Genomic DNA, 56,192 nt, shown 5'->3' with positions numbered 1-56,192 from the left:
TCGGGTTCTTCCACGATGTAAACAGCAACTTCAAGCTGGTTGCCGAGTACAACATGTACGAAGACAACAACCGCACCACCGGTGCAACCACCACTGAGGCGGACACCATCGCCCTTGGCGCCATCGTGATGTTCTAAGCCCTACCTGGCGTTGCGGGTGGCAGGAGGCCTCTCGCTGCGCTGGTTTGTCTAAGACTAAAGTGCCGGTTTGCCTTGAGGCAAACCGGCAGCGCCACCAGGCATTGATTCAGGAGGCAGTTTAATCAATGGCTTACGATCATTTTGGCGCGCCGATTAAAAGCACTGAAGTCGCATTGGCTGCGTTTGCGGATGCCGTAGAATCGGTGAAAAGTCATCCGTTTTCGGGAACCGCGTTTATGAAGCCAGCGACGACCCTGCCTGCGGTCCGGGTAGCGAGCTCCAGCGTTCGCGATCCCATGTTGGCCGCCACCAATCTCGCCAGCCAGCTCAGCCACGAGCATCTTGGCTGTGTACTCTTCTTCTGTTCTGCGGAATACGACCTGGGTCGACTTGGTAGTGCCCTTGAGCACAGTTTTCAAGGTGCGCGTGTCTGCGGCTGCACTTCGGCCGGGGAGATCACTCCGGACGGCTACGGACGTGGATGCATCACCGCCATCGGGTTTGACAGCCGCTATTTCGCCATCGATTGCGCACTGATCCGGGAGCTGGACCGATTCACCCTGCAGGATGCCCAGGGGGTAATCGACGGCCTGCTTTCGACCTGTCGGGATGCCAGACTCGCGCCGGTCAAAGGCAACACCTTTGCCATCACGCTGCTGGACGGCCTGTCCAGCCGTGAAGAGCTGGTGCTGGCAACGCTCAACTCGGCCCTTGGCACCATTCCCCAGTTTGGCGGTTCTGCCGGCGACGATGAGCGTCTGGCCAACACCCACGTGTTCTACGACGGCCAGTTCCATACCGGAGCTGCCACGGTGTTGCTGGTAAATACACCGCTGGATTTCCGGGTATTTTCCACGCACCACATGGTCGAACGCAGTGAAAAGCTGGTGGTGACGGACGCCTGCGCGGAAAGCCGCACGGTATTCGAGCTTAATGCAGAGCCGGCGGCCGATGCCTATGCCCGAGCCGTTGGCGTGGATGTCGAAGCACTGGATCGCAAGGTGTTCGCGCTACGGCCCATGGGGGTGAAAATCGGCGGCCACTATTTTGTCCGCTCGGTGCAGCGGGTGAACCCGGACAAGAGTCTGACTTTCTATTGCGCCGTGGAAACCGGAATCGTGATGACGGCCATGGAGCCGGAATCCCTGCTGGACAGCGTTCGTACCCAGATAGAAGCCGCAGAACGGGTTGTGGGGCCACCTCTGGTGACCATCGGCTGCGATTGTTTTCTGCGCAGGCTGGAGGCTGAACTCACCGGGGAGGTGGAAGCGGTCTCCCAGTTCCTCCGCCACCACAATGTGATTGGCTTTAACACGTACGGCGAGCAGTTCGACGGTATGCACATCAACCAGACGTTTACGGGGGTGGTCATTGGCCAGCCTGATGTCCGTTCCGGACAAGATTGAAGCACCCGTTGAAGACAGGCGGGATCTCCGGATTGCCGAACTTGAGGCGGAGAACGAGCGCCTGCGGCGGATTCGCGATGCCCTGATTGTCCGGGTGGAGTCCGGCTCTGCCCATAAGCCGGAGCCCTACGCGGCCTTCGAGCACTCGGTGGTGCTTGCCGAGCAGGTTCGGGAGCGAACCGAGGCGTTGAACCAGGCCATGGAACAGCTCAAGGGCAGCAACAAGGCCCTGAATCGGGCCCGGGAAGAAGCCGAGACAACCCGCCAGAGGTTGAGCGATGCCATCGAGAGCATTGCCGACGGCTTTGTGCTGTTTGATAACCAGCATTGCCTGATCCAGAGCAACAGTCGGTTCCGGAGCTACTGGCGGCATGCCGGTGTTGAGGCGCCAGGCCAGGGTACCCGTATTTCAGAAGTGAAGCGGCAGGCGGTGGCCTGCGGTCTGGTTCTGGAGGAACACAGCCATCCGGATTCGGAAGGCGTGGTGTTCTTGCTGGCCAACGGCCGCTGGGTTCAGGTTACCGAGAGACCGACCCGGGAAGGCGGGTTGGTCGTGCTCTACTCCGACATCACCGATGTGAAGAACAGCGAAATGGCCCGGCGGATCAAGGCGCTCGAAGAAAGCGAGCGCTGGATTCGGGTGGTGACCGACCATGTTCCGGCGCTGATTGCCTACATCGGGGCCGATATGACCATCCAGTTCTGCAACAAGGTCTACGAGTCCTGGTACGGGCGCAAAGGTGAGTCGCCACTCGGCAAGCGCCTCAACGAGGTACATTCGCCCGAGTTCTACCAGCGGCTGCTGCCCCAGATCCTCGATGTCATGGACGGCCACAATGTCACATTTGAATTCGAGGAGACCGGTGAGCAGGGTGAGGTGCGCCACATGCTGCGCTCCTACGTTCCCAATTTCGATGAGCAGGGAGACATCATCGGTTTCTTTGTGTTGATACGGGACATCACCGACCGCCGCAAGACCGCCCTGGCACTGGAACAGGCCTATGACAACCTGGAGCGACGGGTGAAGGAGCGCACCGCGGCCCTGACCGGCCTGAACAACCAGCTGCGCCAGGAAATCACCGAACGGGCTGCCGTAGAAGCCCGGCTTCGGGATGCCAAGCTGGAGGCCGAGAGGGCCAATCTCTCGAAAACCAAGTTCCTCGCTGCGGTCAGCCATGACTTGCTGCAACCTCTGAATGCCGCACGGTTGTTTACCAGTGCTCTGCTGGAACAGTCGTTCGGGCCCAAGGCGGAAGGCCTGGTTCGGTCGGTCAGTACCTCTCTGGACGACGTCGAAAACCTTCTGGGCACCCTGGTGGATATTTCCAAGCTCGATGCCGGCGTTATCAAACCGGATGTCACCGCCTTTGATCTTCGGGACCTGCTCAATAACATCGCCCGGGAATTCCGGCAGATGGCCACGGCCGAGGGGCTGCAACTGGATTTCGTTGCCAGCTCCGCGATTGTGGAGTCGGATTCCCAGTTGCTGGCGCGGATCCTCCGGAATTTCCTGACCAACGCCATCCGTTATACCGGCAACGGCCGGATTCTGCTTGGCTGCCGTCGACAAAAGGACCATGTCCTGTTGCAGGTGTGGGATACCGGCCCTGGTATTCCCGAGGACAAACTCACCGAGATCTTCCAGGAATTCAAACGCATCCGTCCGGCTGGCTCACAACCCGATAAAGGCCTTGGGCTTGGTCTGGCCATCGTGGACAAGATATCCCGCATGCTTGGGCACGAGGTGACGGTGAATTCCATCGAGGGCAGGGGGTCAGTCTTCAGCGTCCGGGTCCCGGTCGGCAAACTGAAGCCCCGGCAACCGGGTGCCGACCAGAATCGAGCCGCGTCTTTCGATAGTGGTCTTGGCGGTGCCCGGATCTGGGTGATCGACAATGACCAGTCTATTTGCCAGGGCATGCAAACCCTGCTCGAAGGTTGGGACTGCCAGGTGGTGACGGCGGTGTCCCTTGAGGATCTCGAGCGTCAGCTGGATCCGGCTACCAGTGCAGTGGACCTGATCCTGGCGGACTATCATCTGGACAACGATGAAAACGGCGTGGATGTGGTGGCGGAGATCAATGGCCGCCGGAGATGTCCGGCGCCAGTGGTGATGATTACGGCTAACTACACCAATGAACTCAAGCAGCATATCCGCGAACTTGGGCACCTGCTGATGAACAAGCCGGTGAAGCCTCTGAAGCTGCGCAGTGCGCTGAGTCATCTACTGAGAAGCTGACTGCGGTCTCATACGAAAAGGGTCAGATGAACATGTCACCTGACCCTTTTTGCTTTTAGCCTGTCAAACCCTGACCTTATTACCGCTTCAGATACTGACTGAAATCCACATCGCTGGCAGAGAGAATCGCCTGCACGCGGTTGTGAACCCCGAGCTTGCGAAGTATCGCTGATACATGGGCCTTCACCGTGGTCTCGGCGATGTTCAGGTTATAGGCGATCTGCTTGTTGGATTCGCCCTTGGACATGCGCTCGAGCACCAGCAGCTGCCGACGTGTCAGTGAGTTGAGCAGCTCCGGTGAAATCGGGTTGTCTTCATTGCGACTACGACGAGTATTGCTCTCCTTGCCGGTTCGGATGATGTCCGAAGGCAGATAGACATTGCCGTTCAGGATCTGCTGGATGGCCTCGGTCATCTGGGCCCTGGGCGAGGACTTGGTAATGAAGCCGCAGGCGCCGTAGGTAATGGCCTGCAGCACCACCTGCTTGTCTTCCTCGGCAGAGACAATAACCACCGGAATCGTCGGGGCTTCGTTGCGCAGGGTGATCAGGCCGTTAAGACCATGCATGCCGGGCATGTTCAGGTCCAGCAGGATCAGGTCCAGGTCGTCATTCTCACGGGTAATGTCGAGAGCGCTGTCCAGATCGTCGGTTTCGATGATCTCGCTGCCCTCAAAGCCAGAGGCGATAACGCTGCTGATGGCTTCGCGGAACAGTGGGTGGTCGTCGGCAATCAGAATCTTGTAAGCCGGCTCCATGGATGGGTCTACCTGTTTGTTTTCAGTGTCGGGAATGGCTTCCGAATCATGATAGCGTTTTTTCAGAATCATGATGGCAGTTTTCGGAAGGGTAGTTCTCGGTAGAGAGTGCGGCTTCGAGCTCGTTCAGCATGGCGGCCTCCTGTGCAGAGAATCGCCGGAATCGGTTCCGATCCTCTGTTTATTATTGTGATGGTTTCATTACACGCCATCTTGGTCTCGGGTTGAATGCGACCATCGCACCAAAAAACAGGCACCAAAGTACTATTCTTGCAAGGCTGTGGGCTTCGTATCGTGGAGCAATGAGCCTACAACCAACAATAACGACCGTCTCCCGATCCTCGCTTGCCGATCCCTGGATCAAAAAGGGAATGGCCGCCGTGCTGGGTCTTTTCCTGAGTCTCGCAGGCAGTGTCCATGCCCGGGAAGAAGCGTCTGACCTGCCCGTGCTGTCTGTCAGCGTGTTGCAGTTTGGCACCGCCCACTGGGAGCTCGACCATCTCCTGCATCGGGAGCTGGACCGGGAGCATGGCTTTCGGCTGGAATTGAAACCGGTGGCCAACCTGCCGGCCTCCAGACTGGCGGTCACCAGCGGCTCGGTGCACGGTGCTGTGGCCGACCTGCTGTGGGCCCAATCGCGATTCCAGGCCGGCACGCCCTACCTGTACGTTCCTTTCTCCTCACAGATTGGCGATATCGTCGTCGCTGACAGCTCAACGATTCGCTCGGTGGCGGATCTGGCCGGCAAGCGCATTGGTATTGCGGGCGGGCCGGATAGCAAGGGCTGGATACTGCTCAAGAAGGTGGCTCAGCGCCAGGGAATCAATCTGGAGGAATCCGCCCAACTTCAGTTCGCAGCTCCGCCTCTGTTGAGCCAGGCGCTAAAACGCGGGCAGGTGGATGTCATCGTTACCTACTGGCATTTTGCGGCCCGCCTGAGAGGTGAGGGCGGCTGGCGGTCGGCGTTTGGTATGGCTGACCTGCTCACGGAGCTGGACCTGGATCGCAACCTGCCGGTGCTTGGCTATGTTTTTCCCGAGAGCTGGGCCCAGGACAACGGCCCGCTGACTGATCGTTTTGCTGCTTCCCTGCAACAGGCCAAAGCCGAGCTGGCGGAGAGTACATCCTACTGGCAGCGCTTGCGTCCTCTCATGGGAGATCCGGACGACAGTGTTTTCGCAGCATTACGAGAGGGCTTTGTCGCCGGGACGCCTGCGCCGCAAACGGACCAGAGAATCGCTGACTTGCAGCGTTTGATGACCCTCACCGGCGCCGACCCGGACAACCTTATGCCGGCCCATCTGTTTTACCAGAGGCAGCCGTGAAAGGCCGTGCCGGCCGGCCGCCGCTGTGGAGCTACTGGGTAGTTCTGCCGTTATTTGTCCTGTTCTGGGGACTGATCGCCTGGCTAATTCAGTCGCCGTTGCTGCCGACGCCCCTGAACGTGCTGGACACCCTGATTCGTGAATCGGCGACTGGCGAACTCTGGCATCATCTGGGCGCGACGCTCGGGCGTGTGGTGGTTGCCTTTATTCTGGCCATGATCATTGGCACCGCTATCGGCATCGCCATGGGCCGTTCGCAAACCACCAATGCCCTGTTCGATCCCTTGCTGGTGCTTTTATTGAACCTGCCGGCCCTGGTCACCATCATCCTCATGTATGTCTGGTTCGGCCTGGTGGAAGTGGCGGCCGTGATGGCGGTCGTGATCAACAAAGTGCCCAACGTGGCGGTTACCGTCCGGGAGGGCGCCCGCAGCCTGGACTATAGGCTCGAGGAGATGGCCACTGTTTACGAGTTCACCCGGTGGCAACGGTTGCGGGAAGTCTGGGTACCCCAGCTGTTTCCCTATCTCATGGCGGCTACCCGGGGCGGCCTGGCCCTGATCTGGAAAATTGTCCTGGTGGTGGAGCTGCTCGGCCGTTCCAGCGGCGTTGGCTTCCAGTTGCATATGGCGTTTCAGGTTTTCGACGTGGCCGCCATTCTTGCCTACAGCCTGGCGTTTATTGCCATCGTCCAGCTGATTGAACTGGCCATACTTCAGCCTCTTGAGCGCCGATCCAGTCGCTGGCGACAACCGGAGGCCGCCCATGCTTGAACTCAGAATCGCCGGCCGCGATTTCGGCCAGCCGGTGCTCGGAGAGGTCTTCGCAACCATTGCGCGAGGCGACCGCATCTGCCTGCTGGGACCCTCGGGAATCGGCAAGACCACGTTACTGAACGCCATTGCCGGTCTCGATAAATCGGTGCCAGAGAGCGCCGTTATCGGCCGGGAGCAGCTCCGGGTGGGCTACCTGTTTCAGGAGCATCGCCTGCTGCCATGGCGGACTTTACACGCCAATCTCAGGCTGGTTGGTGCCAGCGATGACGAGGCCGGGACGTTGCTGGGCCAGGTTGGCCTGGCCGGATACGGCCATTATCTCCCGGACCAACTGTCACTCGGTATGGCCCGAAGAGCCGCCCTGGCCCGTTGCCTGGCGGTGAAACCGGACTTGCTCTTGCTGGACGAGCCGTTTGCCTCGCTGGACCCCATCATGGCCGGCGAACTGAAAGCCTTGATCGCCGGAATCCTGAACTCGCAACCTGATATGGCGATGATCTGCGTTACCCATGATGGCGGTGATGCAGAGATATTGGCGAACCGCCTGTGGTATCTCGACGGCAAGCCTGCGCGACTGCAGTGGGACGATGTATTGGCAGAGCCTGGGCTGGTCGATGGGCTTCTTGGGCGCCTTCGTGATCTGGATTTGACGGGCTCTTAGGTTGATCGAGGGTGTCCGCAGTCTGTCGGATTACGCTTTGCTAATCCGACCTACCTGTGTTGGCGGTTTGCACGGAGTATGGGTGGTCAGCGGGGAGAAGGTTTCCAAAACTGTGCGGAGCCAGGGATGGCGGAGCCCAAGCGTCACAGGGATGTGCCGTAAGGAGCGTGTTTTGGAAACCTTCTCCGCGCTGACCACTGGCACCAAATCAAGCCGGCTTGGAAGCCCCAATTATCCTGGTGCGTTGGGGCCGGAAGCCTGCCGTGGCCAGTAGCGCTAGCACCGCCGTCACACCGGCGGTAATCCCGTAAGCCATCGGATTCCACTCCAGGTACAGCGAGAAGCGGATCGCCTCGACCGCGTGGGTGAACGGATTGAACTGGCAGATCCAGTACAGCCAGGGGCTGGCCTCGTTCATGCGCCAGAGCGGATAGAGCGCCGAGGACATGAAGAACATCGGGAAAATGACAAAGTTCATCACCCCGGCGAAGTTCTCCAGCTGTTTGATCCAGGTGGCGATCAGCAGGCCCAGAGCGCCAAGCATCAGACTGGTCAGAATCAGCGCTGGCAACACCGCGAGGTAACCCCATAGCGGTGGCTCCACATCCACCAGCAGTGCCAGCAGCAGGAACACATACACCTGGCCAATGGACACCACGCCCATGGCCAGCAGTTTGGTGACCAGCAGGAACGGCCGGGGCAGGGGGCTCATGAGCAGCACCCGCATGCTGCCTAGCTCCCGGTCGTACACCATGGACAGGGCTCCCTGCATGCTGTTGAACAGGATGATCATGCCGCATAGCCCGGGGGCAATGTAGGTCTCGTAGGTGATGTAGGTTTCATAGGGCGGAATGATGGAAATGCCAAGAACCGCCCGGAACCCGGCGGCAAACACCACCAGCCAAAGCAGTGGCCGGACCAGGGCGCTGGCAAAGCGAGTGCGCTGCTGCCAGAACCGCAGCCATTCACGGGTCTGGATGCCAACAAAACAGTGCCAGTAGTGCGCTGCGTTCATATCAGCCGGCTCCGATCAGGGCATGGAAGGTTTCAGCCAGGTCGCGGGTGCCTTCGGCGTCGCAGATGGCCTGGCCGTTGCCGTCGGCGAGCAACTGGCCCTGATGCAGGATCAGCACGCGGTCGTCGGCGCGGACTTCTTCAATCAGGTGCGTGGCCCAGAGCACGGTCAGTCCGTCTTCGTCGCACAGGGTTCGCACGTGCTCGTTGAGCGCTTTGCGGCTGGCGACATCCAGGCCCACCGTCGGCTCGTCCAGCAACAACAGGGAAGGGTTGTGAAGCAGGGCCCGTGCTATTTCCACTCGCCGACGATGGCCGCCGTTGAGCTGGCGGACAGCGTCGTTGGCCCGGTCCTCAAGGCTAAAGCGTTCCAGTTCCCGATCAACCCGAACCCTGGCTTCCTTGCGGGACAGACCGTGCAACGCGGCGTGGTATTGCAGGTTTTGGCGCACGGTCAGATCAAGGTCCAGGGCGTTCTGCTGGAATACGACGCCGATCTGACGCATGGCCTCGGCCGGCTGTTTTTTCAGGGACTGCCCGGCCAGCAGGAGTTCGCCCTGCTGCAGGGCCAGCAGTCGGGTGAGCAAACCAAACAGGGTTGATTTGCCGGCGCCGTTGGGCCCGAGCAGCGCGTGAAAACGGCCAGAGGTCAGCGTAAAGCTGACCTCCCGGAGCACCGGCTTGTCGCCGTAACGAAAGCTGAGGTTGCTCGCTTCGATGGTCATGACGTCGGATCGATGACCACACCCCAGGGGTAGCGGCCTACCTTGATGGATTTGATGACCTTCAGGTCTTCCACATCGATCACGGATACATCGCCGGACACACCATTGGTGGTGTAGAGGTGCTTCTCGTCCTTGTCCAGATCCAGCTGCCACACCCGGGCGCCCACCAGCAGGTAATCCAGGACTTCATAGGTCTGGGCATCAACAACCGCTACATGATTGGAGGGGCCGAGCGCTACGAAGGCGTATTTGCCATTGGACGTCAGTTCAATACCCACCGGCTGGACCCGATCCTGATTAACGCCAGGCACCTTGAAGGACATCTCGTGAATCTGCTCCAGGTTGTCGACATCGATGATGTGCACGGTGCCGCCGATTTCGGCGGAGGCCCAGGCAATCTTGCTGTCCTTGCTGAACTCCACGTGGCGCGGGCGCTGACCCACCACAATGTTTTTCTCGATCTCGAAGGTCTCGGTGTTGATCCAGTGCAGCATGCTGGTGGTTTCGGAGGTGTTTACCGCCCACTTGCCGTCCGGGCTCACCGCCATCCCCTCCGGCTCAATGCCCACATCGATCTGGGCCAGAACATCCTTGGTATCCACATCCACCACCGTCACGATGGCGTCGTCCTCGTTGGCGATGTAGAGGTGCTTGTTATTCGGGTGCAGCGCGAACTGCTCCGGATCTTCACCGGAAGGCAGGGTGTCCACAATCTTGCGGGTGGCCAGATCCAGCACCTGAACCGTGTCGTCGTCGCTGGCACAGATGTACAGCTTGGTAAAGTCTTTGGACAGCAGGATACCCCGGGGCCGCTGGCCGACACTGATGGTCTCAATCACTTCCTGGGTTTCGGTATCAATCACCGACAGGGTGTTATCTTTCTCGTTGGACACATAGGCCACGCTGGCCAGTGCCGGTGTCGACAGGCCGATCATGGCGGCCAGTGCGGTCTGTTTGAACAGGGTTTTCATGGTGTGACTCCTTTTTGTTTTGAACGTTGGCCGGCATGGGCTCAGCCGTTAATCCGGCACTCGCTTTCAGGTCTGTCGAAGCCGAGGGTGTCCATTTCGGTATTCGGGTGCAGGAAGCCTTCAAAAGGAGCTCGTGCTACCAGCCCCCGGGGATGCACGAGTGGAATCGGCTGTCTCAGCTGGCCGTTCCAGTCGCGGAAGGTGAGTTTGCGGCCCTTGAACGCGGCCAGCTGGAATTTGTCACTGAACAGGAAATTTCGGATGTCGGTGGGGTGCGCAGAATTCAGGTCGGTCACTGCCGTACCCATTGACCGAATGGCAGCCCAAGCCGCGTAGTCTTCACCGTTCATATCCCGCCCAGCCAATTCGCGGAAACGGTTTTGAAGTTGCGCGGCACCCCAGCTTTCCACCACCCGATGCCAGGTGACCGGTGACATGCCCTGGGTGCCCACCACCGGGCGCGGCAGCCAGGTGTTGAAAGGCACGTACTCGCCAAAATCGCCCCGTACATCAGCGACTACAACCGCATCATAATCACTGGCCTGGGTGAACAGCGGTAGTTCTTTGGAGGCGGTACGGCGCAGGTCGGCGTCAAAGGTCCAGGGCTTGTCTTCGACGATCTCCAGCCCGAAGCGCTTGGCGGAACGGCGGAAGGCATCGGCCCAGCCCTTGTCTGCTTCAGTCGGCCCGGTAATCAGGAAAACCTCATCCCAGCGTCGCTTATTCAGCCACTGGCCCAGGGCGTCGGTGAGCATCGAATAGCTGGGGATGGTGTGCAGCAGGTTCACGTGACACTGGCCGGTGCGCAGGGCATCGTCCTTGGCGCCAGCGTTGAAGACCAGGGTGTTGTCGCCGCTCTTGCCCGTGATGGTCTTCAAGGTCTGGGCCGGAGCGTTCACCACGAAGAGCTCAATGCCGCTCTCACGCATGGCATCAAAGGCCGCGATGGCCGCTTCTTCCGAATCGGCAACCTCACTCCGGAGTGAGTAGGCCTGGCCCAGAAACTTGCCGGTTGTGCTGTTGTCGTTGATGGCCAGTTCAGCCCCTCGCAAACCGGCGTCTTCAGGTTCCGGAATCACATTGGAAAGCACCGGCCCCTGGTCTGGCACCCACTGCAGGTAGCCGATCTGCACATCCAGGGATTCCGCCTTTATCGGGCTTGTCAGCGCCAGCGTTACCAGTGAAGTGGCCGCCGTCCGGGACAGAAAAGACATGGGATTCTCCGGTTTGTTGTTGTGCTTCCAGCTTATGGAAGGGGGAAACGCCCGGAAATATTCAGAAAGTAGGAATCAGGCAGTACCAAAGGATGAGATTTCCTCTCGGGGACCAAAAATCTACTACCAAGGAACTAAGCCAAAACCCCCAAAGTGGCATTCGGATTGGACATGGGGATTCCTAGACTGGTGGTCAGCAAGTTGGCAACTGACAAATCCAATAGCCAACCACGGGGAATCCAATAACAGAGGTAAGACCAATGGCAATGTCCTTTTCACTCAAAACCATCGTGGCTTCGGCCATGTTTGGCCTGGCCGGCTTCGCTATTGCCCACGGCAATGTCACACCACAGGAAGTGGATACGGGCAACCTGCCGGAGCTGGGCGATGAGGTGCGCATCGAGAACCCCTTCCGCGAGGGCAATGAATTCGGCGAGTTCAACGCCCAGGCCGCGAAAATCGGCGAGAGTGCCTACGCTGGCAACTGCGCCGCGTGCCATGGCATTCGGGCGATGTCCGGCGGTCTCACGCCGGATCTTCGCGAACTGACCGAGTGGGATGACGAGTACTACATCGGACGCGTTATGAACGGTACCGATCGCGGAATGCCGTCCTGGAAAAAGAGCATGGACCAGAACGCCATGTGGGCAATCCGCACCTATGTGGAATCCCTGCCCAAGCCAGAGTGATGAGCGCGGCTACTGTCAAAACGAGCGCCTGAATTCGGGCCGGCCCTGTGCCGGCCCTTCGTCGTTGGGAGAAAAGGAGGGAGAAAACAATGAAAAGTCTACTTGGAATACTTGCCCTGTTGCTGTTCGCCCAGGTGGTCCTGGCCCAGGAGGTTAACGACGGGAACGAATTGCTCAACCGGCCTGCGGAGCGCACCTACGACATCATCCTGGATTCCGGCTACCTGAAGGTCGGTGTCTATGAGAATTTCCCGCCTTATTCCTACGAGGTTGATGGTGAGCCAATGGGTATCGACATCGAACTCGGGCGGCGGATTGCCGAGGAAATGAGCGTTGAGTTCAAGGTGCACTGGATCATCCCCGACGAGAATCTCGGAGACGACTTGCGTAACAACGTCTGGAAAGGGCACTACCTGGCCAAACAGCGGCTTGCGGATGTGATGCTCCGGGTGCCCTACGACAAGACCTATGCCTACATGCAGGATTCCACCGGTGAGTACATCAACGAACAGGTCGTTCTGTTCGGCCCCTATCAGCAGGAAACCTGGCAGATTGCCTACAACCCCGAAAAGCTCGATGCCGTCGAAACCGTGGCGGTTTTTCAATACAACCGTATTGGCGTCGAGATAGATACCTTGCCTGATTTTTATCTGACCTCCGCGTTCGGCGGCCGCATGCGGGAACAGGTTCGCCATTACACCAACGTGGCGGACGCGTTCGAGGCCATGCGCAAGGGTGAAGTAAGTGCCGTCATGGGTATGCGCTCGGAGATCGATCACGAACTGGCCAAATCCGAGAACGCCATGTTCGAAGCCGCTGGAAACGGGTTTCCGGGTATCGGCAAACAGGTATGGGATGTGGGTATGGCGATCAAACACACCCATCGCCAGCTGGGCTATGCCCTTGAAGCCATCATCGACAGGCTGGTGAAGACCGGCGAGATGAACGAGCTGATGGCCAGCCAGAAACTCCGATACAGCGTGCCGGGTTATTACCGGGAATTTCTGGATGAGCAGGCTATCGCCAGGGCTGAAGGGGATCTCTGAGGGTTTGCCCCGAACGCCGGGGCCGGAAGATCCGGTGTAGTCGTACTACCAAGTGATGAGAAAACCTGTTCCGGCGAGCAATTGTTGGTTTTGCCCCCGAGGCGAAGAATCGTATCAGAGGCGGGAAAAGTTCCCGGTTCGGCCTGAAACGAACTCAAGAGAACTGAAAACAAGAGACTTGGAGAGCGCAACCATGAGAACCAACAAGTTCGGGATTCGCATTGCGGCCAGCGCCCTGGCCATGGCTGTTTCCTACGGGGCCCATGCGGTAACCGACGAAGACATCATCAACGATCACAAGACCCCTGAAGACATTGTCAGCTATGGCATGGGTACCCAGGGACAGCGCTATAGCATTCTGGAAGATCTGAACACCAGCAACGTTCAGTATCTGCAGCCGGCCTGGGCTTTCTCCTTCGGCAGCGAAAAAATGCGCGGCCAGGAATCCCAGCCGCTGATCAAGGACGGCGTCATGTACGTGACCGCCTCCTACTCCCGCATCTATGCCATCGATGCCAGGACCGGCGAAGAAATCTGGCAGTACGATGCCCGTCTGCCCGATGGCATCATGCCCTGCTGTGACGTGGTGAACCGCGGTGCCGCCATCTACGGCGACAAGGTGATCTTCGGTACCCTGGACGCCAAACTGGTTGCCCTGAACAAGGACACCGGCAAGCCGATGTGGATCAAGAAGGTGGCCGATTACCAGGCCGGTTATGCAATCACCGCCGCGCCCATGGTCATCAAGGGCAAGGTCATTACCGGCGTTTCCGGTGGTGAATTCGGTATTGTCGGCAAGGTGGAAGCCTACGATGCCAATACCGGTGATCTGGTATGGACCCGTCCGACGGTAGAAGGCCATATGGGCTATGTCTACAAGGATGGCAAAAAGATCGAAAACGGCATTTCCGGTGGCAAGGCAGGCGTGACCTGGCCCGGCGAAATGTGGAAGAACGGCGGCGCGGCTACCTGGCTGGGCGGCACCTACGATCCGGACACCGATTCCCTGTTCTTTGGTACCGGTAACCCGGCGCCCTGGAACTCGCACCTGCGCCCCGGCGACAACCTGTTCTCCTCAAGCCGACTGGCGATTGATCCGGACGACGGCAGCATCAAGTGGCACTTCCAGACCACCCCGAACGATGGCTGGGACTATGATGGTGTTAACGAACTGATCTCCTTCAACTACGAAGAGAACGGTAAAACCGTGAAAGCAGCGGCCACCGCCGACCGTAACGGGTTCTTCTACGTACTGAACCGCGAGAACGGTGACTTTATTCGTGGCTTCCCGTTCGTGGACAAGATCACCTGGGCAGAGGGCCTGGATCCGAAGACCGGCCGTCCGATTTACACCGAGGGCGGACGCCCGGGCAATCCTGCCGATATGGAAGGTGGCAAGGGTGAAATGGTTCTGGCTCAGCCAGCCTTCCTCGGCGGCAAGAACTGGATGCCCATGGCCTTCAGCCAGCAGACCGGTCTGTTCTACGTGCCCTCGAACGAGTGGTCCATGGATATCTGGAACGAGCCTGTTTCCTACAAGAAGGGCGCTGCGTTCCTGGGTGCAGGGTTCACCATCAAGCCGGCCAACGATGACTACATCGGCGTACTTCGGGCCATGGATCCGAAAACCGGTGAGGAAGTCTGGCGTTACGAGAACACCGCACCGCTGTGGGGTGGCGTGATGACAACGGCCGGTGGTCTGGTGTTCACCGGTACGCCCGAGGGCCATCTGAAGGCGTTTGATGCCAAGACCGGCGAAGAGCTCTACCGCTTCAACACCGGTTCCGGTGTCGTGGGCACGCCCATCACCTGGACCATGGATGGCGAGCAGTACGTCTCTGTGGCGTCCGGCTGGGGTGGCGCGGTTCCGCTCTGGGGTGGCGAAGTGGCCAAGGTAGTGAAGGACTTCAACCAGGGCGGTATGGTCTGGACCTTCAAGCTGCCGAAGGATCGGGTTGCCAGCAACTGATCCAAGCGAAAGTGAAAAAAAAGGTCGCCCTGGGGCGACCTTTTTTATTGAGCTGTCCGTTAGATCAGGCGGCCTGATTACGGGCTGTCTCGCTGACCGACTGGTGAATGTCTTCGAACAGTTTTCGATCTGTCTGCCCGATCGGCAAGTCGTAGGTGATGGTGGCACCAAATGCCTGTGGGTCATGGGGATCGTTGCGCACCTTGTCGAACACCAGCAGTCGGGTGCCCAGGTAAAAACCTTCCTTCAGATCGTGGGTCACCATGAAGATGGTGGTGCCGGTTTCCTGCCAGAGTTTCAATAGCAGATCGTGCATGTCGCCCCGAATGCCGGGGTCCAATGCGCCGAATGGCTCGTCCAGCAGGAGTACTCGTGGGCGCATGATCAGCGACTGGGCGATGGCGAGGCGTTGTTGCATGCCGCCGGAGAGTTCGTGGGGCCATTTGTTGGCTGATGGGCTCAGGCCCACAGACTCCAGCATGGCACCCACTTTCTCCAGGGCTTCGCGGCGGGCGCTGCCGAACAGTTTGCCCAGCCAGGGCTTCTGTTCCAGTTCCAGACCCATCAGCACGTTCTGGCGCACTGTCAGGTGAGGGAACACCGAGTAGCGCTGGAATACGATACCCCGGTTTCGGTCCGGCTCGCCGGGGAAGGCCTCGCCCTCCAGTAAGAGTTCGCCGCGGGTCTGGGTTTCCTGGCCCAACAGCATTTTCAGGAAGGTGGATTTGCCACAACCGGAGGCGCCCACCAGAGTGCAGAATTCGCCCTGTTTCACGCTCAGGTTCAGGTTCTCCAGGATCACCTGGTCACCGTATTCTTTCCAGAGATTGTTGACGGTAATGAAGCTCATCAGTGGCCTCCTGCGTTGTACCAGGGGAACAGCCTGCGGTTTGCCAGGCGCAGGCACTGGTCGATAACAATGGCGAGAATGGTGATCCAGATGACATAGGGCAGGATCACGTCCATGGCCAGGTAGCGCCGCACCAGGAAGATCCGGTAGCCGAGGCCTTCGGTGGAGGCAATCGCCTCGGCAGCAATCAGGAACAGCCAGGCGGGGCCAAGGCTCAGGCGCACGGCGTCGATCAGGCGGGGCAGCACCTGGGGCAGGGCCATGCGGGTGATTACTTGCCAGGAATTCGCGCCCAGAGTCTGGATCTTGATCAGTTGCTCGCCGGGAAGTTCGCGGACCCGCTGGGCCACATCCCGCATCATGATGGGCGCGGTTCCGATTACGATCAGCATGACTTTGGAAAGCTCGCCCAGCCCGAACACAATGAAGAGAATCGGTAGTATGGCCAGCGGCGGCACCATGGAAAGGGCAGAAACCAGAGGAGCAAGGTTGGCCCTGACCAGTGGCAGCACTCCATTGAGAATACCGACCACCAGCGCCAGCGACGCGGCGATACCGACGCCCATTCCAAGGCGCGCCAGACTGGCGGTCGTGTCCTGCCACATCAGGTAGTCGCCGCTGCGACGGTCCTCCTGAAAAGCCATGCGATCCACGGCCGCGGTCATCTGCTCCAGGCCGGGAAGGAGTTTATCGTTGGGGTTGTCTGCCAGGCGCTCCTGGGAGGCCAGGCTGTAGATGAGCATGATCAACAGAAAGGGCAGCAGGCCCAAGAGGGTAGCGGAAACACGCCCGGGGTGATGGTTGATCATTCGCATGAATCGTCTCCTCTGGTTACACAACACGGCAAGGTCATCGCGGGTAACAGCGTCCCTTGCGATTCAGTCTCCCGGGCTTTTGTCCCGCCGTGTAACCTCCCCAGAGGTCGGTAACTCTCGGACCAGCCATCCGGGAATCTTGACTGCCCGGACCGGAACCCTAGTCACCCATTTTGTCCGTCGCTCTGTCTGCGGTGTTGTGAACAGTGCTTTGAACGGATCGGGTTTTTGAAAACCGTCAGTCGGAAACAGTGCAGATGGCATGCCAGATCCGAAGAGCGGGCGAAAACGGGTCATCCCGGCAAAGGAGTCGGCAAAAATATGCACCGGGTTGGTGCAACATAGGTTCGGGTGCTCGATCATGACGCCTTTCCCGAGAGCAAAGCCCGGGCGGCCGCAAGGATGCGATTGTGGCTTGCAGCCTCCCGGCCCGCACCACCGGCAACGTGGCCCCAGTCCGATTCCAGCGATTCCACGGTTGCGCCAGGCATCCGGAGGCCATCCTCACTGGCGTCCTCCCTGGTAAAGTAGAGATCGGTGGTGCAGGGCATCATCCGGGTAGGCATGGCAATGGCAGAGAGCGCCGCGTCGAAATCCATGCCAAATACGGGGTTGTCGCTGATATCGCCGTTCTGCCAGGTGTTCAGCACGGTGAGCAGATCATTGGCGTCCTGGCCCAGATGATCCTGCTCCCAGAATCGAAGCAGCTCTTCAATGGAGCCAAAACCCTGTTCGCGCCAGAGCTCGTGACGGAAAAACGCCTGGGAATAAGCCCAGCCCGCATAAACCCGGCCGAAGGCCCGGAGTCCGCGTTCGGGTGGAGTCCGGTAGCGGCCATTCTCGAAGGCGTGGTCACAGGTCAGTGCCGCCTTTACGCCCTCAAGAAATACCCGGTTGTGGGGATAGCACCGCGCGGTGCAGCAGGTGGCCAGCACTGCGCGCACCTGCGTCGGAAACAAACAGCCCCACTGCAGCGCCTGCATCCCGCCCATGGACCAGCCCATCACCAGCGCGATCCGGGCGTCTCCGAAGACGTCCTCCACCAACCGCTTTTGTAGCATCACGTTGTCATACAGGGACACGGCAGGAAAGCCCGGGCCGCCCTGTGCTCCGGCGGTGTTCGAGGGTGAGGATGATTCGCCTGCGCCCAACAAAGCGGGAATAACGATGCAGTAACGATCCGGATCGAGGGGGCTGTTGCCTCTAACCCACGGGTGATTACCCGCGGCTGCACCACCGTAGTACGTGGGCAGCATAATCAGGTTGTCTTTTGGTGCATTCAGCTCGCCGATGCGGTGGTACCGCAATCTCGCGGAGTGCAACGTTTCGCCGGAAGTCAGAGGCAGGTCACCTGCTTCGTAATCTTCTACAAGCCATTGCTTCGACGCCATTTTCCCCTCTCTTTCAGGCTGACTGTTTGCCTGAAGTCTCTCGCCTTCGCTCTTATATATACACGCTGGCATGTAAGTTGAATGGCAAAAACAAAGAAAGAAACGTGCCAGAACCCAAACTGATTGCCCGCATGACGGGCCGGAGAAAAACAGGATGACGGAATTGACCAACACCCAGGCCCTGAAAGAGAAGCTCACAGAGGAAGGTGTGAAATACGCCATTGCCAGCTACGTGGACATCCACGGTGTGACCAAAGGCAAGTTCGTGCCCGTGGCTCACTTGGGGCAAATGATGGAAGGCTCGGAGCTTTACACAGGCGCCGCCCTGGATGGCGTGCCCCAGGATATCTCCGACGACGAGGTCGCCTCCATGCCGGATGCCGATGGGCTGGCCATCTGCCCCTGGAATCGCCAGCTGGCCTGGTTCCCGGGCAATCTGTTCCTGAACGGCGCGCCTTTCGAAGCCTGTTCCCGGAATATTCTACGTCGTCAGCTGAGTGCGGCGGCCGATATGGGGTATCGCTTCAATCTCGGTATTGAAACCGAGTTCTTCCTGTTCCGGGATACCGAGGATGGCGGCTTTGCCCCGCTGAGTGATCGCGACAACCTGGGCAAGCCCTGTTATGACCCCCGCACGCTCATGGATAACCTGCCCATCATGGATGAGCTGGTAGACGCCATGAACGAGCTGGGCTGGGATGTGTACTCGTTTGATCACGAAGACGCCAACGGCCAGTTCGAAACCGACTTCAAATACGCTGACGCCCTGACGATGTCTGATCGCCTGGTGTTCTTCCGGATGATGGCCAACGAGATTGCCCGCAAACATGGCGCTTTCGCCAGCTTCATGCCCAAGCCCTTTGCCGACCGCACTGGCAGTGGCGCCCACTACAATATGTCGCTGGCGGATCTGAAAACCGGCGAAAACCTGTTCGAGCCCAAGGGCGACGATCTGCACAACTGCGGCATCAGCAAGATCGCCTATCACTTCACTGCCGGTGTGCTGAAACACAGCGCGGCCATCAGTGCCGTGATTGCACCGACAGTGAACAGCTACAAACGGCTCGTTCGCCAGGGCAGCATGTCCGGTTCCACCTGGGCACCGGTATTCATGTGTTATGGCTCCAACAACCGCACGAATATGATCCGGATCCCCGGCATGGGCGGGCGTATCGAATGCCGTGCCGCAGACATTGCCTGCAATCCCTATCTTGGCAGCGCGCTGATTCTCGCTGCAGGGTTGGAAGGCATCCGTGAAGGTCTGGACGCGGGCGTACCCCACCACGAGAACATGTACAACTACAGCGATGCCGAGATCACCGAGCAGGGCATCGAGTATCTGCCCCGGAACCTGGGCGAGGCCGTGGAGGCTTTTGAGGCCGATCCGCTGGCGAAAGAAGTCTTCGGTGAAGCCATGTTCAACAGCTTCATCGAATACAAGAAAGGGGAGTGGGAGAGCTATCAGAACCACGTGTCGGCCTGGGAAGTGGACCGTTATCTGAAAATGTTCTGATAGCTACAGGGCCTGATGTCAGCTTCGGAAGCCTGGATCGATGCGGTCCAACTTCCGGAGAAGTCCTGGCCAGGCAAGGTTGCCACCCATGCCCTTGGTGACCTTTTTGGCCTGCTCCCGAATGGAGCTGAGAATGGTATCGGGAATACGTACCAGCGGCTGGCCTCCGGACATGGCCTGAATCTGGACCTCGCAGGCGCGCTGCAGGATGTACATGTTCAGGAAGGCCTCGGCGACGCTGGGTCCCGTGGTCAGCAGGCCGTGGTTGCGCAGGATCATGAAACGGGCGTGGCCCAGATCTGCCTGCAGGCGCGCTTTCTCGTCTTCGCGCAGCGCCACGCCTTCGTAATCGTGGTACGCGAGTCCGGATAGCGGAAAAAGACTTTGCTGGGACAAGGGCAGCAAGCCTTCCTTCTGCGCTGACACAGCGACACCGGCGGTCGTGTGGGTGTGCATGACACAGGCAGCATCCTCACGAACCGCATGGATGGCGCTGTGAATGGTGAAACCGGCAGGGTTGATGTCGAAATCGTCTGGATTGATCTTGTTGCCTTCCTGATCAATGCGCACCAGGCTGGAAGCCGTAATTTCCTCGAACATCATTCCGTAGGGGTTGATCAGGAAATGATGCTCGTCACCGGGAATTCGCACCGAGAGATGGGTGAAGATAAGGTCGTCCCAGCCGTAGAGAGCAATCAGTCGGTAGGCGGCGGCAAGGTCAATGCGAAGCTGCCACTCCTCCTCACTGACTTCACCCTTTTTGGATGGAATTGCCAATTGCTCGGACATAGTGCTGACCCCTCGGAATCGGTTGGTTTTATTGTTGATTGACGGTCAATGTAGCGCCCGCAAGAATCGGATGGAAGGGGGCGAAGCAAACGCGCATCATATGGATGATGGGTTGTGCGCACATGAAGGAGCCGAAGCATGGAAAGTTTCCGAACCCCGATGCAGGACGAGAAGGATAGTGACGCGAAAGCATCCATGCCCGTTGCCGATCGAATGGTCGCACTGGCCAGGTACATCGAGAGCCGGCCAGATGAACCGTTGAGCCTTGCCGACCTCGGCGCTGTGGTTGGGTTGTCGCCATCCCGCGTACAGCGGGTGTTCAAGGAAACCTTCGGTGTCTCACCAAAGGCTTATCAGGATGCACTGCGCCTGAACCACTACAAGCGGGCGTTGAGAACAGGCCGGACCGTGACCGATGCAATCTACGATGCCGGCTTTGGTTCGGTCAGTCGCGTCTATGGCAAGGCAGACCGACAGGTCGGCATGCCGCCTTCCCGCTACGGCAAGGGTGGGGAAGGTGAAACCATTGCCTATGCCTGCCGGGAAACGGCTCTCGGCCTGCTGATGATGGCCGCCACCGATCAGGGTGTGTGTTTTGCCGAATTCGGGGATGATGAGACGGCACTGGGAGATCAGTTACAGAAGGAGTTTCCGAAGGCTCGACTGGCTCCGTCTGGGGCAAAGGGATCGCCGGAGCTGGATGCGTGGATGTTGGCTCTGGATGAGCATTTGAGCCAGAACATGCCCAGACCGGATGTCCCTCTGGATATCCGTGGCACCGCATTCCAGACACGCGTCTGGAAACTCCTGCTGAGCGTCCGCGAAGGTGAGGTGGTGAGTTACACAGAGTTGGCAAAGCGACTGGGTGAGCCCAGAGCCGTTCGGGCGGTGGCCTCCGCCTGCGGGCGGAACCGCATCGCCGTGCTGATTCCCTGCCATCGGGTGTTGCGCAGTGACGGTTCCCTCGGTGGTTACCGCTGGGGCCTCGACCGAAAACAGCAATTGCTGGAGAAAGAGCGCTCAGCCTCGACCCAGTAGCACCCAGAACTGTCGCTGGAAAAACGCCGTTTCCTGTTTCAACGAAAACAGCTTCGGCGCAAACAGCCAGGTCTGGGTAATGCCCATCAGATAGGTGTAACTCAGCAGTCCCAGATCCTCCGGGTCTTCCTGTGTAGAAATCAGACCCTGCTCAGCTGCCTGGGCAACCAGGTGCCGGAACATCGCAATAATCGACCGGGTCAACGCCCGTTCCCGCTTCAGCGTTCGGCTCATGGCATCGGTTAGTTCGGTCTTGTTCAACAGAATCTCGAACGACTGACGATACTTCCGGTCATTGGCCAACAAGCTCAGCCAGCGTTCAATAAAATGATCCATGGCCTCAATGGGCGTTTCCCGCATGCCAGAACACTCCGCGACCAGGGCTTCCAGCGGTTCCTGGGAGTAGGCAAGTACAGCTTCGTACAGATCATCCTTGTTCTCGAAATGCCAGTAGATCGGCCCACGGCTACAACCGGCTTCTTTGGCAATACGGCTCAAAGTCGTTAGTGAGTAACCGTCCCGGCTAAACAACTTGAGCGCGGCCTCAAGCACAGTCTGGCGGGTTTTCTCGGCATCTTCCTTGGTACGGCGCATCTGATTCGTCTACTTAACTTGGCTTGGGAGTTTCGGGGTGGTATGAGGGTGCCTTTCCAAAACACGCTCCTTGCGGCACATCCATGTGACGCTTGGGCTCCGCCATCCATGGCTCCGCACAGTTTTGGAAAGGCACCCCCACACCACCCCTCCCGCGAAGTCTAAACAAAAACGGGCACGAATGTTCGTGCCCGTAGCTTCAATGTCAGTAGTGCGGCTTGTTCAGATCTCTCCGTCAGCCGCCATCTCCATGTAGCTATCATTAAACCGCAGCTTCACGTTGCCAGAGTCACCCATGATCGACCCATCGGGGAACTCAATGCCTACGAAGTCCGGGCTCATGGCCCCCTGGCCCAGCAGGCCCTTCTCGAAGGAGAACTCACGTACGCTGTCCATCGCTTCAGACGCCTCGTCGCTGTTGATGAAGTCCACCGACATCTGCGGCTCCCAGAACATCTTCATGCCTGCCAGCTGTGCTTCGTAGCCGCCCTGGTCCGTGCCGGAAAGCTCGCCCAGGTATGCCCGCGCCTCCGCACCCTCTGGGGTATCGGACTCAAGAATACTCATGGTCTCGTACCAGGCTCCGACCAATGCCTTGCCCAGCTTGGGATTGTCGGCCAGGGTCTCGGTGTTTACCAGAGTCAGATCCTTGATGTGGCCCGGAATCTGGCTGGAATCAAACAGCTTTGTAGCACCGGGATAGGCTTCCACTTCGCTCAGCAACGGATTCCAGGTTGCCACATGGCGAACATCGTCGGTCTGGAATGCAGAGACCAGATCAGCGTCAGAAATGTTGACCACGCTCAAGTCACGTTCTTCCAGGCCAACGCTGGCCAGGGCGCGGGCCAGGAGGTAGTGGGAGACGGACAACTCAACCAAATGAACGGTTTCGCCTTCCAGCTCTTCGATGCTGGACGCATCTTTTGAAACCAGGCCGTCGTTGCCGTTGGAGTAATCACCGACGATCAGCGCGGTGGTATCCACACCAGAGGCTGCGGGAATCGATAGGCCGTCCATGCTGGTAGCTGTCACACCATCGAACTGGCCGGCGGTATACTGGTTAATGGACTCGATGTAGTCGTTCACCTGCACGATATCCACTTCGATATCGTACTTGTCCGCCCACTTTTTCATGATTCCGTAGTCCTCGGCATACTGCCAGGGCACCCAGCCGGCATAGATGGTCCATGCGATGCTGAAGGAGTCCTTTTCCTCGGCCATTGCACCCATGGACAGGGAGGCCGTGAACAGACCGGCCGCCAGACCTTTGGTGATGTCGCGTGTTTTCATGGTGTCTCTCCTCGGGCCTTGCCCGTGTTTGCAGGTTTGGTCTTTCTTCAGTTTTTTGGGGTTGCTGGCATTACTCGGTAATCTCTTCAACGATCACGACCGGCGTTCCGGGCGAGACCGCCTGTCCCGCTTCCCGGCGCACGTCTACCACGCGTCCGGTTACGGGGCTCAGTAATTCGATTTCCATTTTCATGGATTCAATAACCGCCACCGGCCGCTGGGCATCGATGGTGTCGCCTGGCTTGACCAGGCACTCCCAGAGGTTACCGGCTACGTGGCTTTCCACCGCGTGCTGGCCTGCTGGCAGGTTGGCAATGTCGTCTTCGCCGGTGTCCTCGATCGGTGCTTCGGAACTGAAGTTAATCTGGCCCGACTCGATCCAGCGCTGCAGCTCCTCATCGAAGGCCTGTTTGCGCTTGGCTGTGAAGGTCTGAATTTCGTCGTCGTTGTTCGCCAGAAACTGCTCGTAGTCCTTCAGATTGAAGCGGGTTTCCTCGACCTTTATCGGGTAGTCGCCATTGGGAAAGTCCCGTCGGATTTGCTGCAGTTCTTCGGCACTGACCTCGTAGAAGCGCACCTGGTCAAAGAACCGGAGCAGCCAGGGCTTGCCGGGCTCGAAGAAATCGGTGGTGCGGTAGCGATTCCACATCTGCAGGGTACGACCGACAAACTGGTAGCCGCCTGGCCCTTCCATGCCGTAGATGCACAGGTAGGCGCCGCCGATGCCAACGGAGTTCTCCGCGGTCCAGGTACGGGCCGGGTTGTATTTGGTGGTCACCAGCCGGTGCCGGGGATCCAGCGGGGTAGCGACCGGGGCGCCCAGATAGACGTCGCCCAGGCCCATCACCAGATAGGTTGCCTCGAAAAGCGTCTTTTTTACCTCATCGATGCTGTCCAGTCCGTTGATGCGGCGGATGAACTCCAGGTTGCTCGGGCACCAGGGGGCATCCTTCCGCACCGACTGCATGTATTTCGCGATGGCGGTCTGGCAGGCTTCGTCATCCCAGGACAGGGGCAAATGAACGATGCGCGCGGGCACATCCCATTCGGGCTGTTTTTCCAGTTCCTTTTCGGCGCCGATCAGCAGATCCAGCAGCGTGCGCTGGTTCAGTTTCTGGCTGTCGTAATGCACCTGCAGGGATCGGATGCCGGGGGTCAGCTCCAGAATGGCATCGTGATTCTGCTCACGCAGCCACAGCATCAGCGCGTGGGCGCGGAAGCGCAGGCGGATATCCAGCTCCATTGGGCCGTATTCCACCAACACGTAGTTGTCGCCGGCGGCCCGATAAACCACGCCGGTTTCGTGTTCATCGTCACTGAGTGCCGCCAGAACCGGGGAGGTTGGTGTGATCGGTTTGATATGGGCGGTCGCTGCGGTCAGGGTGGCGATGGACTCGTCGAGGGCTTCCCGCAGGGCCACGGCCTGGTCCTGACTGACCGGAACAAATTGGACCTTGTCACCGGCTTTCAGTTGGCCCAGTTTCCACAGGTCAGCGCTGATGACCGTCACCGGGCAGACAAAGCCGCCCAGGCTGGGGCCATCAGGACCGAGAATCACCGGCATGTCGCCGGTGAAATCCACGGTGCCCACGGCGTAAGCGTTGTCGTGAATGTTGGACGGATGCATACCGGCCTCGCCGCCATCGCTGCGCGCCCATTCCGGTTTCGGGCCAATCAGGCGAACGCCGGTGCGGCTCGAGTTGTAGTGAATCTCCCAGTCGCTGGCGAAGAAGGTGTCTATATCTTCTCCAGTGAAGTAGTCCGGCGCGCCATGAGGCCCATAGGTAACGTGCAGTTTCCAGGTCTTGCCGATGGTCGGTTTGAGGTCGGCAGGGAGAGTGGTCAGGCCGGTTGGCTCAGACTCCGCCAGGGCCAGCACATCGCCGGCCCGCAAGGCGCGGCCGCAATGGCCGCCGAACTGGCCGAGCGTAAAGGTGCTGCAGGAGGTCAGGTATTCGGGGCAGTCCAGCCCTCCGCGGAACAGCACGTAGGCCCGGGCGCCGTCCGCCGTGGTGGCGCCCAGCTTCAGGGTGGCGCCAGCGGGCACGTCGATCACCTGCCAGGAAGCCATGGGCTGATCATCCAGTGTGGCGTCCAGCTGGGCGCCCGTCAGCGCAATCTGGGTGGCGCGGTTGAAAGTGAGCACCGGCCCCTTAAGGGTGATTTCCAGGCCTGGAGCCCCTTCCGGATTACCCAGCAGTCGATTGCCAAGCCGGAACGAATAATTGTCGAAAGGACCCGACGGTGGTACGCCAATTTCCCAGTAGCCGATGCGCCCGGGGTAGTCCTGGATGGTGGTCAGGGTGCCGCCACTGAGCACATCCACGGTGGCCGGCTGGTAATCGAATTCGTTCAGGGTTCGAGTAAACAGTCTGCCCTCGGCAAAGCGTGGGTCGTCCAGCACCTGGTGCACGTATTTCAGGTTGGTCTCGATGCCATAGAGCTGACTGTCGTCGAGTGCCTGCATCAACCGCTGACGGGCAGACTCGCGATCGGCCTCATGCACAATCACCTTGGCGAGCATGGGATCATAGAGCGGCGACACCTCTGTGCCCGGCTGAATCCAGGTATCGATTCGCAGGCCATCCTCGTCGGGCCAGGCCACGTTGGTGAGCAGACCGGCGCCGGGCTGGAAATCCTTGTTGGGGTCTTCCGCATAGATCCGGGCCTGGATGGCGTGGCCGGAAGGCACAAGGTTGCTGCCCAGTTTCGCCAGGTCGGGCAGGGTGCCTGCGCCCAGTTCCACCATCCATCGGACCAGGTCTACGCCATAAACCTGCTCGGTCACACCGTGCTCCACCTGTAAGCGGGTATTCACTTCCAGGAAGTAGAACTCGGTGGTGTCCGGGTCGTAGATAAACTCCACGGTGCCGGCGCTGCGGTAGCCAATGCTTTCACCCAGCTGACGGGCTGTCGCGTGCATGCGGGAGCGGACGTCGTCGGATAGCCCTGGCGCCGGAGCTTCCTCGATCACTTTTTGGTTGCGACGCTGGGCCGAGCAGTCACGCTCGCCCAGGGCCAACACCTGCCCTCCGCCATCGCCGAAAAGCTGTACTTCCACATGGCGGGCATGTTCCACGAATTTTTCCAGGAACACGCCGCTATTGCTGAAATTGTTCTGGCTCAGGCGCTGGACCGACTCGAAGCTTTTGCCCAGATCGTCCGGGCCGTAGCAGCGGGACATGCCAATGCCGCCACCGCCGGCGGTGCTTTTCAGCATCACCGGGTAGCCGATGGTGTCGGCGGCTTTTAGCGCTTCCTCCAGATTGGTCAGCAAGCCGGTGCCTGGTAGCAGTGGTACGCCGGCGCTTTCAGCCAGTGACCGTGCCGTATGCTTGAGACCGAATTGCTCCATCTGCTCGGGTGTCGGGCCCAGGAAGACCACGCCTTCGGCGTCACAGCGTCGGGCAAAATCGGCGTTTTCGCTCAGGAAGCCGTAGCCGGGGTGGATGGCGCCGGCACCGCTCTTGCGGATTACCTCGAACAGTTTGTCCTGATCCAGGTAAGTGGTCGCTGCCGGGCCGTCTCCCAGGGAATACGCCTCGTCCGCCTGCCGTACGTGAAGCGAATCGGAATCCGCTTCGGCGTAGACGGCAACCGAGGTCAGCCCCATGTCACGCAGCGTGCGAATAACCCGGCAGGCGATGGCGCCGCGGTTGGCGATCAGGACCTTTGAGAATCTGCCGCTCAGCTCCATACCAGCACCTCAATCGGTGTCGGGTTCCAGCCGTTGCACGGATTGTTGAGCTGCGGGCAGTTGGAGATCATCACCAGAACGTCCATCTTCGCTTCCAGCTCCACGTATTTGCCGGCATCGGAAATCCCGTCCGCGAAGGTGAGTCCGCCGTCGGCCGTGACCGGGACATTCATGAAGAAGTTGATGTTGTGGGTGATGTCCCGTTTGCTCATGCCCAGTTCTTCGTGTTCGGTGACGGCCACCAGCCAGCTGTCCCGGCAGGCGTGCATGCACTTTTTCTCAAGGGCATAACGGGTTGTGTTGCTCTCGGCCGCACATGCACCGCCCAGGGTGTCGTGACGGCCGCAGGTGTCGGCGGTGATTTCCAGCATCACGTTGTTTTCAGAAGACATCAGCTTCGAGCCAGCCGTCAGGTAGACGTTGCCCTGCTCGCGGATGGTGTCGACGGCGCTGTAGCGTTCGGTCGGATTATGGGCGTTGTAGAACAGGGTGTCGGCGGCCTGGTTGCCCTCCAGATCCAGAATCCGGATGGTTTCGCCGGCGTTCACCACTTTCAGGAAATACTCGCCTGCCGGTACGGTTTCACGGAAGGCGGCATTTTCGGGCTTCAATGTGCTTTGCTTGATCATCTCCGGCCTCCCATTACTGCATCAGGTGATAAAGAGCGGTGTTGGCAAATGCCCGTGTCGCCTCGGGCGACGAGGTTTTGCACGGATCGGCATCGGTCACCGGGGCCGCCTTGAACAACTGGTACCGCAGCGGATGGCTGGGGTATTCGCTGGCCGGATTCATCGGATGCGGGCAGGTGTGCAGCACCACGATGGTGTCCATCTCGAATCGAAGGTCCACTGTGGCGCCGGCGTGGGAGTGGCCCTCGGAGAAGGCCATGTTGCCGTCGTCATCTGTTTTTACTTTGCTGAACCAGTTCAGGTTGGCGGTCAGGTCTTTCTTGCCAAGGCCGTACTTGGCCAGTTCGTTCAGAAAGCTTTTGAAACCGTTCCGGTGGTAGTGATTATGGGCTTCCTGATAGGTCTTTTTGCCCCAGCGCTTTTCCACCAGATCGGCATTGCAGGTGCCGGCGACGGTGTCGTGCCAGCCCAGGTCATCGCGGATGATGGAGGCAAATACCCGGCCCATGTCCGAGAGCAACACGTGGCCCTTGGTGAGCAGGAAGGTGTGCTGGTTTTTCAGGGTGTCCGGCATGTTGTACCGCTCGAGCGGGTTCTCGGGGTTGTACATCAACATGCCGACGTTGGCACCGCCGGTTTCGTCAATCAGGCGCAGCACGTGGCCGCGGCGCATGATAAAGGACCAGTGGGATCCGCCGGGAATCAGATCGTCGTAGAGGGGGGTTGCGGTTTGCAACATGGCCTTTTCCTCCTGGTTAGGGCATTTAAAAAGCGAGAGGCGTCAGTAACTGAGCGATCCTCCCGGGCTTTTGTCCCGCCGTGTAACCTTGGAAAAGGTCGTCAACTCTCGGACCAGCCGTCTGCACGGATTGATGGCAGACCGGAACCCTAGTTGACCATTGGTCAGATTGTGGCGCGTTGATTGTGGTTTCAGTAACCGACTTCTCGCTGCGTAATGGATACTCTGCAGAGTCCATGCCAATCGCTAAATTACTGTTTTTTATTGTGGTGGGATTTGAGGTGTCTGACAGGTCTGCTTCTTGCCTGGGCGAGCGCACTGTTTTTGTGCATCGAGCAGTGCCTTTCCTGTGCATTTATTTTCGGAGAGTGATTTCGGAGCCGCGCCAATGGTGGCATGGCCTTCGAGCCATCTACTACCAAGGGAGGAGTTTTTCGCCTCCATCGCACCATTCAACTTTCCGGGTTTGGCGTCTACATTGAATGGGTAAACGCGAAAGGCCGCGTTGCCCTGCGACAAACACAACAAGAGGTCGAGATCATGATCTACGCACAACCAGGAAAGGATGGCTCCGTCGTTTCTTTCAAATCCCGTTACGAGAACTACATCGGTGGGGAGTGGGTTGCCCCGGTAAAAGGCCAGTATTTCGAGAACATCACACCGGTCACTGGCAATGTGATCTGTGAAATTCCGCGCTCCAGTGCCGAAGATATTGATCTGGCCCTGGACGCAGCGCACAAGGCGGCACCTGCGTGGGGCAGGACCTCTCCCACCGAGCGTTCCAACATCCTGCTGAAAATTGCGGACCGCATCGAGGCCAACCTCGAGAAGCTCGCAGTCGCTGAAACCTGGGACAACGGCAAGGCCGTGCGCGAAACCCTGAACGCCGACATTCCCCTCGCGGCTGATCACTTCCGCTACTTCGCGGGTTGTCTTCGTGCCCAGGAAGGCCACATGGGCGAGATCGACCACAATACCGTGGCGTACCATTTCCATGAGCCGCTGGGTGTCGTTGGCCAGATCATTCCATGGAACTTCCCGATTCTGATGGCGGCCTGGAAACTGGGCCCCTGTCTGGCTGCGGGTAACTGCACCGTGCTGAAGCCTGCCGAGCAGACGCCTGCCAGCATCCTGGTACTGATGGAAATCATTGGTGACCTGCTGCCGCCGGGCGTGCTGAACATTGTTAACGGCTACGGCATCGAGGCCGGCCAGGCCCTGGCCACCAGCAAGCGTATTGCCAAGATTGCCTTCACCGGCTCCACCCCGGTTGGCTCCCACATCCTCAAGTGCGCGGCTGAAAACATCATCCCGTCCACAGTGGAGCTGGGTGGCAAATCCCCGAACATCTACTTCTCCGACGTGATGAAGGCCGAGCCGGAATTCATCGACAAGTGCGTGGAAGGTCTGGTTCTGGCGTTCTTCAACCAGGGCGAAGTCTGCACCTGTCCGTCACGGGCGCTGGTCCAGGAAGACATGTTCGAAGAGTTCATGCAGAAGGTGGTTCAGCGCACCAAGTCGATCAAGCGTGGCAACCCGCTGGACACCGATGTTCAGGTAGGTGCCCAGGCGTCGAAAGAACAGTTCGACAAGATCATGTCCTACCTGGCCATTGGTAAGGAAGAGGGCGCTGTGGTGCTGACTGGCGGCGACCGCGAGCATCTGGATGAAGAGTTCAACAATGGCTTCTACATCCAGCCCACCCTGTTCAAGGGTGACAACAAGATGCGCGTGTTCCAGGAAGAAATCTTCGGACCGGTCGTGGGCGTTACCACCTTCAAGACCGAGGAAGAAGCCCTGGCCATCGCCAACGACACCGAGTTTGGTCTGGGTGCCGGTGTATGGACCCGCGACACCAATCTCGCCTACCGGATGGGCCGCAACATCCAGGCCGGTCGGGTGTGGATGAACTGTTACCACGCCTACCCGGCTCACGCAGCCTTCGGTGGTTACAAGAAGTCTGGCGTTGGCCGTGAAACCCACAAGATGGCGCTCGAGCACTATCAGCAGACCAAGTGCATGCTGACCAGCTACGACACCAACCCGCTGGGTTTCTTCTGAATCAATGAGCGGTAAGCGGGCCTCCCACACGGGCCCGCCTGTGAGTCAGCACAGCGGATGTGCACCTTCATTCCCCGGCGTCTGGCTGGGGCGGCTCTCTGACGAGAGTTCGGGTTTTTCTGTCACTCTCTTTTGGCCCTTCCCAGGGCCTTTTTTATTGGGGCGGATTGTGGTGTCAAAGCGCTTTATCGCCCCAGTGAGTAGAACTCTGCGTTAGGCCGCATGTTTGTCACGTTTGCCATCCGATTGGAAAGCCCGAAGAACGCGGCGATGCCGGAGATGTCCCAGATATCCTCGTCGTTGAAACCATGGCGTTTGAGTTCCTCAAAGTCCGCGTCACACACCTCTTGGGCTTGTTGCGAAACCTTTATGGCGAAATCAAGCATGGCTTTCTGGCGTTCAGTGATGTCGGCCTTTCGGTAGTTCACGGCGACCTGATCTGCGATCTCCGGGTTCTTTTCACGGATGCGCAGAATAGCGCCATGGGCCACCACGCAGTACTGGCACTGGTTCAGGTTGCTGGTAGCGACCACGATCATCTCGCGTTCGCCTTTGGTGAGGTTGCTGTCTTTTTCCATCAGGGCATCGTGGTAATCAAAGAAGGCACGAAACTCGGCTGGGCGATGTGCCAGTACCAGAAAGACATTGGGGATAAACCCCGACTTTTCCTGAACGGCAAGAATCTTCTCCCGTATGTCCGCCGGGAGTGATTCAAGCGACGGAACCGGGAATCGGCTTATTGGTTGTTCGTTGGACGAGCTCATAACAATTCCTTTAATGGCGGTTTTATGGTTCAAGAAGTTTCGGTTCAGCCTGCGACCGGTACGACGATACGTCCACGAACCTTGCCTTCCAGCAGTTGGCTGGCACCTTCGATGGCGTCTTCAAAGGGTATTTCCGTGATCATGCGCTCGAGCAGATCGATGTCGAGATCCTCCGACAGGCGCTTCCAGGCTTCGAGTCGCTCAGCTTTGGGCGCCATCACGCTGTCCACGCCACACAAGGTCACACCCCGAAGAATGAACGGGGCAACGGTGGACGGGAAGTCCATGCCGGCCGCGAGACCACAGGCTGCGACGACGCCACGGTATTTCATGCCGGCACAGACATTGGCCAGCACCTGTCCACCGGCCACATCAATGGCGCCGGCCCAGGTCTCGCGCACCAGGGGTTTGCCTGGTTCACTCAGCTCAGCGCGATCGAGGATGTTTCCGGCCCCCAACGACTTCAGATAGTCTGCTTCTTCGGATCGGCCGGTCACCGCGGTCACGGAATAACCCCGCTTGGCCAGCAGCGCCACCGCGATGCTTCCAACGCCACCGGTCGCCCCGGTCACCAGGATGTCGCCGGAATCAGGTGTTACGCCATTCTTTTCCAGTGCCATGACACAAAGCATGGCGGTATAGCCGGCGGTGCCGATGGCCATGGCCTGTCGAGGAGAAAACGCCTTGGGCAGAGGAATCAGCCAGTCACCGGAAACACGGGCTTTTTCGGCCAGGCCGCCCCAGTGTTTCTCGCCAACGCCCCACCCGTTCAAGACAACCGGGTCGCCTGCCTTGAAGTCTGCATGCGTGGAGCTTGATACGGTGCCGGCAAAGTCGATGCCTGGAATCATCGGGTACTGTTTCACGATCGGTGACTTTCCGGTGATGGCCAGAGCATCCTTGTAGTTCAAGGTTGAGAAGGCTACATCCACGGTAACGTCGCCTTCCGGCAGTTCCGATTCTTGTATGGATGTCAGTGACACTTTTTGGTCGCCGCGTGATCCTTCAATGAGTATGCCTTTAAACATGTTGCCTCCGTGTTTGGGTTATGAGGATGGTTTTTCGTCCCGGGTCATGAGCCGCGAAGTAGCGACAAAAATCCCTGGGCGAACCGATCCAGTGGTTCTGGGGATTGATCCAGCTTTGCGCGCAACACCGCGCCCTCCCAACCAATCCAGAAGAAGTGCGCCATCTGATCGCACTTTAGATCCTTGGAAATCTCACCGGCCTGCTGGGCCTCTCTCAATACCCCAGCGGTGCGGCACTCCCAGTCCGTGAAAACGTCCTGTAACAGAACACGGAAACCCTCGGGCAGGGCGGTCATTTCCTGTCCCAGATTGCCGATCAGGCAGCCGCGGCGATACTCGAACCTGGCCATGCCCGTTTTGGCATCCTCAACAAACGCTTCGAGCCGCTGCAGGGGAGTGAGGGCGCGATCTTCAAACCAGCGATCAAGTTTGCGCGCAAAATAGCGGCCGTAGGCTTCGATCAGGATCCGGCCGAAGGCTTCTTTATTGTCGAAGTAGTGGTAGAAGGAGCCTTTCGGTACGCCGGCTTTGCGAAGTATTTCGTCGATGCCGGTGGAGGAGTAACCCTTCTCCGTCAGCACTGACAGGCCCACGGTGATGAGCGTTTCCCGGGTATCCCTGAAATCGGCATTTTCAGTCTTCGGGGGGCGGCCCCGTTTTCGCTTGATGTCTGCTGTCTGGTTCATCGTCTTGACTCAATTTAGACCGATCGTCTATTTAATTATCAGAATAAACTAGACTGGTCGTCTAATAAAATCAAGTGAAGTTGCTATGGGGTGCAGCCAGGGCGGAATGGGATTCGCTCTCCCAAGTGGGAGCGATGCTACTTTGTGGTGGCCAAAAACAGTTCCAAAGTACCATATTGGCCCCTTGCCCCGGCCGATAGGATGGGAACTGGGTTATCGGCAATGTCGTTGATTCACCCTCAATGCGCTAACAATCATGACAATAGAGGTGAGCATTATGTGGACCAAACCAGCCTACGAAGATCTCCGCATCGGTTTCGAAGTCACCATGTACTTCGCCAATCGCTGAGTGCTGAAGCGGCCAGCCTCGAGCTGGCCGTTTTGCTTGTGGAGTGACCCACCATGTTGATTCACGTTCTGGGCTCCGCTGCAGGCGGTGGCTTTCCCCAGTGGAACTGTAACTGCGCCAACTGCGACGGCTTCCGGAAGGGTACCCTGAACGCCCGGGCCCGTACCCAGTCTTCCATTGCCATCAGTGAAGACGGCGAGCACTGGATCCTGTTTAACGCGTCCCCCGACATTCGCGCCCAGTTGGCTTCCTTCGAAGCGATGCAGCCGGCACGTGCTTTAAGGGATACCGGCATTGATGCCATTGTGCTGATGGACAGCCAGGTGGACCACACCACCGGCCTGCTGTCCCTGCGCGAGGGTCTTCCGATGGATGTCTGGTGTACCGAACAGGTGCATGAAGACCTCAGCGGTGGTTTTCCGCTGTTCACCATGCTCAAGCACTGGAACGGTGGCCTGAACTGGCAGCGCATCGAGGCATCCGAGCAGACGCCTTTTGCCATTCCCTGCGCACCGTCCATCGAGCTGACCGCCATTCCGCTGCTGAGCAACGCACCCCCGTATTCACCGCGCCGGGACAACCCGCATCCGGGCGATAACATTGGCCTGTTCCTGAAAGACACCCGCACCGGTCAGACAGTCCTTTATGCCCCGGGCCTCGGCGAGCCGGACGACCGTATTCTCGGCTGGATGCGCCAGGCCGACGTGCTGATGGTGGACGGGACCGTCTGGCACGACGACGAGATGATCCGCCAGGAAGTAGGCACCAAGACCGGCCAGGCCATGGGTCATCTGGCCCAGAGCGGCCCGGGTGGCATGATCGAGGTGCTCGACACCATGCCGGCCCAGCGCAAGATCCTGATACACATCAACAACACCAACCCGATCCTGAACGAGGACTCCCCGGAGCGGGCGGAGCTGACCCGCCACGGCATCGAGGTGTCCTGGGATGGAATGCACATCGACCTTTCGGGGCAGCCATGAACGCCAAAGCCAACACCGCCATGAATCGGACGGATTTCGAGCAGGCCCTGCGCGCCAAGGGCCAGTACTACCACATCCACCACCCGTACCATAAAGCCATGTACGGCGGGCAGTGCACGCCCGAACAGATCCGCGGCTGGGTGGCCAACCGGTACTACTACCAGATCAAGATTCCCCAGAAAGACTCCGCCATCATGGCCAACTGCCCGGACGCTGGTGTGCGCCGGCTCTGGCTGCAGCGGATTCTGGATCACGATGGCCACGACGGCGATGTCGGCGGCATCGAAGCCTGGTTGTCCCTGGCCGAGGCGGTGGGCCTTAGCCGGGAAGAGGTGATTGACCAGCGCCACGTTTTGCCGGGTGTCCGCTTTGCCGTGGACGCCTACCTGAACTTCGCCCGCCGGGCGACCTGGCAGGAGGCGGCCTGTTCGTCACTGACCGAGCTGTTTGCCCCGGAAATCCACCAGTCCCGACTGGACAGCTGGCCCGCCCACTATCCGTGGATTGAAGAGAGCGGCTACAGCTACTTCCGCAAGCGTCTGTCCGAAGCCAGAAGAGACGTGGAACATGGCCTGACCATTACCCTCGACCACTTCACCACAGAGGCACAGCAGGCCCGGGCCCTGGAGATTCTTCAGTTCAAGCTGGACATCCTCTGGACCATGTTGGATGCCATGACCATGGCCTACGGCCATCGCACCCCGCCGTACCATACCGTGACCGACGAACAGGTCTGGCACCGGGGGCTGTAATGGAGGTGGGTATGAATGAGGTGCCGCGTTTTCGTCGAGGGTTCCGGTTCCAGTGGGAGCCGGCCCAGGAGAGTTATGTGCTGCTTTATCCGGAAGGAATGGTGAAGCTCAATGGCAGTGCCGGTGCCATTCTCAATCAAGTGGACGGCCAGCGTACCGTGGCCGACATCGTCGCCAGTCTGGAGCAGCAGTTCCCCGACGCCGGCCCGCTTGGCAAGGACGTCAGCGAATTTTTGCAGGACGCCCGGCACCAACACTGGATTGAACTGTCATGAGCACGACCAACCCCCACAACGCCGGGCCGCCCCTGTGGCTGCTGGCAGAGCTGACCTATCGCTGCCCGCTGCAATGCCCCTATTGCTCCAATCCGCTGGACTTTGCGCAAACCCAACAGGAGCTGACCACCGAGGAGTGGGTGAGTGTGCTTCGACAGGGCCGCACGATGGGGGCGGCGCAACTGGGTTTTTCCGGCGGCGAGCCCCTGGTCCGCCAGGACCTCGCGGAGCTGATCGCCGAGGCGCGGCACCTGGGGTATTACACCAACCTGATTACTTCAGGGCTGGGCCTGACGGAGGCCAAGGTGGATGCCTTTGCCGAGGCGGGGCTGGATCATATCCAGGTGAGCTTTCAGGCGTCCGATCCGGAACTGAACAACGCCGTGGCCGGCTCCCGAAAGGCCTTTGACCAGAAGCTGGCCATGGCCCGGGCGGTGAAGGAAGCCGGCTATCCCATGGTGCTCAACTTCGTGATCCACCGCCACAACATCCACCAGATGAACGACATCATGGATTTGTGCGAGCGCCTGGGGGCGGACTACGTCGAGCTGGCCACCTGCCAGTATTACGGCTGGGCCTTCGAAAACCGGGAAGGGTTGATGCCTTCCAAAGCGCAGCTGGTGAAGGCAGAGCAGGAAGTGAACCGGTACCGGGAACGGCTGCAGCAATCCGGTTCGGCCATGAAGCTGATCTTTGTGACACCGGACTATTACGAAGAGCGCCCGAAAGCCTGTATGAACGGCTGGGGTAATCTGTTCCTGACCGTGGCCCCGGATGGCACCGCACTGCCGTGCCACAGCGCCCGTTTGCTGCCCATCGACTTTCCCAATGTCCGAGACATGGATCTGCAAAACATCTGGTACGACAGCCCGGGGTTCAACCACTACCGCGGCGACACCTGGATGCCCGAGCCTTGCCGTTCCTGCGATGAGAAGGAGAAGGACTTCGGTGGCTGTCGCTGTCAGGCCTATCTTTTGACGGGCAAAGCGGATAACGCAGATCCAGTATGCAGCAAATCGTCGTATCATGATCGAATACTGGCAGCGAGGAAAGCTGCCGATCATGCCACGGCCGGCCTGACTGAACTGGTATATCGAAATGCGGATAATTCACGGCTTTTCTTCCGGGGTTAACAACTCCGCCATCAAGCCTGCACTGGTCGGCCATCACCACGACAAAACGGTACTGAGTGCCTACGAGGCCTGCTCGGCGCATGTCCAGCGTGGGGAACTTGCGGTGGCCCCGGCGGGTGTGTTCTGGCTGGAGACGGATCCGGCACGCGGCTGCAATACGCTCTGGCACCTTTCCGATCAGGGGCCTGTTCGCCTTGGACCTGATGATCTTGGCATCCGCAGCCGGGTAAATGGCTATGGTGGTGGCGCCCTGGCGGCTGCCGACAGCGGTGTGTTCGTGGTTGGCGAGGATCAACAGATACGGTTTGTCAGTCTGCCCGACGGCCAGTGCCACAACCTGACCGATGACCCCGGAGCGGCCTATGGTGGGTTGGTCGCTGACCAGTCCCGTCGACGGGTGCTCGCGGTACGGGAAGCAGAGGGCAAGCAGCAGCTGGTTGCCGTCTCCATGCTGGGCGAGCGTTCGGTGCTTCATTCCGGCCTGGATTTTTACAGCGCGCCGGCGGTCTCGGCCGATGGCAGTCAGGTTGCCTGGACCAGCTGGCAGTTGCCGGATATGCCCTGGCTGCGTTCACGGCTGTGGACCGCAAATTGCTCTGAAGATGGATTGCTGGATCAAGGCCGGGAATGGCCCACACCTTCTGAGGCGTCGGTACAGCAGCCGGTGTTCGATGGCAACCAACTCTGGGTTTTGTCAGACCACGGGGGTTGGTGGCAACCCTGGCATATTGATACTTCGGGCGAGGGCGCTTGGCACGCCACCGAATCGCCAGCCCGGGATCATGGCAACGCGCCCTGGCAGTTGGGTGAATCCCACCACTGCCCGACAGGCAGTGGCAGTTGGGCCCGGGTTCGTTACTGCAATGGGACCGGCGAGCTCTGGCTAAGCTCCGGCGAAACGGGTGAAGCAATCCGGGTTGCCCGGGGCTTTGGCGACTTCCGATGTCTGCAGTCGGCTGGCGAGCATCTTTACTGCATCGGGCGAGCCGCCACCCGCCTGGACGCGGTCCTCCAGATTGATCTCGAGACCGGCCAGGCCCGCACCATTGCCGGGGGCGAGGAGGCCATGCCAGAGCCGCGGGCGGCACTGCCGCTGGATATCGAGATTCCGGCTCTGAACCCGGGTGAAGCTTCTATCCACGGATTTTTCTACACTCCGAAGCTGGCCACGCCAGACGTCCCTCCACTGATTCTGATTGCTCACGGAGGACCCACTTCGGCGGCCTATCCGGTGTTCAATCCCCAGGTTCAGTACTGGTGTCAGCGGGGCTTTGCCGTCGCTGAAATCAACTATCGAGGCAGCACCGGCTTTGGTCGTGAGTTCCGCCTGGCCCTGGAAGGTCGGTGGGGTGACGTGGATGTCGCGGATATGGAACGGGCGGCAGACCACCTTGCCTCCTTCGGCCTGGCTGATGGGAGACGGGTGTTTATCCAGGGTCGCAGCTCCGGGGGTTACACGGCCCTGATGGCGATGATCCGGAGCAGGCGTTTCACCGCTGGCGCGAGCATGTTCGGCGTAACGGATCCCATGCGTTTACGGGCCATGACCCATCGGTTTGAATCCGGTTATCTGGATTGGCTACTGGGGTCGCCAGAAAAATACCCGGAGCGGTGGCAGGAGAGAACGCCCCTGTTGCACGCCGAACGCATTACCGCGCCCATGATCTTTTTCCAGGGCGGACAGGACCGGGTTGTGGTGCCTGAGCAGACCCGGGCAATGACCGAGGCCATGAAAGCCGCGGGCAGGGCGCCGGAGCTGCACTGGTTTGAAGACGAGGGGCATGGTTTCCGGCGACAGGCCAATCAGGCCGGTATGCTCGAATGGATGTTCAGCTTCTACCGAAAGCATAGCCAAAAGGCCAATGATCAGGCGGAGAACTTGAGTTAAACTCTCGGCTATTCCTATAACAACAAACGGTCGAGTGCAGTCTGATGAGTCACGATATATCCAGCTTGCGAAAGTTTGTCTCACCGGAAATCGTATTTGGTGCCGGCTCCCGGAAGTCCGTGGCCAACTTCGCCAGTAATTTCGGTGCCCGGCATGTCTTTCTGGTGTCCGATCCGGGTGTGGCTGCCGCCGGTTGGGTCGATGAGATCGTGACGCTGCTGACCGATGCAGGTATCCGCTCCACCGTTTATACCGGTGTTTCACCAAACCCCAAGGTGGATGAGGTGATGACCGGGGCCGAGCTCTACAAATCCAGTGAATGTGATGTCATTGTCGCCATCGGTGGCGGCAGCCCCATGGACTGCGCCAAAGGCATCGGTATCGTCGCCACTCATGGTCGCAGCATCCTGGAGTTCGAGGGCGTCGACACCATCACCAATCCGTCACCGCCCCTGATCCTGATTCCGACCACGGCGGGCACCTCGGCGGATGTTTCCCAGTTCGCGATCATTTCCGACCCGAACCGCCGTTTCAAATTTTCTATCATCAGCAAGGCCGTTGTGCCAGATGTGTCCCTGATCGATCCGGAAGTTACCGAGACCATGGACGCCTACCTCACCGCCTGCACCGGCGTTGATGCCCTGGTGCACGCCATCGAGGCTTACGTATCCACGGGCAGCGGCCCGCTGACGGACACCCATGCGCTTGAAGCGATCCGGCTGATCAACCGGAATCTCGAGCCGCTGGTGGACAACACGGCAGATCCCTATCTCCGGGAGCAGATCATGCTGGCCTCCATGCAGGCAGGGCTGGCGTTCTCCAATGCCATTCTCGGGGCAGTACACGCCATGTCCCACAGCCTGGGTGGTTTCCTGGATTTGCCTCATGGTCTGTGTAATGCGCTGCTGCTGGAGCACGTGGTGGCTTACAACTTCCAGTCTGCCGAAGATCGTTTCCGCCGCGTTGCCGAAGCCATGGATATCGATACCCGTGGAATGGCCAAGCCGGAAATCAAAAAACGGTTAATGAACCGCATTGTAGAGCTCAAGCGTCGGGTTGGGCTGGAGGCGCGTCTCGCCCAGCTGGGTGTTTCGGTGTCCGACATTCCCCACCTGTCCGGCTTTGCGTTGCAGGACCCGTGCATTCTCACCAACCCCCGGAAGTCGTCGCTGCGGGATGTCCAGGTTGTCTATGAAGAAGCCCTCTGACAGCAAGGATGGCGAACAGGACAGTAGCTACGGAATTGGCGATCTTCTCGGGCTGGGCAGCCAGTCCGTCCGCAAGAACTATTACCCGGCTCTGCAGGAACGCATTGACGAGCTGGAGCAGGAACGCAACCGCTACAAATGGCTTTTCGAGAACGCGCTGCACGGTATCTTCCAGGCCAACCTGCGGGGCGGCTTTCTGGCCTGCAACCCGGCGATGGCGAGAATCTGCGGTTATGACAGCCCCGAGGCGCTCACGGAAAAGGTCATCCGGCTCCGTGAACAGTTGTTCTGCAGTTCCAGTGAATTCGATGCCATACGTCAGGAGCTTCTCGACGAGGGCAGTCTGAGTGCCCGGGAAACCCGTTTCCAGCGTGCTGATCGCACGCCGGTCCACGTTGCTGTCACCCTGCTGCGACGCCCGGACCTCGGACCGGAAGTGGTGGAAGCCTTCGTTGCCGACATAACCGAGCGAGTGTTGGCCCGGCAGAAACTGGAGCAGTTGAACGCCACCCTTGAGCGGCGCGTGGAAGAGCGGACCGAAGCACTGCAGAATGCCAATGTGGGCCTGCGCTACCAGATTGAGGAGCGCGAGAAGGTTGAGCGCGAGCTCTTTGTTGCCATGGAGGCCGCCAAAGAGGCCAACCGCAGCAAGGATAAATATCTCGCGGCGGCCAGCCATGACCTGCTTCAGCCGCTGAATGCAGCCCGGCTGATGATATCCGCGCTCCAGGACAGCACGCTGCCGGAACAGGAAACCCGCATGGTGCACCAGGTACATCGGGCTCTGGAGGGCGCCGAAGACCTGCTGGCGGACCTGCTGGATATCTCCAAGCTCGACCAGCAGGCAATGAAGCCTGATCTGGTTTATACCGATGTGGCCGCCCTGGCCAGATCCCTCGGGGAGGAGTTCGAGGCCGTTGCCAGCAATGCCGGCCTCGGGTTCCGGGTACGCACCATTCCGGCGATGGTGCGAACAGATCAGCGCATGCTGACCCGTATCCTCCGAAATCTGCTCAGCAACGCCTTCCGGTACACCCGCAAGGGCGGTGTTGTCATGGCGTTGAGATCCCGCGGCGACCGTCTGCGGATTGAAGTCTGGGATACCGGTGTTGGCATCGAGGAAGACAAGCTCCGGGACATTTTCACCGAGTTTCACCAGCTGTTGCCCCAGGGCACCGGCGGCCGGCAGGGTGTGGGCCTGGGGCTGGCCATCGTGGAACGGATGGTTCGGGTGCTGGGGTACGACATTGATGTGTCATCACGGCCCGGTCGTGGCTCCCGCTTCGTGCTGACCCTGCCGCTTGAACCCGCTCAGGCCAGACCGGATATGGCCCGTACAGATTCGCTCCAGAATTTCGCCGATGGCTTTGACGGTGTGCCGGTGCTGGTGATCGACAACGAGCCGGCGGTTCTGGAGAGCATGCAGTTGCTGCTGGAGCGTTGGGGCTGTGATGTGCTCACAGCCGCCAGCAAGGCAGAGGCCGTGGAGGCTCTCGAGCAAACCGGCCAGATACCGGCCCTTATCCTTGCGGACTATCACCTGAACAATGAGCGAACCGGTTACGATGCAGTTCACGGGGTTCGCCGCCACCTTGGTCGTGATATTCCCGCCGCCATCATTACCGCAGATCGCAGCGATGACACCCGCAAGATACTGCGCGCCCAGTACCTGCCAATACTGAACAAGCCGGTGAAACCGAACCGGCTCAGGGCCCTGATGACCAGCCTGCTGACCTCTGCCTCGGCCTGACCCCTTCTCGCCAGTCCTGTAAGACCTTCTTACATACACTCTGAAGCGCTTCGCGAAATACTCCCTCAACCGGTCTCCGATACCGGCAGGTTTCAAACATCTGAGGGAGTAACAGATGAAAACAACAACGATTGGCCGGAAAGCCGGCAGTGGATTTGGGCATTGGTGGCTGGCAATGATCGGCGCTGTGCTATTGGCCGGTTGCGGCGGTGGGGGCGGCGAGACGGAGGTGTCCAGCCCCTCGGATTTCGAACCCCCGGCGGAGCCCGTGAACATAGGGGGCGATGTCGAGCTTTATGATCCCGAGCGGCTGATTGATGTGTCGCTCACCATGAGCTCCGCCGATTTCAGCAAACTGAAATCGGAAGCCCGAACCCTGGCCAGCACCGACCGGGAATGTGTGCCCGAGTTCGAATACACGGAATTCACGGCCAGCGTCACCATCGACGGTGACCGCATGGACCGGGTGATCGTGCGCAAGAAGGGCTACATGGGCTCCCTGAGCCCCAGTATCCCCTCTCTCAAGCTGGACTTTAACGATCTCTGGCCTGGTCGCACCTATCAGAACATGACCCGGATGACCCTGAACAATAACCGCCAGGACCCCTCCAATGCCCGCCAGTGCATGGCCTATGACCAGTTCCGGCAGGCCGGGCTCGCGGCGCCGAAATGCAATTACGCCAGAGTGTCTGTCAATGGCGAGGATCTGGGTGTGTTTACCAATGTCGAGCCTATCAAGAAGCCCTTTCTGGCACGGGCATTCGGGGACGACGACGGTAACCAGTACGAAGCCCAAACGGCGGACTTCGGTACCTGGCTGAGCGAACGTTTTGAGAAAAAGACCAACGAAAAAGAAAACGACCGAACTGACCTGCAGGCCGTTACCGATGCTCTGGCCTTGCCCGATGAGCAGATGGTGAATGTATTGCCGCAGCTGGTGGATGTGGATGAATTCATCCGGTTCTGGGCGGTGGAAACCCTGTTGGGCGCCTGGGATTCCGCCACTGGCAACGCCAACAATTTCCACATCTATCGGGACCCCGGAGACGGCCTGTTCCATTTTATTCCCTGGGGCGCTGATACGGCCTTTCGTGGGGCGCATCCCCTGAGGCCGCTCACGGGGGTGCTATACCGCAACTTCTCGCTGGCGGACCGGCTTTTCAGCATTCCCGAGTACCGGGCGCGCTATGAGGCCGAGCTTGAAGACCTGCTGGCCACCCAGTGGGATGAGGCCGATTTGCTGGCGGAAGTGGAGCGGATACGTGAACTCACCGGCACCAGCGCGGAGGCGACGGCCAGCCTGAATGCCTTCATTGGTGGCCGCGGCGTGGCCGGTGATGACGATTTCCGGCCTGCGCGTCGAGCTGTTATTGAACAGGCCATCGCCGAGGAGACGCCCTCCGGGGAAGTGTACCGGCTTGCGGACACGCAACCGGATTGCAGCGTGCCGGCGACAACCAGCCTGACCGGCACCATCAAGTCCGAGGACGGTGCCGACACAGGTGCCTTCCGCTTCACGCTGCCCGGAGGTCGGGCGGTGAACGCGAGCCTGACTTTTGCCGCCTTCGAGGTGGACAGCCTGGTTTACTCGGTTGATCGCGAATCAAAGCCGGCGGTGATCAGCCTCCTGCTGATTGGCGCGGATATCAACGACAACTTCACGCCCTATGTGCTGCAACTGTTTATCGAGGCATCCGATTACGTGCCGGGCACACACGAGTTCCATGGCTTTGCCACCAACGCTCTGTTGTTTGAGGTGGATGAAAGCCAGCCCGGGGATGTGCGCACCCTGGCCCTTGGCGCAGAGGGCAGTATTACTGTCATCGGGGTGGGATCCGGGGCCAGTGAGGGCGACGTGGAACTGAGCCTGAACGCCACCCTGGAATACGATTCGGCGATTCGATGAACATGGCTGTCGCCAGCCCGCTGGAAGGATTCCGCGGGCATTGTCTGGCCGAACAGATGCAGGCCCGTTTGATGAATCGGGTCGACACCAAGTTTCTGGTGCCTGCATACCTGCTGGATGCCTGTCTGCGTGGATTGGAGCACCATTACTCCATCCTGGAGATCGACGGGCGCCGGCGGTTCACCTACGACACCCTGTATTTCGATACACCGGAACGCCAGCTTTACCTGGATCACCACAACGGCAAGTTGAACCGGTTCAAGCTCCGCATCCGGCACTACCGTGAAACCGGGGACAGCTTCCTGGAGGTCAAGAAAAAGAACAACAGGGAGAGAACCATCAAGAACCGTTTGCCGCTGACATCGCAAACCGTTGAGAGCAGCCGGGTGGTCCCTTTCCTTGAAGAGCAATTGGGCCGACCGGTGGCAGGGATGCTGCCGGCTCTTTTTGTCGGCTACCGCCGGATGACCTTCATGAGCGCACGGGGGACCGAGCGTATTACGGTGGATACAGGGCTGGGTTTTCACTCGGCCGACCGTCGCAGCGGTCTGTGCCTGCCTGATGTTGCCGTTTTCGAGGTCAAGTACGATCGCAAGGTCCCATATTCCCCTTTCCTGGAACGTCTTGGTCAGCTCGGCTGCCGCCCCGTGCAGTTCAGCAAATACTGCATCGGCACAAGCCTGTTGTTCGGCCACGAATGCAAAACCAATCGCTTCAAACCGCTGTTAAGGAGACTTCATGGAATCTGCAGTTGATGTCCATTTTGCGATCCGGCTTTTGATCAATACCGCCTCCGTGTTTGTGCTGATTCGCTGCTACTACGCGTTTTCCCGTCACCGGGAGAATGCCGCCTCGTTCATTCTTTTTGGTGTCGGCGTTTTCCTGGTGACCGCATTGCTACATTCGGTCACCGTCACCATGGGCTTTGCCTTCGGTCTGTTCGCCGTTTTCTCAATGCTCCGGTACCGAACCGAGGCCCTGGGCATAAAAGAGATGACCTACCTGTTTCTGGTGATCGCCATGGCCCTGCTGGCAGCAGTTGGCAACATGCACCACCTGGAGCTGGTGTTTCTGAACCTGCTGGTCATCGTTCTGGCGCTGGTGCTCGAAACCCATGTGCTTTTGCCGCGACACAGTGAGAGAGAGGTGGAGTACGAAAAGATAGAGAACGTTCACCGGGACCGCCGGGAGTTGCTCATTGCGGACCTGCGAGAGCGCACCGGTCTGGATGTGTTCCGGGTGGATGTGGTGTCTGTCAGCTATCTGAGGGACACCGCCATGCTACGTATGCACTTTCGTCAGGAGGCCGATCATGCTCGCTGAGCTGAAATGGGCGTGGCTGGTGATCGGTCTGACACTGGCGTTCATGTTACAGCCTCTGCTCGCTGTGGCTTCCCCTGTCGAGGCAGAAGTGGGCGGTTACGTCGCCGCCGGTGTTGACCATTACGGGTCATTTTATGATGAAGACGGTGAGCGCAGCACAGCCCGGGGCGTCCTGAGAAATGCGAAAATTGAACTGGAACTGGCCTTGGGCAAGCGCTGGGAGGCAGAGCTGGATGGCAGCTACAAGATTGAAGGCGACAAGAAAGAGCTGGATCTGGGCGATGCCTATCTCCTGTATGACGGGGAGAGCCGTTTCGAGGCTCAAATTGGGCGCTTCAAGGAGCCTTTTGGCCTGGAACGCCTCGCCAGCTACACCAGCCTGAACACCAGCGAACGTTCGCTGGTGACCTCGGCGTTCGCACCGGGGCGTTCCATCGGTGTTATGGCGGGGCAGTACCGCAAACGCGGCACCTGGTCCCTGGGTCTGTTCACCGATGAGCCCGATGGTGGCTCCACTCACGCTATAACCGCGAGACTGACCCGTGCCCCCATTCGTTCAGAAAACCAGACCCTACATCTGGGCGCCGCGGCCTCTTATCGTGATCTTGGCGACAGCCGCTTTCAGATCAAGGATGAGGGAGAGGTGTTCAGTGCCGATAATGTCATCCGCAGCCCACGATTCGAGGCTGGTGATGCTTGGCTGGCAGGTCTCGAGGCCGCCTGGCTTTATCATCGTCTGACCCTCGTGGCGGAGGCCATGGCTCAGAGCGTGCGTCGAACCGACGGGTCACGCTGGCAGTTCGGTGGCGCCTACCTCCAGGCCGGTGTGTTCCTGACCGATGATCGGCGCTATTACAGCCGGGGTGAGTTTGACTGGATAGAGCCCCGGCACCGGGCGGGCGCCCTGGAACTGGTGGCACGGCACAGTGCTGTGGACCTGAGAGACCGGAACCTGGGCGCCGAGGCGAGTGTGACGCTGCTGGGTCTTGCCTGGTATCTGGGCGAGCTGTTCCAGCTGCGCCTGAATTACCTGATGCCGGATATTCGCGGCAATACCCTGATGGCCGTGCCGGACGGAGACGCTGTTACCCTGCGTGCTGTGCTGCGGTTCTAGGCAGCGTGAGGGTCACCTGCGTCCACTGGCCGGGTTCGCTGGTAATCGACATGTTGCCCTTGTGATGGCGCATGATGGTCTGACAGATACTGAGGCCCAGCCCCAGGTTGTCCGGTGTATCACTGGTGGAATAGAACGGATCAGTGAGCCGCTTCATATCGTCTGGCGCGATGCCCTGGCCGTTGTCCCGAATTACGATTCGATGGGCACTGTCAGCGCTTTCGGCCGTTATCTCGATTTTGCCGGGCTGCCGGTTTTTGCTCACGGCAGAGACGCCATTGAGCAGCAGGTTAACGAACACCTGGGTCAGGGCAGATGGATAGCAGGGAACGGTCGTTCCCTCCGGGATGTCAGTCTGAAGCTCGACACCTCGTAGCTGATGCTGGCAGAAGCGGGTGGCGGTGGTCACCAGTTTGCCGAGGTCTGCCGTTTCCAGGCTGTGTTCAGGGACGGGGCGGGAAAACTCGATCAGGTCAGACACAATATCGGCAATGCGTTTCTGGTGGGTGCTAGCGTCGGTCAGGGCGTCTGCGACCTCGACATCCCGGTTTACCGAGTTGGCAAAATCCACGGCCTGGCTGGCGCAGTTCAACGGGTTCATGATCTCGTGGAGCAGCCCCTTAGCCATATGGCTAAGGGCCTGATGTTTCTGTTCCTGGGCCAGTCTTTCTTCCGTTGATTTCAGGGTTTCCAAAGTGCGGGAAAGTTGTCGATTCCGGTCTCGGAGCAGGAATTGGAGCGCCAGCAGGTTGCGCAGGAACTGCGACAGGAACCAGGCCGATAGCGGTGCGACCACCAGGCACATCAGAATCAGCCAGTTGGTCAGAATGCCGATCAGGGTGTCGCTTACCTGAGTGCTGTCGACCGCCACGAACGTGGCGAGTACCAGCAGTGTCAGGTTGATCAGGATAATCACGCTGGTGTGGAACAGGGACAGGGTAATGATGCCCACGGAGCTGATGAAAAAGAACAAGCCCACGATGGGAGCGAGCGACGCGCCCGTTGTCATGTATCCCAGGTAGCTGAACGCCGCCATGTTGAAAAACACCAGGTAGACAATCATCGGCGCTGACCGGCGCAGGCGCGTGAACCGGTGAGCGGCGATCAGACCGGTCAGAATCGCGGTGTAGATGAGGTAGATACCGAATACGTCCGGTGCATCCGGGTTCAGGGCCAGGCCCCCGAGAAACAGCAGGGTACCGATAAAGGCAATCACCAGGTAAACGTCGGCGAACAGGGGCAGCACCCGGTACCGATACTGGGTGTGGTAGAAGCGTTCGAAGCGTCGCTGTCGGTAGGCGGGCAGCTGGCGGATCTGATCCATCCCGGAAAGCAGTTTCACTCGGCGGCTCCGTGTTGGTGTCGTTGCATAAAGAGAATGAGCTCGGGCAGGCGCTCGAAGCCCAATTTCACGAAAATCCGGTCCTTGTAGGAATGCACCGTCTTGCAGGAAACGCCAAGCCTGCCTGCAATATCGCGTACCGGCAGCCGGCTGGCCATCAGCTGTGCCACTTCCCGCTCCCGTCCGGACAAGGCCTGATAGGCGAGCATGGCGGCCGGTGCTGGTTCCTGCTGCCAGTTACCGACATAAACCTGCCCGTTTCGAATGTAGAAGAGCGTCTTGATCAACTCCTGCACTGGCTGGTCCTTGGACACCACGGCCTTGATGCCTGCTTCCAGATAGATCGCCATCCGCCCGCTGCTGACCGGCGTGTCCGATATCAGCAGCACGGACAATGACGGATTCACCGCCAATGCATGCTCGGCGATGGTGAGCCCGTCGTTGTCCTGCAGGTTTTCCTCAATCAGCAGTACCGAAGGGGTGGCCCTCTTTAGCCGATTGAGCGTTGCCACTCCGGTCTCCGATTCGCCAACCAGCTCGACCTCATCGTGCAAGAGGATCTGGAATAGCAGGCTGTCACGGAGCAGTCGCTGCCCCATGGTGACGTACAACCTGAGCCTGCGCTGACCTGACGCCATCAGTCTGCCCTGGCCGGCAGATGGAGACTCAATCGAAGACACTGGTCGCCTCCGGTCACGTCGATATCGCCAGCAAGCAGTCGGGTGCTTACGAAGAGCATCAGAAGAGCGCTCTGCTGCTCCAGCAGGGGGCGGGAGAGGCGGGTGATTGGCGCCAGCAGATGGCTGTACATGTGAAGTGGGCTGGCGCTGGCGACCATGAGGCCGCTTTCGGTCCGGGTCAATTCCAGAGCAGAGCGCTCCAGCCCGGAGGCCTTCATCAGGGTTGCCAGTGCCTGGCAAAGGGCCATCAACGGTGTTTGTGTTTCGCTCGTGCCTGCCGGGTTCTCCAAGGCGTTCGCGAGAGCCTGGTCAAAGGCTTGCCGGTTCTGGATGCCGTGCACGTGGCCTGGCTGAAGGGTGCTGAGCTGCCTGCCCACCATTCCGGCAAAGTCTCTTACAAGATCATGCTCAAGCGCGGTTTCCCGGCTTGCGCGCAGATGGGGTGGCTGGGCAGGAAGTGTGCGAACGGTTGCCAGGGCATCCAGAAAGTCGGCGGTGATCGGTTCGCCGGTAAAACCGTCCACTCGCTCGTTTAGATGTTCAAGCAGTCTGGCTCGTCGTTGCTGGCGAAGCTCCGCGAACTGTTGTTCTGCAATTGAGCGTGAACGGTCTCTTGCAGAGACCAGGGTGCGATGTTGGACAAGAGCCTTGCGGAAGAGCGACAGCAATTCGGCTGCGTTCCATGGCTTCTTCTGATAGCGGAAGATCCGGCCCTCGTTAACTGCATCCATGGCCACATCAACCTCGCCCCAGGCTGACGTGAGAATTCGGACAATTGTCGGGTGCGACTGGCGTAGTTCGTCCAGCAGCTCTTTGCCATGCATCCCGGGCATTCTCTGGTCTGTCATCACCACCGCGACATCGCTGTCTTTCTGCAACACGAGCTGAGCCTCTTCTGCACTGATGGCGCTCAGCACGCGGAATTCGTCCTGCATGCGCTCCAACTGCCTCGACAGATAACGGGTGGCAGTCGGTTCGTCATCCACGATCAGAATCGCCGGTTTGGGGCCCTCGTGGGCCTCGCTGGTATCCGGAGAGAAGGTTTGTCCTTCGCGGGTAAGCGCGGCTGTGAGCACGTGCGACCGGATAACATCGGGATTGACCGGCTGTTCGAAGCAGCGATCGACCAGCTGATGGTCGAGCAGTTTCACGAGGAGGTTCAGCGCAATGGCATCTCCTATGAGGATCTTCAGAATCCGGGGGTGGTGGTCCCTGGCCCGTGCCAGTAGCGACGACTCAAGATAGTCATCAGCGCGGTTCGGAAGCAGAACGATGGCGGTGGGTATGGTGGCAGCCGAGGGCAGGTAGTCGAGTGCCCCCTGGTCAGTGGCGAACGCGTGAATAACGAAATCGCTGGCAAACAAGGTTTCGAAGTGCTGTCGGTCCTGGTCGTCGTCATACCGGAGAAGGATCTCCGCCGCTCCGCTGGTCGCCATGATTACTCTGTATCCTGTTAATGGGGTAGGGAAGAGATTAGCAACAACAGTGGCTTAGCGGTGTAGGAACTTCCTACAGCAGTGCCTTTGCCGGCAATGAAAACCTGGTTCTGTGACAGCCTTGGCACTATGGACTGTCCTGGCGTCAGGAGCGACTACACTTACCAGAGGCTCATCGAAAGGGAGATAACCATGACAGTTCCTGAGAATGGTCTGACGAATCACGAAGTCACCATCTGCCTGGCTGGCGGTGCCGTGCTGGGTCCGTTCAATGCGACCTGGAGCAAGGATTCCGGTGGGGATGTGCGTGAGCTGGTCCGCGAGTACGATGCGTTTCTGCAGGGTGAAAAGCAGCACCGTTACAAGTTTCACCTGCACGACACCTACACCAACACCGTTCATACCCTGATCCTCAATTTTGAACAGGTTACGGGCATCTGCGACCATGTCCGGCTCAGATCCCAGGGCGGCGGCTGAGCCATGGCCGGGCCCCTGGCGTACACGCCAAGAAGCCCACAGTGCAAATGCACGGACAGGAGGGAATATGAGCGAATTCAGAACGGAAACCGACAGCCTCGGGGACGTACAGGTACCTGCGGATGCGCTCTGGGGCGCTCAAACCCAGCGCGCGGTGGAAAACTTCCCGGTCAGTGGCCAGCTGATGCCTCAGCCGTTTATTGCCGCTGTTGCCCAGATCAAGCGCGCGGCCGCCGAGGCCAATACCAGCCTGGGGCTGCTCGACAACGATCTGCGGGATGCGATCTCCCAGGCTTGCGAAGATCTGGTTAAGGGCGAGTACGCGGATCAGTTTCCGGTAGACCGCTACCAGACCGGCTCCGGCACCAGCACCAATATGAATGTCAACGAGGTGATCGCCAGTATCGCCCGCAACGCAGGCTTCGAGGTGCATCCGAACGATCATGTGAACATGAGCCAGAGCTCCAACGACGTGATTCCAACGGCGATCCACGTGAGTGCCGTGATTGCAGCCAAGGAGAAGCTGCTGCCGGCGCTGTCGCATCTTTGCGGTGTGATCTACGAGCAGGAAGCGGCGTTTTCCAGCCAGGTAAAAACCGGCCGCACCCACCTGATGGATGCCATGCCCGTGACCCTCGGCCAGGAGTTGAAAACCTGGCGCGAACAGCTTCTGGCCGTGGAAAAGCGGGTAGAAGCCGCGGCTGATGAGCTGTTGGCCGTTCCCCAGGGCGGCACGGCGGTGGGTACCGGAATCAATGCGCTACCGGAATTTCCGGGCCAGTTCGTCAAGTTCCTGCGGGCCAACACCGGCTATCCTTTTACGTCGCTCGATCACAAATTCACCGGCCAGAGCGCGGTGGATGCCCCGGTGGCCCTCTCCGCACAATTGCGCGGAGCAGCCATCGTGCTGACCAAGATCGCCAACGATCTGCGCTGGATGAACAGCGGCCCTATTCACGGCCTGGCTGAAATCAGTCTTCCGGCATTGCAACCGGGCAGCAGTATCATGCCGGGCAAGGTCAATCCGGTCATCCCGGAGTCCGTGGCCATGGTCGGCGCCCAGGTGATGGGGCTGGACAGCGCCGTGGCCATTGCCGGTCAGTCCGGTAATTTCCAGCTCAACGTCATGCTCCCTCTGGTGGGCGGTAACCTGCTGGACATGACCGATTTGCTCGCCAATGCGGCCATCATGCTGGCGGACAAGGCGATCAAGGATTTCACGGTCAATGCCGACAACCTGAACGCAGGTGTGGGCAAGAATCCCGTACTGGTGACAGCGCTTAATCCCGAGATCGGCTACAGCCTGGCGGCAGACATCGCCAAGGAAGCATATAAAACGGGCCGGCCAGTCATCGATGTGGCGGAGGAACGCAGCGGCCTGAGCCGGGAGCGGCTTGAGGAGTTGATGGATCCGCTCAAGCTGACCCGGGGCGGTATCGCCTGATCGGTCGTTTCAGAGGGGCGCAAACGCTTGCTGATCATCCTGGAGCTGTTTGTGATGCTGGTGCTGGCCAACGGCACGCCGGTGGTTGCCGCCGGGCTGCTGAAAAACCGCTGGTCGGCCCCGGTGGACGGCGGTCGACTGCTGTCCGATGGCCGCCCCGTATTTGGTGAAAGCAAAACCTGGCGGGGTGTTGTATCCGGTGCACTGGCCTGCGGGCTTTTCGCCCAGTTTACCGGGCTGGGATTCGTGTTCGGGCTTCTGTTCGGCCTGCTGGGGCTGGGAGGAGATCTTCTGAGCAGCTTCATCAAGCGCCGAATGGGTTTGGCATCAAGTGCCCGGGCTGTCGGGCTGGATCAGATCCCGGAAGCCCTCCTGCCCATGCTGCTGGCGATGTGGTGGCTGCCGGTGAGCCTGTGGGTAGTGTTGGTTGTCGTGGTGGTTTTTACCCTGTCCAACATCTATGGCTCACCGCTGCTCTACCGTCTCGGTATACGCCGGCAGCCCCACTAAACCGGGCCGCGAGTCAGGGTGTGAAGGGTTACTTCCGGCGGGCAGTTCAGGCGAACGTTTACCACGGACGTTCCGGAACCCGGTGAGGTGTAGCCCTGCATGCCATTCATCCGCCAGTAACCTCGACCGAGTGTGCGCGGGCAGTCAGAGTCGAGAGTCACCGGTATACCTCCGGGCAGGCAGATCTGGCCGCCGTGTGTGTGGCCGCAGAGAAAGACGTCGTAGCCGGCGTGGGCAGCCTCGCGCCAGATCTCCGGCGTATGGCTGAGGAGGATGCTGGTGCCTCCCGCAGGGATATTGTCCCCCGCCTGGTGCAGGTTGTGGACCTTGAAGAAGTGGGCGTCGTCCACACCCGCGAGGTACAGGGTCTGGCCTCCCCGTTCAATGGGCGCCATTTCGTTCATCAGCAGTTGGTAACCCATGTCTTCCAATGCCGGTACCATGCGAACGCTGTCGTGGTTACCCAGAACCGCATAGGGCTTGCTTTTTATACCGTCCCTCAGCCGCGCCATGCCGTCCAGGGCGCCCTCAATCGGGCCCCACGTGAGTTTCCGGTAGTCGCCGGTCAACACGCACAGATCGTAGTCTAACGGTTCGATCTGGCGCAGGACTGCCTGCAGGTTGGCTTCGTCCATGTCTACGTGCAGGTCGGTCAGATGCAGAATGCGAAAGCCCTCGAAGGCTTCCGGCAGGCCGGGAAGCTGGAAATGATTGTGCACGGTGTTCAGACGCCGGCTGTTGCTCTGGCCCCGGCCCCAAAGGCCAACCATGCGCAAACAGGTACGGATAAAGCCGGGCGCGGTGGCCCAGTTTTCCAGATGGAATGAGCTGTGATCCTGCCCGAATACCTTCGCTTCAGCTTCCCGTTCAATGCCGAGCCTCTGGCGGGCGTGAACAGGGCCGAGCCTCAGGCTCAGGCGGTATTCCAGGAGTTCATCCTGGTTCTCCGGTGTACGAGCCCTTGCCGTCATTTTTCTTCCCTTATATGCCGAGCCGGGCATGGCCGATGTGCTAAGTGGCAAACCCTGTCTGTCATTATGGATGGCCCTCGAAGGTATGCAACCAAAACGACACAATGTTCATGTTTGATGACACACTGGCGGTGAAACCGGCGGAGCAACAGACTCAGGAGATTTATGACGGAACCATCGAGTGATGACAGGCTGTCGTTCAGCCAGATTTTCCTGCTGTTCCTTCGGCTGGGGCTGACGTCGTTTGGTGGTCCGGCAGCGCATCTCGGATTCTTTCACGATGAATTTGTCAAACGTCGGCGGTGGCTCTCAGACAGTGCCTACGCAGAAGTTGTGGCCCTCTGCCAGTTGCTGCCGGGACCGGCTTCCAGCCAGGTCGGTCTAACCATCGGGTTCCTGCGCGGCCATTACCGCGGCGGACTCGCAGCGTGGCTGGGGTTCACCCTGCCATCGGCGGTGATCATGATTGGTCTTGCGTTGGGGTTGAACGCCTGGCCAGAGGCCAGCAGTGGCGGCTGGGTACAGGGTCTCAAGTTGTTTGTGGTGGCGGTGGTGGCCAAGGCGGTCTGGCAGATGGGAACAACCCTGTGCCCGGACCGTCCCCGAATCGCCATGGCGTTGCTGGTAGCGGTGAGCCTTCTGATGATGGGCGAAACCTGGATGCAGATACTGGCGTTGGTCATTGCCGGGGCTGTGGGTTCCTTTCTGGGGTTGGGGAGCGGAGAGGCATCTGAGCCGCTGCATGTGCCACTGCAATCCCGGAAACCTGCGCTTTTTGCAGGGGCCTTTTTGATTCTGTTGTTGGTTTCCTTCCTGCCTCAGGCCGCCGGCAGTCTTGGCTGGATAGGCGCTGAAATGTACCGGGCCGGTGCCCTGGTGTTTGGCGGTGGTCACGTTGTGCTGCCCTGGCTGCAGGAGGGCTTCGTGGCCTCCGGTGCCATGCCGGCGGACACTTTCCTGGCGGGGTATGGCGTTGCCCAGGCTATGCCGGGACCGCTGTTTTCCTTTTCAGGATTTCTGGGTGGTTCACAGGCCGGTGTTCTCGGTGGTGTGATTGCGGTACTGGCTGTGTTCCTCCCTGGAACCCTGCTTGTATTCGCCGGTCTTCCCCTATGGAGCTGGCTTCGGGAGCATCGTCGCGCCCGGTCAGCACTGGCCGGGGTGAATGCAGGCGTGGTGGGGTTGTTGCTGGCGGCTCTCTACGATCCGGTCTGGGTCTCCGCCGTCCATGGTGCGCATGATCTGGCACTCGTGCTCGCCATTTGGGTCTGTCTAGCTGTCTGGCGGGTTCCGGTCTGGGTACTGGCGCCGCTGAGTGCGCTGGCTGGAGTGATCCTGCTGTCCTGATCAACGTACATATAGTCCGTTCTTCCTGAGCCGGCACACGGGTTGGCAAATCAGCAGGTTTCCAGCCACAATCGAGCGGTTAAAGGCAGATAATTCGAACGCAGAGGTTACCATGACGACATCCTGCAGTATCCCGGGTCTCAACGTACCACGTAGCCGTTTTCCTGATCCTGAACAGGACCTGCCGGCGGCCGAGGGCGAACAGCGTGTCGTGCTGGCTGGCGGCTGTTTCTGGTGTGTGGAAGCCGTTTTCCTGGCCATCGATGGCGTAACCAGTGTTGAGTCCGGTTACGCTGGCGGTCACGCCAGCTCTGCCAATTATGAGGCCGTATGCTCAGGTACTACCGGCCACGCAGAAGTGGTCGATGTTCACTATGACCCTGCCAGGGTCAGTTTTGGCGAACTGCTGAAGGTGTTCTTCTCGGTTGCTCACGATCCCACCCAGTTGAACCGCCAGGGCAACGACCGGGGCACCCAGTACCGCTCGGCTGTGTTCTACGAGACTGCCGAACAGCGGCGGGTAGCCGAGGCCTACATCCACCAGCTCAATCAGGCCGAAGTGTACCCGGACCCGATAGTGACCACGCTGGAGCCGCTGGAGGCATTTTACCCGGCAGAAGAGTACCACCAGAATTTTGCTGCCCGGAATCCCTACCAGCCATACATCATGGCCGTGGCCGCCCCGAAAATGGAAAAGCTTGTAGACAGTTATCCTGATCGCCTGAAGCCGGAATTTACAGACAACGACGCAGGCAGCACCGCCTGAGGAGGCAGACTATGGGAGTTTCCGCTGCAGGTTATGACCTGACACCACTAGACGAAGCACAGGTTGAGGAGAAAGCTGCGGATCTGACATCGGAAGAGCGGCGCGTACTGCTCGACCATGGCACCGAGCATCCGTTCTGCGGAACCTTGCTGGATAACAAAAAAGCCGGTGTTTACCACTGCCGGCTTTGCGATCTGCCTTTGTTCAGCTCGGACTCGAAGTTTGACTCGGGAACCGGCTGGCCGAGTTTCTTCCAGCCCTTTGATCCGGAGCATATCCGCTACATTGAGGACACGAGTCTTGGCATGACCCGCACCGAAATCCGCTGTCCCCGTTGCGACAGCCATCTCGGCCATGTCTTTCCTGACGGCCCGCCGCCAACCGGGCAGCGCTACTGCCTGAATTCGGTTGCCATGGTGTTTCAGGAAAACGCCTGAGACGAAAAAAGGGGGCCGCAGGGCCCCCGATTCTATTTATTGCCGCCTGTCACAGTCGCCACGTAGTGTGCTACCGCATTTATCTGTTCCTCAGACAGCGACTCGTTGAACGCCGGCATGACACCCACCCCGCTGGTTACGGCATTGACCACCTGTTCCATCGTGGGTTTGAGTTCATCGAGATCCGGGCCGATTGCACCAGCCGAACCGGCGTCCGCCAGGGTGTGGCATATGGTGCAGGAAGGTTGAGCCTCCTGAGTGAATACCTGTTTCCCCTTGTCAAAGTCGCTGGCCATCGTCAGGGGCGACAGTCCGATCAGAGCTATGGCGCCCAGTACTGCAGTTTTTCTCATATCATTGCTTTCCGGATAGGTCGGAGCCGCCTTACTCCCGGGTCGGCTCCGCCAATGATCAACTGATGGCAACCGTGACTCCGTGGTCGCTCCAGCCATTGTGACCGTAGCCACGTTCATTCTCGGTCCGACCCTCAGGCTGGGTGTTGCCCTGCACGTCGGTCGCCCGGCTGACAATACGGTGCTCTCCGGCCGCGAGATCCGCTGCCAGGACAAACGGCCTCCAGGCATAGGGGCCAAGGTCCGGTCCCAGGAAACGAGCCTGTTTCCAGGTTTTACCACCATCCACTGAAACGTCGACTTTTTCGAGCGGAACAGTGCCACCGAAAGCGACGCCATAAATCATATTGCGACCGTTCTGACCGCTTTCCAGAGGCGATGTTACCCAGGATTTGACGTTCATTTCCCACATGGAAGGCTGATCCGGGGCGCCTTTCACGCCGACATCACGAACCCGGTAGCCTGAAGCCTGGATCTTGGCGTCCGTCTGGTTTTCGGTGAAGGCAAGGTTCTTGACGTACTTCACGTTGTTCACGCCGTAGTAACCCGGCACAACCATTCTTAGCGGGCCACCGTGCGTGTGGGTCAGAGGCTCGTCATTCATTTCCCAGGCCAGCAATGCGGTTTCCATGGCACGGGTGGGAACGGAACGTTCCACGATAATCGTTTTCGGGTCCAGGCCGTCGGGAAGTGTCTCGCCGCCGGTGCTGGTGATGTACCGTGTACCGTCAACAGGGCCGCCAAGAGCCTCCACAACATCTTTCAGCGGTACACCGGTCCACATGATGCAGCCCGCAGCGCCAACAGACCATTGGGTACCACTCGCGCCATGGGGGAAGAAGGCGCGACCGTTACCGGAACATTGTAATACGGAGGCAACGGTGGTAACCCCCATCTGTTTCAGGTCGCCGACCGTCAGGGTTCGGGGATTT

General features: G+C 59.4%; 53 protein-coding genes and 2 riboswitches (2 of these 55 cut by a window edge). Of the genes, 30 read left to right on the top strand and 23 right to left on the bottom strand.

Translation table 11 applies throughout. The features are described from left to right. From ACGK9W_RS13980 to ACGK9W_RS13970, 3 genes are all read left to right on the top strand, one after another. Positions 1-137, top strand: partial view of a porin gene (locus tag ACGK9W_RS13980; protein WP_053113117.1) — the final stretch only. 964 nt of this gene lie to the left of the window's left edge; 137 of the gene's 1,101 nt are visible here — the last part of the coding sequence; the start codon falls outside the window, past its left edge; the stop codon is at positions 135-137. A 239-nt stretch (positions 138-376) separates the two neighbouring features. Further along, positions 377-1,546, top strand: coding sequence for a nitric oxide-sensing protein NosP (gene nosP, locus ACGK9W_RS13975; RefSeq protein ID WP_405421074.1), 1,170 nt, complete (start codon positions 377-379; stop codon positions 1,544-1,546). Further along, positions 1,524-3,785, top strand: coding sequence for a NahK/ErcS family hybrid sensor histidine kinase/response regulator (locus tag ACGK9W_RS13970; RefSeq protein WP_273073175.1), 2,262 nt, complete (start codon positions 1,524-1,526; stop codon positions 3,783-3,785). The genes nosP and ACGK9W_RS13970 overlap by 23 nt, the downstream gene beginning before the upstream one ends. Before the next feature lie 79 nt (positions 3,786-3,864). Here ACGK9W_RS13970 and ACGK9W_RS13965 read toward each other — a convergent pair whose 3' ends face one another. Next, positions 3,865-4,542 (bottom strand): response regulator transcription factor, encoded by a 678-nt coding sequence (locus tag ACGK9W_RS13965; RefSeq protein WP_062786421.1) that lies wholly within the window; start codon positions 4,540-4,542, stop codon positions 3,865-3,867. A 371-nt stretch (positions 4,543-4,913) separates the two neighbouring features. On the opposite strand from ACGK9W_RS13965, the gene ACGK9W_RS13960 reads away from it, so the two are divergent. From ACGK9W_RS13960 to ACGK9W_RS13950, 3 genes are read left to right on the top strand one after another with little or no spacing between them, the layout of a single operon-like run. Next, on the top strand, positions 4,914-5,867 hold the full coding sequence (locus ACGK9W_RS13960) for an ABC transporter substrate-binding protein (RefSeq protein ID WP_273093927.1): 954 nt from the start codon (positions 4,914-4,916) through the stop codon (positions 5,865-5,867). Further along, positions 5,864-6,640, top strand: a complete 777-nt coding sequence (locus ACGK9W_RS13955) for an ABC transporter permease subunit (RefSeq protein WP_273093929.1) — start codon at positions 5,864-5,866, stop codon at positions 6,638-6,640. Before ACGK9W_RS13960 ends, ACGK9W_RS13955 begins: the two co-directional genes overlap by 4 nt. Next, entirely contained in the window at positions 6,633-7,304 is a 672-nt protein-coding gene (locus ACGK9W_RS13950; protein ID WP_273070180.1) for an ATP-binding cassette domain-containing protein, read from the top strand. The genes ACGK9W_RS13955 and ACGK9W_RS13950 overlap by 8 nt, the downstream gene beginning before the upstream one ends. A gap of 208 nt (positions 7,305-7,512) precedes the next feature. Here the strand turns inward: ACGK9W_RS13950 and ACGK9W_RS13945 are convergent, their stop codons facing one another. From ACGK9W_RS13945 to ACGK9W_RS13930, 4 genes are read right to left on the bottom strand one after another with little or no spacing between them, the layout of a single operon-like run. Continuing rightward, positions 7,513-8,319 carry an ABC transporter permease gene (locus ACGK9W_RS13945; protein WP_286801093.1) on the bottom strand — a complete coding sequence of 269 codons (807 nt, stop codon included), beginning with the start codon at positions 8,317-8,319 and terminating at the stop codon, positions 7,513-7,515. A gap of 1 nt (position 8,320) precedes the next feature. Beyond that, on the bottom strand, positions 8,321-9,043 hold the full coding sequence (locus ACGK9W_RS13940) for an ABC transporter ATP-binding protein (RefSeq protein ID WP_273093934.1): 723 nt from the start codon (positions 9,041-9,043) through the stop codon (positions 8,321-8,323). After that, complete coding sequence (locus tag ACGK9W_RS13935; protein WP_273083503.1) at positions 9,040-10,014, bottom strand: YVTN family beta-propeller repeat protein; 975 nt, start codon at positions 10,012-10,014, stop codon at positions 9,040-9,042. Before ACGK9W_RS13935 ends, ACGK9W_RS13940 begins: the two co-directional genes overlap by 4 nt. A 41-nt stretch (positions 10,015-10,055) precedes the next feature. Next, positions 10,056-11,228, bottom strand: a complete 1,173-nt coding sequence (locus ACGK9W_RS13930) for an ABC transporter substrate-binding protein (RefSeq protein ID WP_286801091.1) — start codon at positions 11,226-11,228, stop codon at positions 10,056-10,058. Positions 11,229-11,488: 260 nt separating this feature from the next. On the opposite strand from ACGK9W_RS13930, the gene pedF reads away from it, so the two are divergent. The 3 genes from pedF to ACGK9W_RS13915 all read left to right on the top strand — a co-directional run bounded on the left by pedF (position 11,489) and on the right by ACGK9W_RS13915 (position 14,932). Continuing rightward, complete coding sequence (pedF, locus tag ACGK9W_RS13925; RefSeq protein WP_230705617.1) at positions 11,489-11,917, top strand: cytochrome c-550 PedF; 429 nt, start codon at positions 11,489-11,491, stop codon at positions 11,915-11,917. Between the two features lie 89 nt (positions 11,918-12,006). After that, positions 12,007-12,963: an ABC transporter substrate-binding protein gene (locus tag ACGK9W_RS13920; protein WP_286801090.1), complete on the top strand. Its 957-nt coding sequence runs from the start codon at positions 12,007-12,009 to the stop codon at positions 12,961-12,963. A gap of 193 nt (positions 12,964-13,156) precedes the next feature. Beyond that, the gene (locus ACGK9W_RS13915) at positions 13,157-14,932 is read left to right on the top strand and encodes a PQQ-dependent methanol/ethanol family dehydrogenase (RefSeq protein WP_053113108.1); all 1,776 of its coding nucleotides are present in this window, start codon (positions 13,157-13,159) and stop codon (positions 14,930-14,932) included. Between the two features lie 64 nt (positions 14,933-14,996). Here the strand turns inward: ACGK9W_RS13915 and ACGK9W_RS13910 are convergent, their stop codons facing one another. The 3 genes from ACGK9W_RS13910 to ACGK9W_RS13900 all read right to left on the bottom strand — a co-directional run bounded on the left by ACGK9W_RS13910 (position 14,997) and on the right by ACGK9W_RS13900 (position 17,988). Continuing rightward, positions 14,997-15,782 (bottom strand): ABC transporter ATP-binding protein, encoded by a 786-nt coding sequence (locus tag ACGK9W_RS13910; protein WP_008171001.1) that lies wholly within the window; start codon positions 15,780-15,782, stop codon positions 14,997-14,999. Next, on the bottom strand, positions 15,782-16,597 hold the full coding sequence (locus tag ACGK9W_RS13905; protein ID WP_008171002.1) for an ABC transporter permease: 816 nt from the start codon (positions 16,595-16,597) through the stop codon (positions 15,782-15,784). Before ACGK9W_RS13905 ends, ACGK9W_RS13910 begins: the two co-directional genes overlap by 1 nt. A 66-nt stretch (positions 16,598-16,663) precedes the next feature. Then, a riboswitch (guanidine-I (ykkC/yxkD leader) is annotated at positions 16,664-16,772 on the bottom strand. Between the two features lie 184 nt (positions 16,773-16,956). Then, complete coding sequence (locus ACGK9W_RS13900) at positions 16,957-17,988, bottom strand: alpha/beta fold hydrolase (RefSeq protein WP_286802943.1); 1,032 nt, start codon at positions 17,986-17,988, stop codon at positions 16,957-16,959. Positions 17,989-18,142: 154 nt separating this feature from the next. Between ACGK9W_RS13900 and glnT the strand changes: the two genes are divergently transcribed. After that, positions 18,143-19,501 carry a type III glutamate--ammonia ligase gene (gene glnT / locus ACGK9W_RS13895; RefSeq protein ID WP_405417200.1) on the top strand — a complete coding sequence of 453 codons (1,359 nt, stop codon included), beginning with the start codon at positions 18,143-18,145 and terminating at the stop codon, positions 19,499-19,501. Positions 19,502-19,519: 18 nt separating this feature from the next. Here glnT and ACGK9W_RS13890 read toward each other — a convergent pair whose 3' ends face one another. Continuing rightward, entirely contained in the window at positions 19,520-20,290 is a 771-nt protein-coding gene (locus ACGK9W_RS13890; protein ID WP_008171006.1) for a class II aldolase/adducin family protein, read from the bottom strand. 138 nt (positions 20,291-20,428) lie between these two features. Here ACGK9W_RS13890 and ACGK9W_RS13885 point away from each other — a divergent pair, with 138 nt between their 5' ends. Beyond that, a complete protein-coding gene (locus ACGK9W_RS13885) occupies positions 20,429-21,328 on the top strand; it encodes a bifunctional transcriptional activator/DNA repair enzyme AdaA (RefSeq protein WP_008171007.1) in 900 nt (299 codons plus the stop codon). Here ACGK9W_RS13885 and ACGK9W_RS13880 read toward each other — a convergent pair. The 5 genes from ACGK9W_RS13880 to ACGK9W_RS13860 all read right to left on the bottom strand — a co-directional run bounded on the left by ACGK9W_RS13880 (position 21,311) and on the right by ACGK9W_RS13860 (position 28,277). Beyond that, positions 21,311-21,922 (bottom strand): TetR family transcriptional regulator, encoded by a 612-nt coding sequence (locus ACGK9W_RS13880; protein ID WP_008171010.1) that lies wholly within the window; start codon positions 21,920-21,922, stop codon positions 21,311-21,313. The genes ACGK9W_RS13885 and ACGK9W_RS13880 overlap by 18 nt on opposite strands. Positions 21,923-22,144: 222 nt before the next feature. After that, positions 22,145-23,212, bottom strand: a complete 1,068-nt coding sequence (locus ACGK9W_RS13875) for a putative urea ABC transporter substrate-binding protein (RefSeq protein ID WP_008171012.1) — start codon at positions 23,210-23,212, stop codon at positions 22,145-22,147. A 70-nt stretch (positions 23,213-23,282) separates the two neighbouring features. After that, a complete protein-coding gene (gene uca, locus ACGK9W_RS13870) occupies positions 23,283-26,909 on the bottom strand; it encodes an urea carboxylase (protein WP_405417197.1) in 3,627 nt (1,208 codons plus the stop codon). Then, positions 26,900-27,538: an urea amidolyase associated protein UAAP2 gene (locus ACGK9W_RS13865; RefSeq protein WP_008171021.1), complete on the bottom strand. Its 639-nt coding sequence runs from the start codon at positions 27,536-27,538 to the stop codon at positions 26,900-26,902. Before ACGK9W_RS13865 ends, uca begins: the two co-directional genes overlap by 10 nt. A gap of 13 nt (positions 27,539-27,551) precedes the next feature. Then, positions 27,552-28,277 (bottom strand): urea amidolyase associated protein UAAP1, encoded by a 726-nt coding sequence (locus ACGK9W_RS13860; protein ID WP_405417194.1) that lies wholly within the window; start codon positions 28,275-28,277, stop codon positions 27,552-27,554. Positions 28,278-28,334: 57 nt separating this feature from the next. Then, a riboswitch (guanidine-I (ykkC/yxkD leader) is annotated at positions 28,335-28,441 on the bottom strand. Between the two features lie 376 nt (positions 28,442-28,817). Here ACGK9W_RS13860 and ACGK9W_RS13855 point away from each other — a divergent pair. After that, positions 28,818-30,338: an aldehyde dehydrogenase family protein gene (locus ACGK9W_RS13855; RefSeq protein ID WP_008171025.1), complete on the top strand. Its 1,521-nt coding sequence runs from the start codon at positions 28,818-28,820 to the stop codon at positions 30,336-30,338. Positions 30,339-30,523: 185 nt separating this feature from the next. Here the strand turns inward: ACGK9W_RS13855 and ACGK9W_RS13850 are convergent, their stop codons facing one another. The 3 genes from ACGK9W_RS13850 to ACGK9W_RS13840 are packed head-to-tail and all read right to left on the bottom strand — an operon-like array spanning position 30,524 to position 32,816. Then, positions 30,524-31,102, bottom strand: coding sequence for a peroxidase-related enzyme (locus ACGK9W_RS13850; RefSeq protein WP_053113101.1), 579 nt, complete (start codon positions 31,100-31,102; stop codon positions 30,524-30,526). A 44-nt stretch (positions 31,103-31,146) separates the two neighbouring features. Next, entirely contained in the window at positions 31,147-32,130 is a 984-nt protein-coding gene (locus ACGK9W_RS13845; RefSeq protein ID WP_053113100.1) for an MDR family oxidoreductase, read from the bottom strand. 44 nt (positions 32,131-32,174) lie between these two features. Next, positions 32,175-32,816 carry a TetR/AcrR family transcriptional regulator gene (locus ACGK9W_RS13840; protein WP_014578351.1) on the bottom strand — a complete coding sequence of 214 codons (642 nt, stop codon included), beginning with the start codon at positions 32,814-32,816 and terminating at the stop codon, positions 32,175-32,177. A gap of 277 nt (positions 32,817-33,093) precedes the next feature. Here ACGK9W_RS13840 and pqqA point away from each other — a divergent pair, with 277 nt between their 5' ends. The 12 genes from pqqA to ACGK9W_RS13780 all read left to right on the top strand — a co-directional run bounded on the left by pqqA (position 33,094) and on the right by ACGK9W_RS13780 (position 45,497). Further along, entirely contained in the window at positions 33,094-33,165 is a 72-nt protein-coding gene (gene pqqA / locus ACGK9W_RS13835; RefSeq protein WP_007153157.1) for a pyrroloquinoline quinone precursor peptide PqqA, read from the top strand. Positions 33,166-33,218: 53 nt separating this feature from the next. Further along, positions 33,219-34,148 (top strand): pyrroloquinoline quinone biosynthesis protein PqqB, encoded by a 930-nt coding sequence (gene pqqB, locus ACGK9W_RS13830; RefSeq protein WP_053113099.1) that lies wholly within the window; start codon positions 33,219-33,221, stop codon positions 34,146-34,148. After that, a complete protein-coding gene (gene pqqC, locus ACGK9W_RS13825; protein WP_008171038.1) occupies positions 34,145-34,900 on the top strand; it encodes a pyrroloquinoline-quinone synthase PqqC in 756 nt (251 codons plus the stop codon). Before pqqB ends, pqqC begins: the two co-directional genes overlap by 4 nt. Then, positions 34,900-35,175, top strand: a complete 276-nt coding sequence (pqqD, locus tag ACGK9W_RS13820; protein WP_008171040.1) for a pyrroloquinoline quinone biosynthesis peptide chaperone PqqD — start codon at positions 34,900-34,902, stop codon at positions 35,173-35,175. Before pqqC ends, pqqD begins: the two co-directional genes overlap by 1 nt. Continuing rightward, positions 35,172-36,308: a pyrroloquinoline quinone biosynthesis protein PqqE gene (pqqE, locus tag ACGK9W_RS13815; RefSeq protein WP_273018574.1), complete on the top strand. Its 1,137-nt coding sequence runs from the start codon at positions 35,172-35,174 to the stop codon at positions 36,306-36,308. The genes pqqD and pqqE overlap by 4 nt, the downstream gene beginning before the upstream one ends. Beyond that, positions 36,274-38,196 carry a prolyl oligopeptidase family serine peptidase gene (locus tag ACGK9W_RS13810; RefSeq protein ID WP_008171043.1) on the top strand — a complete coding sequence of 641 codons (1,923 nt, stop codon included), beginning with the start codon at positions 36,274-36,276 and terminating at the stop codon, positions 38,194-38,196. Before pqqE ends, ACGK9W_RS13810 begins: the two co-directional genes overlap by 35 nt. Before the next feature lie 44 nt (positions 38,197-38,240). Next, entirely contained in the window at positions 38,241-39,404 is a 1,164-nt protein-coding gene (gene ercA / locus ACGK9W_RS13805; RefSeq protein WP_008171044.1) for an alcohol dehydrogenase-like regulatory protein ErcA, read from the top strand. Next, positions 39,388-41,154, top strand: a complete 1,767-nt coding sequence (locus ACGK9W_RS13800; RefSeq protein WP_008171045.1) for a NahK/ErcS family hybrid sensor histidine kinase/response regulator — start codon at positions 39,388-39,390, stop codon at positions 41,152-41,154. The genes ercA and ACGK9W_RS13800 overlap by 17 nt, the downstream gene beginning before the upstream one ends. A 115-nt stretch (positions 41,155-41,269) precedes the next feature. Continuing rightward, entirely contained in the window at positions 41,270-43,060 is a 1,791-nt protein-coding gene (locus ACGK9W_RS13795; protein WP_104270874.1) for a CotH kinase family protein, read from the top strand. Beyond that, entirely contained in the window at positions 43,057-43,815 is a 759-nt protein-coding gene (locus ACGK9W_RS13790) for a polyphosphate polymerase domain-containing protein (RefSeq protein ID WP_104270875.1), read from the top strand. The genes ACGK9W_RS13795 and ACGK9W_RS13790 overlap by 4 nt, the downstream gene beginning before the upstream one ends. Further along, on the top strand, positions 43,799-44,383 hold the full coding sequence (locus ACGK9W_RS13785) for a DUF4956 domain-containing protein (protein ID WP_104270876.1): 585 nt from the start codon (positions 43,799-43,801) through the stop codon (positions 44,381-44,383). The genes ACGK9W_RS13790 and ACGK9W_RS13785 overlap by 17 nt, the downstream gene beginning before the upstream one ends. Beyond that, entirely contained in the window at positions 44,373-45,497 is a 1,125-nt protein-coding gene (locus tag ACGK9W_RS13780; RefSeq protein WP_053113090.1) for an OprO/OprP family phosphate-selective porin, read from the top strand. The genes ACGK9W_RS13785 and ACGK9W_RS13780 overlap by 11 nt, the downstream gene beginning before the upstream one ends. Here the strand turns inward: ACGK9W_RS13780 and ACGK9W_RS13775 are convergent. The 3 genes from ACGK9W_RS13775 to ACGK9W_RS13765 are packed head-to-tail and all read right to left on the bottom strand — an operon-like array spanning position 45,469 to position 48,955. Continuing rightward, positions 45,469-46,839 (bottom strand): sensor histidine kinase, encoded by a 1,371-nt coding sequence (locus ACGK9W_RS13775; RefSeq protein ID WP_008171053.1) that lies wholly within the window; start codon positions 46,837-46,839, stop codon positions 45,469-45,471. The genes ACGK9W_RS13780 and ACGK9W_RS13775 overlap by 29 nt on opposite strands. After that, positions 46,836-47,477: a response regulator transcription factor gene (locus ACGK9W_RS13770; protein WP_039881850.1), complete on the bottom strand. Its 642-nt coding sequence runs from the start codon at positions 47,475-47,477 to the stop codon at positions 46,836-46,838. The genes ACGK9W_RS13775 and ACGK9W_RS13770 overlap by 4 nt, the downstream gene beginning before the upstream one ends. Then, positions 47,477-48,955, bottom strand: a complete 1,479-nt coding sequence (locus ACGK9W_RS13765) for a response regulator (protein ID WP_104270877.1) — start codon at positions 48,953-48,955, stop codon at positions 47,477-47,479. Before ACGK9W_RS13765 ends, ACGK9W_RS13770 begins: the two co-directional genes overlap by 1 nt. A 192-nt stretch (positions 48,956-49,147) precedes the next feature. On the opposite strand from ACGK9W_RS13765, the gene ACGK9W_RS13760 reads away from it, so the two are divergent. From ACGK9W_RS13760 to ACGK9W_RS13750, 3 genes are all read left to right on the top strand, one after another. After that, on the top strand, positions 49,148-49,432 hold the full coding sequence (locus ACGK9W_RS13760) for a hypothetical protein (protein WP_008171059.1): 285 nt from the start codon (positions 49,148-49,150) through the stop codon (positions 49,430-49,432). 67 nt (positions 49,433-49,499) lie between these two features. After that, positions 49,500-50,876, top strand: coding sequence for a class II fumarate hydratase (locus ACGK9W_RS13755; RefSeq protein WP_405417186.1), 1,377 nt, complete (start codon positions 49,500-49,502; stop codon positions 50,874-50,876). Between the two features lie 27 nt (positions 50,877-50,903). Continuing rightward, entirely contained in the window at positions 50,904-51,386 is a 483-nt protein-coding gene (locus ACGK9W_RS13750; RefSeq protein WP_405417184.1) for a CDP-archaeol synthase, read from the top strand. Here the strand turns inward: ACGK9W_RS13750 and ACGK9W_RS13745 are convergent. Further along, a complete protein-coding gene (locus ACGK9W_RS13745; RefSeq protein WP_008171065.1) occupies positions 51,383-52,357 on the bottom strand; it encodes a metallophosphoesterase in 975 nt (324 codons plus the stop codon). The two genes, ACGK9W_RS13750 and ACGK9W_RS13745, sit on opposite strands and share 4 nt — an antisense overlap. A 165-nt stretch (positions 52,358-52,522) precedes the next feature. On the opposite strand from ACGK9W_RS13745, the gene chrA reads away from it, so the two are divergent. From chrA to msrB, 3 genes are all read left to right on the top strand, one after another. Then, complete coding sequence (gene chrA, locus ACGK9W_RS13740; RefSeq protein WP_008171067.1) at positions 52,523-53,704, top strand: chromate efflux transporter; 1,182 nt, start codon at positions 52,523-52,525, stop codon at positions 53,702-53,704. 112 nt (positions 53,705-53,816) lie between these two features. Then, on the top strand, positions 53,817-54,470 hold the full coding sequence (gene msrA, locus ACGK9W_RS13735) for a peptide-methionine (S)-S-oxide reductase MsrA (RefSeq protein WP_008171069.1): 654 nt from the start codon (positions 53,817-53,819) through the stop codon (positions 54,468-54,470). Positions 54,471-54,481: 11 nt separating this feature from the next. Beyond that, positions 54,482-54,907: a peptide-methionine (R)-S-oxide reductase MsrB gene (msrB, locus tag ACGK9W_RS13730; RefSeq protein WP_405417181.1), complete on the top strand. Its 426-nt coding sequence runs from the start codon at positions 54,482-54,484 to the stop codon at positions 54,905-54,907. Between the two features lie 32 nt (positions 54,908-54,939). On the opposite strand, the gene ACGK9W_RS13725 is transcribed toward msrB, so the two are convergent. Both ACGK9W_RS13725 and ACGK9W_RS13720 read right to left on the bottom strand, forming a co-directional pair. Continuing rightward, the gene (locus ACGK9W_RS13725) at positions 54,940-55,260 is read right to left on the bottom strand and encodes a cytochrome c (RefSeq protein WP_053113084.1); all 321 of its coding nucleotides are present in this window, start codon (positions 55,258-55,260) and stop codon (positions 54,940-54,942) included. Between the two features lie 58 nt (positions 55,261-55,318). After that, positions 55,319-56,192 carry the 3' portion of a sulfite oxidase gene (locus tag ACGK9W_RS13720; protein ID WP_053113083.1) on the bottom strand. 353 nt of this gene lie beyond the right edge of the window, so only the last 874 of its 1,227 coding nucleotides appear in the window; its start codon lies beyond the right edge, outside the window — the gene reads right to left on this strand; it ends in the stop codon at positions 55,319-55,321.

Source organism: Marinobacter flavimaris (assembly GCF_045057155.1).
GTDB classification, from domain to species: Bacteria; Pseudomonadota; Gammaproteobacteria; order Pseudomonadales; family Oleiphilaceae; genus Marinobacter; species Marinobacter manganoxydans.
This window is presented reverse-complemented; position numbering and strand designations above follow the sequence as displayed.

Bases quoted from the DNA above. Each gene is read 5' to 3' on its own strand.
- pedF (WP_230705617.1), top strand. From the start codon at position 11,489: ATGGCAATGTCCTTTTCACTCAAAACCATCGTGGCTTCGGCCATGTTT.
- ACGK9W_RS13810 (WP_008171043.1), top strand. From the start codon at position 36,274: ATGCGGATAATTCACGGCTTTTCTTCCGGGGTTAACAACTCCGCCATC.
- nosP (WP_405421074.1), top strand. From the start codon at position 377: ATGAAGCCAGCGACGACCCTGCCTGCGGTCCGGGTAGCGAGCTCCAGC.
- ercA (WP_008171044.1), top strand. From the start codon at position 38,241: ATGAGTCACGATATATCCAGCTTGCGAAAGTTTGTCTCACCGGAAATC.
- ACGK9W_RS13885 (WP_008171007.1), top strand. From the start codon at position 20,429: ATGGAAAGTTTCCGAACCCCGATGCAGGACGAGAAGGATAGTGACGCG.
- ACGK9W_RS13945 (WP_286801093.1), bottom strand. From the start codon at position 8,319: ATGAACGCAGCGCACTACTGGCACTGTTTTGTTGGCATCCAGACCCGT.
- glnT (WP_405417200.1), top strand. From the start codon at position 18,143: ATGACGGAATTGACCAACACCCAGGCCCTGAAAGAGAAGCTCACAGAG.
- ACGK9W_RS13920 (WP_286801090.1), top strand. From the start codon at position 12,007: ATGAAAAGTCTACTTGGAATACTTGCCCTGTTGCTGTTCGCCCAGGTG.
- msrA (WP_008171069.1), top strand. From the start codon at position 53,817: ATGACGACATCCTGCAGTATCCCGGGTCTCAACGTACCACGTAGCCGT.
- ACGK9W_RS13930 (WP_286801091.1), bottom strand. From the start codon at position 11,228: ATGTCTTTTCTGTCCCGGACGGCGGCCACTTCACTGGTAACGCTGGCG.
- ACGK9W_RS13755 (WP_405417186.1), top strand. From the start codon at position 49,500: ATGAGCGAATTCAGAACGGAAACCGACAGCCTCGGGGACGTACAGGTA.
- uca (WP_405417197.1), bottom strand. From the start codon at position 26,909: ATGGAGCTGAGCGGCAGATTCTCAAAGGTCCTGATCGCCAACCGCGGC.
- ACGK9W_RS13865 (WP_008171021.1), bottom strand. From the start codon at position 27,538: ATGATCAAGCAAAGCACATTGAAGCCCGAAAATGCCGCCTTCCGTGAA.
- ACGK9W_RS13840 (WP_014578351.1), bottom strand. From the start codon at position 32,816: ATGAACCAGACAGCAGACATCAAGCGAAAACGGGGCCGCCCCCCGAAG.
- ACGK9W_RS13765 (WP_104270877.1), bottom strand. From the start codon at position 48,955: ATGGCGACCAGCGGAGCGGCGGAGATCCTTCTCCGGTATGACGACGAC.
- ACGK9W_RS13905 (WP_008171002.1), bottom strand. From the start codon at position 16,597: ATGCGAATGATCAACCATCACCCCGGGCGTGTTTCCGCTACCCTCTTG.
- msrB (WP_405417181.1), top strand. From the start codon at position 54,482: ATGGGAGTTTCCGCTGCAGGTTATGACCTGACACCACTAGACGAAGCA.
- ACGK9W_RS13960 (WP_273093927.1), top strand. From the start codon at position 4,914: ATGGCCGCCGTGCTGGGTCTTTTCCTGAGTCTCGCAGGCAGTGTCCAT.
- ACGK9W_RS13850 (WP_053113101.1), bottom strand. From the start codon at position 31,102: ATGAGCTCGTCCAACGAACAACCAATAAGCCGATTCCCGGTTCCGTCG.
- ACGK9W_RS13965 (WP_062786421.1), bottom strand. From the start codon at position 4,542: ATGGAGCCGGCTTACAAGATTCTGATTGCCGACGACCACCCACTGTTC.
- ACGK9W_RS13935 (WP_273083503.1), bottom strand. From the start codon at position 10,014: ATGAAAACCCTGTTCAAACAGACCGCACTGGCCGCCATGATCGGCCTG.
- ACGK9W_RS13950 (WP_273070180.1), top strand. From the start codon at position 6,633: ATGCTTGAACTCAGAATCGCCGGCCGCGATTTCGGCCAGCCGGTGCTC.
- ACGK9W_RS13890 (WP_008171006.1), bottom strand. From the start codon at position 20,290: ATGTCCGAGCAATTGGCAATTCCATCCAAAAAGGGTGAAGTCAGTGAG.
- ACGK9W_RS13785 (WP_104270876.1), top strand. From the start codon at position 43,799: ATGGAATCTGCAGTTGATGTCCATTTTGCGATCCGGCTTTTGATCAAT.
- pqqC (WP_008171038.1), top strand. From the start codon at position 34,145: ATGAACGCCAAAGCCAACACCGCCATGAATCGGACGGATTTCGAGCAG.
- ACGK9W_RS13790 (WP_104270875.1), top strand. From the start codon at position 43,057: ATGAACATGGCTGTCGCCAGCCCGCTGGAAGGATTCCGCGGGCATTGT.
- pqqD (WP_008171040.1), top strand. From the start codon at position 34,900: ATGGAGGTGGGTATGAATGAGGTGCCGCGTTTTCGTCGAGGGTTCCGG.
- ACGK9W_RS13855 (WP_008171025.1), top strand. From the start codon at position 28,818: ATGATCTACGCACAACCAGGAAAGGATGGCTCCGTCGTTTCTTTCAAA.
- ACGK9W_RS13725 (WP_053113084.1), bottom strand. From the start codon at position 55,260: ATGAGAAAAACTGCAGTACTGGGCGCCATAGCTCTGATCGGACTGTCG.
- ACGK9W_RS13795 (WP_104270874.1), top strand. From the start codon at position 41,270: ATGAAAACAACAACGATTGGCCGGAAAGCCGGCAGTGGATTTGGGCAT.
- ACGK9W_RS13780 (WP_053113090.1), top strand. From the start codon at position 44,373: ATGCTCGCTGAGCTGAAATGGGCGTGGCTGGTGATCGGTCTGACACTG.
- ACGK9W_RS13970 (WP_273073175.1), top strand. From the start codon at position 1,524: ATGTCCGTTCCGGACAAGATTGAAGCACCCGTTGAAGACAGGCGGGAT.
- pqqE (WP_273018574.1), top strand. From the start codon at position 35,172: ATGAGCACGACCAACCCCCACAACGCCGGGCCGCCCCTGTGGCTGCTG.
- ACGK9W_RS13880 (WP_008171010.1), bottom strand. From the start codon at position 21,922: ATGCGCCGTACCAAGGAAGATGCCGAGAAAACCCGCCAGACTGTGCTT.
- ACGK9W_RS13910 (WP_008171001.1), bottom strand. From the start codon at position 15,782: ATGAGCTTCATTACCGTCAACAATCTCTGGAAAGAATACGGTGACCAG.
- pqqB (WP_053113099.1), top strand. From the start codon at position 33,219: ATGTTGATTCACGTTCTGGGCTCCGCTGCAGGCGGTGGCTTTCCCCAG.
- ACGK9W_RS13845 (WP_053113100.1), bottom strand. From the start codon at position 32,130: ATGTTTAAAGGCATACTCATTGAAGGATCACGCGGCGACCAAAAAGTG.
- chrA (WP_008171067.1), top strand. From the start codon at position 52,523: ATGACGGAACCATCGAGTGATGACAGGCTGTCGTTCAGCCAGATTTTC.
- ACGK9W_RS13940 (WP_273093934.1), bottom strand. From the start codon at position 9,043: ATGACCATCGAAGCGAGCAACCTCAGCTTTCGTTACGGCGACAAGCCG.
- ACGK9W_RS13800 (WP_008171045.1), top strand. From the start codon at position 39,388: ATGAAGAAGCCCTCTGACAGCAAGGATGGCGAACAGGACAGTAGCTAC.
- ACGK9W_RS13770 (WP_039881850.1), bottom strand. From the start codon at position 47,477: ATGGCGTCAGGTCAGCGCAGGCTCAGGTTGTACGTCACCATGGGGCAG.
- ACGK9W_RS13900 (WP_286802943.1), bottom strand. From the start codon at position 17,988: ATGGCGTCGAAGCAATGGCTTGTAGAAGATTACGAAGCAGGTGACCTG.
- ACGK9W_RS13875 (WP_008171012.1), bottom strand. From the start codon at position 23,212: ATGAAAACACGCGACATCACCAAAGGTCTGGCGGCCGGTCTGTTCACG.
- ACGK9W_RS13860 (WP_405417194.1), bottom strand. From the start codon at position 28,277: ATGTTGCAAACCGCAACCCCCCTCTACGACGATCTGATTCCCGGCGGA.
- ACGK9W_RS13915 (WP_053113108.1), top strand. From the start codon at position 13,157: ATGAGAACCAACAAGTTCGGGATTCGCATTGCGGCCAGCGCCCTGGCC.
- ACGK9W_RS13745 (WP_008171065.1), bottom strand. From the start codon at position 52,357: ATGACGGCAAGGGCTCGTACACCGGAGAACCAGGATGAACTCCTGGAA.
- ACGK9W_RS13760 (WP_008171059.1), top strand. From the start codon at position 49,148: ATGACAGTTCCTGAGAATGGTCTGACGAATCACGAAGTCACCATCTGC.